Source organism: Kitasatospora sp. NPDC093550 (assembly GCF_044764985.1).
Taxonomy (GTDB): Bacteria; Actinomycetota; Actinomycetes; order Streptomycetales; family Streptomycetaceae; genus Kitasatospora.
Map to the genome: position 1 here is coordinate 703,862 of NZ_JBIWJF010000001.1, position 56,297 is coordinate 760,158.

At 72.5% G+C, this 56,297-nt stretch carries 48 protein-coding genes, 1 rRNA gene, 2 pseudogenes and 1 riboswitch; of the genes and pseudogenes, 29 read left to right on the plus strand and 22 right to left on the minus strand.

The window, feature by feature from the left end; all coding sequences use genetic code 11:
* Nucleotides 1-143: 143 nt before the first annotated feature.
* Nucleotides 144-416, minus strand: a complete 273-nt coding sequence (locus ACIRD3_RS02960; protein WP_402210586.1) for a DUF6343 family protein — start codon at nucleotides 414-416, stop codon at nucleotides 144-146.
* A gap of 75 nt (nucleotides 417-491) precedes the next feature.
* Here ACIRD3_RS02960 and ACIRD3_RS02965 point away from each other — a divergent pair, with 75 nt between their 5' ends.
* Nucleotides 492-710, plus strand: a complete 219-nt coding sequence (locus ACIRD3_RS02965; protein WP_402210588.1) for an I78 family peptidase inhibitor — start codon at nucleotides 492-494, stop codon at nucleotides 708-710.
* On the opposite strand, the gene ACIRD3_RS02970 is transcribed toward ACIRD3_RS02965, so the two are convergent.
* Together ACIRD3_RS02970 and fabG are read right to left on the minus strand one after the other, a co-directional pair.
* Nucleotides 661-1,443 (minus strand): phosphatase PAP2 family protein, encoded by a 783-nt coding sequence (locus tag ACIRD3_RS02970; protein ID WP_402210591.1) that lies wholly within the window; start codon nucleotides 1,441-1,443, stop codon nucleotides 661-663. The genes ACIRD3_RS02965 and ACIRD3_RS02970 overlap by 50 nt on opposite strands.
* A gap of 405 nt (nucleotides 1,444-1,848) precedes the next feature.
* On the minus strand, nucleotides 1,849-2,616 hold the full coding sequence (fabG, locus tag ACIRD3_RS02975) for a 3-oxoacyl-ACP reductase FabG (protein WP_402210594.1): 768 nt from the start codon (nucleotides 2,614-2,616) through the stop codon (nucleotides 1,849-1,851).
* A gap of 406 nt (nucleotides 2,617-3,022) precedes the next feature.
* On the opposite strand from fabG, the gene ACIRD3_RS02980 reads away from it, so the two are divergent.
* The gene (locus ACIRD3_RS02980; RefSeq protein ID WP_402210597.1) at nucleotides 3,023-3,889 is read left to right on the plus strand and encodes a MarR family winged helix-turn-helix transcriptional regulator; all 867 of its coding nucleotides are present in this window, start codon (nucleotides 3,023-3,025) and stop codon (nucleotides 3,887-3,889) included.
* Nucleotides 3,890-4,108: 219 nt separating this feature from the next.
* On the opposite strand, the gene ACIRD3_RS02985 is transcribed toward ACIRD3_RS02980, so the two are convergent.
* Nucleotides 4,109-4,972 carry an aldo/keto reductase gene (locus ACIRD3_RS02985; protein ID WP_402210600.1) on the minus strand — a complete coding sequence of 288 codons (864 nt, stop codon included), beginning with the start codon at nucleotides 4,970-4,972 and terminating at the stop codon, nucleotides 4,109-4,111.
* Between the two features lie 462 nt (nucleotides 4,973-5,434).
* Here ACIRD3_RS02985 and ACIRD3_RS02990 point away from each other — a divergent pair, with 462 nt between their 5' ends.
* From ACIRD3_RS02990 to ACIRD3_RS03045, 12 genes and pseudogenes are all read left to right on the plus strand, one after another.
* Nucleotides 5,435-7,210 carry an ABC transporter transmembrane domain-containing protein gene (locus ACIRD3_RS02990; RefSeq protein ID WP_402210603.1) on the plus strand — a complete coding sequence of 592 codons (1,776 nt, stop codon included), beginning with the start codon at nucleotides 5,435-5,437 and terminating at the stop codon, nucleotides 7,208-7,210.
* A 55-nt stretch (nucleotides 7,211-7,265) separates the two neighbouring features.
* Nucleotides 7,266-9,038, plus strand: coding sequence for an ABC transporter ATP-binding protein (locus ACIRD3_RS02995; protein ID WP_402210606.1), 1,773 nt, complete (start codon nucleotides 7,266-7,268; stop codon nucleotides 9,036-9,038).
* Between the two features lie 128 nt (nucleotides 9,039-9,166).
* A complete protein-coding gene (locus tag ACIRD3_RS03000; RefSeq protein ID WP_402210609.1) occupies nucleotides 9,167-9,412 on the plus strand; it encodes a lipopolysaccharide assembly protein LapA domain-containing protein in 246 nt (81 codons plus the stop codon).
* Between the two features lie 56 nt (nucleotides 9,413-9,468).
* Nucleotides 9,469-10,188 (plus strand): amino acid ABC transporter ATP-binding protein, encoded by a 720-nt coding sequence (locus ACIRD3_RS03005; RefSeq protein ID WP_402210805.1) that lies wholly within the window; start codon nucleotides 9,469-9,471, stop codon nucleotides 10,186-10,188.
* 84 nt (nucleotides 10,189-10,272) lie between these two features.
* Entirely contained in the window at nucleotides 10,273-11,154 is an 882-nt protein-coding gene (locus tag ACIRD3_RS03010) for a glutamate ABC transporter substrate-binding protein (RefSeq protein ID WP_402210807.1), read from the plus strand.
* Nucleotides 11,155-11,166: 12 nt separating this feature from the next.
* Nucleotides 11,167-11,811 carry an amino acid ABC transporter permease gene (locus ACIRD3_RS03015; protein WP_402210612.1) on the plus strand — a complete coding sequence of 215 codons (645 nt, stop codon included), beginning with the start codon at nucleotides 11,167-11,169 and terminating at the stop codon, nucleotides 11,809-11,811.
* A complete protein-coding gene (locus ACIRD3_RS03020; protein ID WP_402210615.1) occupies nucleotides 11,808-12,677 on the plus strand; it encodes an amino acid ABC transporter permease in 870 nt (289 codons plus the stop codon). The genes ACIRD3_RS03015 and ACIRD3_RS03020 overlap by 4 nt, the downstream gene beginning before the upstream one ends.
* A gap of 130 nt (nucleotides 12,678-12,807) precedes the next feature.
* Nucleotides 12,808-13,722 (plus strand): LysR family transcriptional regulator, encoded by a 915-nt coding sequence (locus tag ACIRD3_RS03025; RefSeq protein ID WP_402210618.1) that lies wholly within the window; start codon nucleotides 12,808-12,810, stop codon nucleotides 13,720-13,722.
* A 76-nt stretch (nucleotides 13,723-13,798) separates the two neighbouring features.
* Nucleotides 13,799-14,380: a cysteine dioxygenase gene (locus tag ACIRD3_RS03030; RefSeq protein ID WP_402210620.1), complete on the plus strand. Its 582-nt coding sequence runs from the start codon at nucleotides 13,799-13,801 to the stop codon at nucleotides 14,378-14,380.
* A gap of 8 nt (nucleotides 14,381-14,388) precedes the next feature.
* Complete coding sequence (locus ACIRD3_RS03035) at nucleotides 14,389-15,525, plus strand: YeiH family protein (protein ID WP_402210623.1); 1,137 nt, start codon at nucleotides 14,389-14,391, stop codon at nucleotides 15,523-15,525.
* A 216-nt stretch (nucleotides 15,526-15,741) separates the two neighbouring features.
* Nucleotides 15,742-16,452, plus strand: a complete 711-nt coding sequence (locus tag ACIRD3_RS03040; RefSeq protein WP_402210626.1) for a spermidine synthase — start codon at nucleotides 15,742-15,744, stop codon at nucleotides 16,450-16,452.
* Between the two features lie 107 nt (nucleotides 16,453-16,559).
* Nucleotides 16,560-16,980, plus strand: a pseudogene (locus tag ACIRD3_RS03045) (GntR family transcriptional regulator); the annotation flags it as partial.
* Between the two features lie 109 nt (nucleotides 16,981-17,089).
* On the opposite strand, the gene ACIRD3_RS03050 reads toward ACIRD3_RS03045, so the two are convergent.
* From ACIRD3_RS03050 to ACIRD3_RS03060, 3 genes and pseudogenes are all read right to left on the minus strand, one after another.
* A complete protein-coding gene (locus ACIRD3_RS03050; RefSeq protein WP_402210629.1) occupies nucleotides 17,090-18,931 on the minus strand; it encodes a hypothetical protein in 1,842 nt (613 codons plus the stop codon).
* Between the two features lie 358 nt (nucleotides 18,932-19,289).
* Nucleotides 19,290-19,946, minus strand: a pseudogene (locus ACIRD3_RS03055) (TetR/AcrR family transcriptional regulator); the annotation flags it as partial.
* A 229-nt stretch (nucleotides 19,947-20,175) separates the two neighbouring features.
* The gene (locus ACIRD3_RS03060; RefSeq protein ID WP_402210631.1) at nucleotides 20,176-20,694 is read right to left on the minus strand and encodes an NUDIX domain-containing protein; all 519 of its coding nucleotides are present in this window, start codon (nucleotides 20,692-20,694) and stop codon (nucleotides 20,176-20,178) included.
* Nucleotides 20,695-20,798: 104 nt separating this feature from the next.
* Here ACIRD3_RS03060 and ACIRD3_RS03065 point away from each other — a divergent pair, with 104 nt between their 5' ends.
* Nucleotides 20,799-22,019: a serine hydrolase gene (locus ACIRD3_RS03065; RefSeq protein WP_402210634.1), complete on the plus strand. Its 1,221-nt coding sequence runs from the start codon at nucleotides 20,799-20,801 to the stop codon at nucleotides 22,017-22,019.
* Between the two features lie 82 nt (nucleotides 22,020-22,101).
* Here ACIRD3_RS03065 and ACIRD3_RS03070 read toward each other — a convergent pair whose 3' ends face one another.
* The 3 genes from ACIRD3_RS03070 to ACIRD3_RS03080 form a co-directional block, all read right to left on the minus strand.
* The gene (locus ACIRD3_RS03070) at nucleotides 22,102-22,425 is read right to left on the minus strand and encodes a nuclear transport factor 2 family protein (protein WP_402210636.1); all 324 of its coding nucleotides are present in this window, start codon (nucleotides 22,423-22,425) and stop codon (nucleotides 22,102-22,104) included.
* A gap of 409 nt (nucleotides 22,426-22,834) precedes the next feature.
* Nucleotides 22,835-24,358, minus strand: coding sequence for an aldehyde dehydrogenase family protein (locus tag ACIRD3_RS03075; RefSeq protein ID WP_402210639.1), 1,524 nt, complete (start codon nucleotides 24,356-24,358; stop codon nucleotides 22,835-22,837).
* A gap of 390 nt (nucleotides 24,359-24,748) precedes the next feature.
* Complete coding sequence (locus ACIRD3_RS03080; RefSeq protein ID WP_402210642.1) at nucleotides 24,749-25,696, minus strand: terpene cyclase; 948 nt, start codon at nucleotides 25,694-25,696, stop codon at nucleotides 24,749-24,751.
* Nucleotides 25,697-26,005: 309 nt separating this feature from the next.
* Here ACIRD3_RS03080 and ACIRD3_RS03085 point away from each other — a divergent pair, with 309 nt between their 5' ends.
* Nucleotides 26,006-29,017, plus strand: coding sequence for an ATP-binding protein (locus ACIRD3_RS03085; RefSeq protein ID WP_402210645.1), 3,012 nt, complete (start codon nucleotides 26,006-26,008; stop codon nucleotides 29,015-29,017).
* A gap of 303 nt (nucleotides 29,018-29,320) precedes the next feature.
* On the plus strand, nucleotides 29,321-30,385 hold the full coding sequence (locus tag ACIRD3_RS03090; protein WP_402210648.1) for an aldose epimerase family protein: 1,065 nt from the start codon (nucleotides 29,321-29,323) through the stop codon (nucleotides 30,383-30,385).
* 109 nt (nucleotides 30,386-30,494) lie between these two features.
* Here the strand turns inward: ACIRD3_RS03090 and ACIRD3_RS03095 are convergent, their stop codons facing one another.
* On the minus strand, nucleotides 30,495-30,998 hold the full coding sequence (locus ACIRD3_RS03095) for a GNAT family N-acetyltransferase (protein WP_402210651.1): 504 nt from the start codon (nucleotides 30,996-30,998) through the stop codon (nucleotides 30,495-30,497).
* A gap of 310 nt (nucleotides 30,999-31,308) precedes the next feature.
* Here ACIRD3_RS03095 and ACIRD3_RS03100 point away from each other — a divergent pair, with 310 nt between their 5' ends.
* The 5 genes from ACIRD3_RS03100 to ACIRD3_RS03120 all read left to right on the plus strand — a co-directional run bounded on the left by ACIRD3_RS03100 (nucleotide 31,309) and on the right by ACIRD3_RS03120 (nucleotide 37,547).
* A complete protein-coding gene (locus tag ACIRD3_RS03100) occupies nucleotides 31,309-32,586 on the plus strand; it encodes an extracellular solute-binding protein (protein ID WP_402210654.1) in 1,278 nt (425 codons plus the stop codon).
* 205 nt (nucleotides 32,587-32,791) lie between these two features.
* Nucleotides 32,792-33,793, plus strand: a complete 1,002-nt coding sequence (locus ACIRD3_RS03105; RefSeq protein ID WP_402210657.1) for a carbohydrate ABC transporter permease — start codon at nucleotides 32,792-32,794, stop codon at nucleotides 33,791-33,793.
* A 40-nt stretch (nucleotides 33,794-33,833) separates the two neighbouring features.
* Nucleotides 33,834-34,739, plus strand: coding sequence for a sugar ABC transporter permease (locus ACIRD3_RS03110; RefSeq protein WP_402210660.1), 906 nt, complete (start codon nucleotides 33,834-33,836; stop codon nucleotides 34,737-34,739).
* A gap of 65 nt (nucleotides 34,740-34,804) precedes the next feature.
* Nucleotides 34,805-36,502 carry a glycoside hydrolase family 13 protein gene (locus ACIRD3_RS03115; RefSeq protein ID WP_402210663.1) on the plus strand — a complete coding sequence of 566 codons (1,698 nt, stop codon included), beginning with the start codon at nucleotides 34,805-34,807 and terminating at the stop codon, nucleotides 36,500-36,502.
* Nucleotides 36,503-36,527: 25 nt separating this feature from the next.
* Nucleotides 36,528-37,547, plus strand: coding sequence for a LacI family DNA-binding transcriptional regulator (locus tag ACIRD3_RS03120; RefSeq protein WP_402210666.1), 1,020 nt, complete (start codon nucleotides 36,528-36,530; stop codon nucleotides 37,545-37,547).
* A 132-nt stretch (nucleotides 37,548-37,679) separates the two neighbouring features.
* Here ACIRD3_RS03120 and ACIRD3_RS03125 read toward each other — a convergent pair whose 3' ends face one another.
* The 3 genes from ACIRD3_RS03125 to ACIRD3_RS03135 form a co-directional block, all read right to left on the minus strand.
* Complete coding sequence (locus tag ACIRD3_RS03125) at nucleotides 37,680-37,880, minus strand: hypothetical protein (RefSeq protein ID WP_402210669.1); 201 nt, start codon at nucleotides 37,878-37,880, stop codon at nucleotides 37,680-37,682.
* Nucleotides 37,881-38,115: 235 nt separating this feature from the next.
* The gene (locus tag ACIRD3_RS03130) at nucleotides 38,116-39,405 is read right to left on the minus strand and encodes a transglycosylase family protein (RefSeq protein WP_402210671.1); all 1,290 of its coding nucleotides are present in this window, start codon (nucleotides 39,403-39,405) and stop codon (nucleotides 38,116-38,118) included.
* Nucleotides 39,392-39,592: riboswitch (cyclic di-AMP (ydaO/yuaA leader) on the minus strand. It overlaps the preceding gene by 14 nt.
* A gap of 512 nt (nucleotides 39,593-40,104) precedes the next feature.
* Complete coding sequence (locus ACIRD3_RS03135) at nucleotides 40,105-41,064, minus strand: hypothetical protein (RefSeq protein WP_402210674.1); 960 nt, start codon at nucleotides 41,062-41,064, stop codon at nucleotides 40,105-40,107.
* A gap of 558 nt (nucleotides 41,065-41,622) precedes the next feature.
* Here ACIRD3_RS03135 and ACIRD3_RS03140 point away from each other — a divergent pair.
* The gene (locus ACIRD3_RS03140) at nucleotides 41,623-41,886 is read left to right on the plus strand and encodes a DUF397 domain-containing protein (protein ID WP_402210677.1); all 264 of its coding nucleotides are present in this window, start codon (nucleotides 41,623-41,625) and stop codon (nucleotides 41,884-41,886) included.
* A 382-nt stretch (nucleotides 41,887-42,268) separates the two neighbouring features.
* Here the strand turns inward: ACIRD3_RS03140 and ACIRD3_RS03145 are convergent, their stop codons facing one another.
* The gene (locus ACIRD3_RS03145) at nucleotides 42,269-42,850 is read right to left on the minus strand and encodes an ATP-binding protein (RefSeq protein WP_402210680.1); all 582 of its coding nucleotides are present in this window, start codon (nucleotides 42,848-42,850) and stop codon (nucleotides 42,269-42,271) included.
* Between the two features lie 417 nt (nucleotides 42,851-43,267).
* Between ACIRD3_RS03145 and ACIRD3_RS03150 the strand changes: the two genes are divergently transcribed.
* Complete coding sequence (locus ACIRD3_RS03150) at nucleotides 43,268-44,134, plus strand: helix-turn-helix domain-containing protein (RefSeq protein ID WP_402210682.1); 867 nt, start codon at nucleotides 43,268-43,270, stop codon at nucleotides 44,132-44,134.
* 169 nt (nucleotides 44,135-44,303) lie between these two features.
* Here ACIRD3_RS03150 and ACIRD3_RS03155 read toward each other — a convergent pair whose 3' ends face one another.
* A complete protein-coding gene (locus ACIRD3_RS03155; RefSeq protein WP_402210685.1) occupies nucleotides 44,304-44,909 on the minus strand; it encodes a TetR/AcrR family transcriptional regulator in 606 nt (201 codons plus the stop codon).
* A 228-nt stretch (nucleotides 44,910-45,137) separates the two neighbouring features.
* Nucleotides 45,138-46,706, minus strand: coding sequence for an MFS transporter (locus tag ACIRD3_RS03160; RefSeq protein WP_402210688.1), 1,569 nt, complete (start codon nucleotides 46,704-46,706; stop codon nucleotides 45,138-45,140).
* Between the two features lie 87 nt (nucleotides 46,707-46,793).
* On the opposite strand from ACIRD3_RS03160, the gene ACIRD3_RS03165 reads away from it, so the two are divergent.
* Entirely contained in the window at nucleotides 46,794-47,225 is a 432-nt protein-coding gene (locus ACIRD3_RS03165) for a MarR family winged helix-turn-helix transcriptional regulator (protein ID WP_402210691.1), read from the plus strand.
* A 184-nt stretch (nucleotides 47,226-47,409) separates the two neighbouring features.
* On the opposite strand, the gene ACIRD3_RS03170 is transcribed toward ACIRD3_RS03165, so the two are convergent.
* The 5 genes from ACIRD3_RS03170 to ACIRD3_RS03190 all read right to left on the minus strand — a co-directional run bounded on the left by ACIRD3_RS03170 (nucleotide 47,410) and on the right by ACIRD3_RS03190 (nucleotide 51,956).
* Nucleotides 47,410-48,357: a M56 family metallopeptidase gene (locus ACIRD3_RS03170; protein ID WP_402210693.1), complete on the minus strand. Its 948-nt coding sequence runs from the start codon at nucleotides 48,355-48,357 to the stop codon at nucleotides 47,410-47,412.
* 147 nt (nucleotides 48,358-48,504) lie between these two features.
* Nucleotides 48,505-49,059 (minus strand): DUF5134 domain-containing protein, encoded by a 555-nt coding sequence (locus tag ACIRD3_RS03175; RefSeq protein ID WP_402210695.1) that lies wholly within the window; start codon nucleotides 49,057-49,059, stop codon nucleotides 48,505-48,507.
* A gap of 229 nt (nucleotides 49,060-49,288) precedes the next feature.
* On the minus strand, nucleotides 49,289-50,044 hold the full coding sequence (locus tag ACIRD3_RS03180) for an amino acid ABC transporter ATP-binding protein (protein ID WP_402210698.1): 756 nt from the start codon (nucleotides 50,042-50,044) through the stop codon (nucleotides 49,289-49,291).
* Nucleotides 50,041-50,862, minus strand: coding sequence for an amino acid ABC transporter permease (locus tag ACIRD3_RS03185; protein WP_402210810.1), 822 nt, complete (start codon nucleotides 50,860-50,862; stop codon nucleotides 50,041-50,043). The genes ACIRD3_RS03180 and ACIRD3_RS03185 overlap by 4 nt, the downstream gene beginning before the upstream one ends.
* 206 nt (nucleotides 50,863-51,068) lie before the next feature.
* Nucleotides 51,069-51,956 carry an ABC transporter substrate-binding protein gene (locus ACIRD3_RS03190; protein ID WP_402210701.1) on the minus strand — a complete coding sequence of 296 codons (888 nt, stop codon included), beginning with the start codon at nucleotides 51,954-51,956 and terminating at the stop codon, nucleotides 51,069-51,071.
* 593 nt (nucleotides 51,957-52,549) lie between these two features.
* Here ACIRD3_RS03190 and ACIRD3_RS03195 point away from each other — a divergent pair.
* From ACIRD3_RS03195 to ACIRD3_RS03210, 4 genes are all read left to right on the plus strand, one after another.
* On the plus strand, nucleotides 52,550-53,950 hold the full coding sequence (locus ACIRD3_RS03195) for a DUF6421 family protein (protein WP_402210704.1): 1,401 nt from the start codon (nucleotides 52,550-52,552) through the stop codon (nucleotides 53,948-53,950).
* Complete coding sequence (locus tag ACIRD3_RS03200; protein ID WP_402210707.1) at nucleotides 53,947-54,705, plus strand: SDR family NAD(P)-dependent oxidoreductase; 759 nt, start codon at nucleotides 53,947-53,949, stop codon at nucleotides 54,703-54,705. Before ACIRD3_RS03195 ends, ACIRD3_RS03200 begins: the two co-directional genes overlap by 4 nt.
* Nucleotides 54,702-55,778: a threonine aldolase family protein gene (locus ACIRD3_RS03205; RefSeq protein ID WP_402210813.1), complete on the plus strand. Its 1,077-nt coding sequence runs from the start codon at nucleotides 54,702-54,704 to the stop codon at nucleotides 55,776-55,778. The genes ACIRD3_RS03200 and ACIRD3_RS03205 overlap by 4 nt, the downstream gene beginning before the upstream one ends.
* Before the next feature lie 426 nt (nucleotides 55,779-56,204).
* Nucleotides 56,205-56,297: ribosomal RNA gene (locus tag ACIRD3_RS03210) — 16S ribosomal RNA — on the plus strand; the annotation flags it as partial.

The window sequence follows — 56,297 nt, forward strand, 5'->3', positions numbered from 1 at the left end:
GCCGGGGGGGGGGCGGGGCGGGCCCTCTAACCCCGGGCCCTGAAACCCCGGGGCGGGGGGGGGGCGGGGGGCGCCCCGGGGGGCGGGCGCGGGGGGGGGGGGGGGGGGCGGGCCCCCCCCCCCACTCCCCGGGAGACACCGCGTCAGAGCTCGGTCCGGCGGCGCCGGACGACCACCACGAGATCGACGACGGCGAACAGGGAGAGCAGACCGCAGGCGACGGCGAAGCCGATGAGCGTGCCCCGGCTGGGTGCGCCGTCGACGGGGGAGGCGGCCGCCCAGGCGGCGAAGCCCGCCGTGGCAAGCACGAACAGCGGCGTGAAGGTGAGCGAGAGCAGGTAGCGGAGCTTGAGGTCGCTGCGGGCGGTGGTCGGCTCGGTACCGCTACGCCACCGCCGCGGCGTGGTGGTGCGCATCGTCGTTCACCTCCGGACCGCGTGGGTCGGGCTACGATTCCAGCGTACGTCCGAGGGCTGACCGGGGGAGGCGCGATGTCGGGATCGGACGCGGTGGGGGCGGGTGCGGCGGGGCCGGACGCCGAGGGGTACGCGGGACTGCGGATCGAGCGGGCCCGGGAGCTGGCCCGGCGGCACGGCTGGGCCTCGGTCCGGGTGCTGGAGCCGGGGGAGCTGATGACCATGGAGTACCGGCAGGGGCGGCTCAACCTCGCGGTGCGGGACGGCGTGGTGGAGCGGAGCTGGGAGGGGTAGCGGCCGTCGCCGCCGCCCCGGTGGCCCGGTGTTCGGTGCTGCGGTACCCGGTGGCCCCGCCGGGGAGGGGTCGGTCGCCGAAGCGGCGGTGGAGCCGTTGCTCGGCGGCGGTGACCAGGGGTTCCAGCAGGGGCAGCGAGAGCAGGACGAGCAGTCCGGCGGCCCAGCCGGCCAGCACGTCGGTGACCCAGTGGGTGCCCAGGTAGACGGTGGTCAGGCCGATCGAGCAGGCGGTGGCGGCGGCGATCACCGCGCCGGTGCGGCGCCAGCGGACGGCGAGGTAGGCGAGCACGCCCCAGGTGACGACCGCGTTGGCGGTGTGGCCGGACGGGAAGATGGTGCCGCCGGAGAAGAGCTCGGGTGAGCCGACGTACTGGGCGTAGTGCGGGCCGAGCCGACCGGTGACGATCTTGACCGCGCCGACCGTGACATTGAGCAGCAGCAGCGCGACGCCCATGACCAGCAGGGGGCGCAGCCGGCCGAGGCGGCGGGCGCGCCAGGCGAGCCAGGCGAAGGCGGCGATCGCCGAGGGGCCGCGCTGCCCGGCGACCACCCAGGTGTCGAGCAGCGGCTCCAGCCGCGGCCAGCGTTCGTAGGGGCGCAGCAGGCGGACCGACCAGTCGAGGTCGACCAGGGCGGTGTTGAGCAGGACGCCGGCCAGCACCAGGAGATAGAGGACGAGGGTGGCGGCGAGCAGGGCGGCCTGTCGTCGGCTCATCGGCGGCCAGCTCATGGGAGCCAGGCTCATGGGAGCCGGGTGCACGGGAGCCGGAGTCATGGGAGGAGGGCTCATCGACGGCGGGTTCCCATGAGGTGCACTCATCGGGGGCCGGTCCCGGCCGGTGGTGGCGGTGCTGTGTCCGGGCCGCTGCCGTGGAATGGGAGCGCGGGTACTTCTGGATTGCACGGGGTGACCTTACCCACCCGGACAGGGCCATTCCGGGGGTAATTGTCATTTTCCCGGGAAATCGACAATTGGGGCCCCCGGGGGCGTCTCGGTGGGTGATTTCCACTATTCCGGGATCGAATGCCCGTGTGGTCTTCGAATGATTCTGCAAAAGTCCCGGTAAAGGGAACGGAGTGGGAGGCCGGCTCGCCCGGCCTCCCACTCCGTGGTCACCCTGTGTAGGTTCGGTGCTCAGTCGAGGGGGCCTCCCGCGACGTAGATCACCTGGCCGGAGACGAAGCCGGCGCCCTCGCTCGCCAGGAAGGAGATGGTGTGGGCGACGTCCTCAGGCTGACCGACCCGCTGGACCGGGATCTGAGAGGCCGCAGCCCGCTTGAAGTCTTCGAAGTCCATGCCGACCCGGGCGGCGGTGGCCGCGGTCATGTCCGTGGCGATGAAGCCGGGGGCCACCGCGTTGGCCGTGATGCCGAACTTGCCGAGCTCGATGGCCAAAGTCTTGGTGAAACCTTGCAGGCCCGCCTTGGCGGCCGAGTAGTTGGCCTGACCGCGGTTCCCCTGGGCGGAGGAGGAGGACAGGTTGACGATGCGGCCGTATCCGGCGTCGACCATGTGCTTCTGCACCGCCCGGGTCATCAGGAAGGCGCCGCGGAGGTGAACGTTCATGACCGTGTCCCAGTCGGACTCGGACATCTTGAAGAGCAGGTTGTCACGCAGCACACCCGCGTTGTTGACCAGCACGACCGGGGTGCCGAGCTCGGCGACCACGCGGTCGACGGCGGCCTGGACCTGCTCGGCGTCCGAGACGTCGGCGCCGACGGCCAGGGCCTTGCCCCCGGCGGCGGTGATCCGGTCGACGGTGTCCTTGCCGGCCGCCTCGTCCAGGTCCAGGACGGCGACCGCGTAGCCGTCGGCGGCCAGTCGGACGGCGGTGGCGGCACCCAGGCCGCGGGCGGCACCGGTGACGACGGCGACCCGGGGGGCGGTGCTCTGCTCGGTCATGCTCGCTCTCGTCTCTCTCGGGGGTTGCCTCCTCCGGGGAGAGCCCCCGGAGAGGGTGGCCATACCCTACCGGCGAGTAGGGGAGGCGGCCAGGGTGGAGAGGCGCAGGTGACGGTGGGTAAGGACCGACCGGTCGGCTTTCTGCTGAGAACGGGTTACTGCAAGGGTGTCGCAGCGCGTAAATATGCCAATGTTGCCGAACCTGCGTCTACTATCCGCCCCTGCCTGCCAGCAAGGGCCCGCCGTTTGTATAGTGTCCGCCAGCAGCCACCGGCTGCACGGCTGGAGCGCCCTCCCTCATAGCTGGACGCCCACTCGCCGTTACTGCCCCACCCGGGTGTCCCACACACACCGGGTGTGACATCGGGACGGATACATGGTGCTGGGGGAGATCCCGACAACCCGCGTGTCCGCGCGACTGCAGCAGTCGCCCGGTCACCTGATTCGTGTTGCACAGCAGGTCCACACCCGTCTGTGGTCCGAGCACGTCGGAGCCGATCTCACGGCTCCGCAGTTCGCCGTGCTGCTGGTCCTGGCCCTCGAACCGGGCGCGGACCAGCGGACGGTCGGCGAGCGGGCCTCGCTGGACAAGGCCACGATGGCGGAGATGGTCGCGCGGCTGGTCCGCCGCGGCCTGGTGCTGCGCAGGCGTGACCCGGCCGACGGCCGGCGCAAGCTGCTCGCGCTCTCGCAGAGCGGCGCCCAGGCGGTCCGTGAGGCCACCGGCGGTGTCGTCCGCGTGCAGCGCGTCCTGTTCGAGCCGCTCACGGCGGACGAGCAGGTCGAGATCGTCCGGGTGATGGCCAAGATAGCCAGGCTGGAGCCCGCGGCGGTCGCCGTCTTCACGGACGCGCGGCCGATACTGGACGCCCAGCGGGCGATCGGCTACCTGATCAGGGTGAGCCAGCAGGTGCACACCAAGCTCTGGTCGGAGCACGTCGGCGCGGACCTGACGGCCCCGCAGTACGCGGTGCTGGACGCGCTGGAGCTGGAGCCGGGCGCCGACCAGCGCACGGTCGGCGAGCTGGCCTCGCTGGACAAGGCCACCATGGCCGAGATGGTGAGCCGGCTGGTGCGCCGCGGTCTGGTGCAGCGCCGGCGCGACCCCTCGGACGGGCGGCGCAACCTGCTCTCGCTCTCACCGGCGGGACAGGACCTGCTGCACCGCTCGGCCGCCGGGGTGGCCGAGGTCCAGCGGCTGCTGCTGGCTCCGCTGGAGGAGAGCGAGCACGAGGCCGCGCTCGCGCTCATCGGCAAGGCGGCCAGGCTTTGACCAAGGCTTGGTAACAATAGCCAAAACGATTCGCCAACGTACCGAGGGTTCGTGCCCGATGGTGTGGTGAATCGCGCACACCGAGGACCGCCCGCCCCTGACCGGGGTGGGCGGTCCTCGGTGTTCGGTCGTGCCGGCCCGCGGGCCGACCGGGACCCGTCGGGCCTGGTCGGGGCCCTACCGGGTGGCCGGGGCCCGGAACCGGGCCCCGGGCCGGGGTCAGTTCCAGTCGAAGCCCTGCGGGTCCGGGCCGATGCGCTTGCCGGTGGCGACGGCGGCGATGGCCGTGAGGTCATCGGCGTCCAGCTCGAAGCCGGTGACGTCCAGGTTCTCCCGGATGCGCGACGGGGTGACCGACTTCGGGATGGCGATCACGCCGCTCTGCAGGTGCCAGCGGAGCACCACCTGGGCGACCGTGCGGCCGTGCTTCTCGGCGATCTTCACCAGGGCCGGCTCGGCGAGCAGCTCCCCGCCCTGGCCCAGCGGGCTCCACGCCTCGGTGGCGATGCCGTGCTCGGCGTGGAAGGCGCGCAGCTCCTCCTGCGGGAAGTACGGGTGCAGCTCGACCTGGTTCAGCACCGGGGCGACGGAGGACTCGTCCAGCAGGCGGGTCAGCTGCTCGGTGCCGAAGTTGGAGACGCCGATCGACTTGACCCGGCCGTCCGCCTTCAGCTGCTCGAAGGCCTTCCAGACGTTGAGGTAGCTGCCGTGCATCGGGCGCGGCCAGTGGATCAGGTACAGGTCGATGTAGTCGAGGCCCAGCTTGGCCAGCGAGGCGTCGAACTCGCGCAGCACCGCGTCGCGGCCCTGCTCGCCGGACCAGTCGCGGGTGCCGGAGTTCCACAGCTTGGTGGTGATGTAGAGGTCCTCGCGGGCGATGCCGCCGGCCAGCGCCTCGGCGATCGCCGCGCCGGTGCCGGCCTCGTTCTCGTAGATCGCCGCGGTGTCGATCGAGCGGTAGCCCGCCTCGATCGCGGAGCGGACGGCGGCCGTGGCCTCGCCGTCCGGGACCTGCCACACGCCGAAGCCGAGCTGCGGGATCTGGGCGCCGTCGTTGAGGGTGACGGTGGGGATGGTGCTCACGGGACGGGGTGCCCTCCTGGTCGTTGGTCTTTCCAACGAAGGCCAACTGGTGCCGGAAGGTGATTGTTCCCACCGAACGGGTGAATCTTGGGAGACGTTTTGCAGGGCTCCGGACCCGGGCGGAGCGGCCCCGGGGGAGCTGCGGAGGCCCACCGGGGAAGCTGCCGAGGCCGTCCCGGCGCGGATGGGCGCGGGATCCCGGGGCGAGTGGGCGCGGGATCGCGGCGCGGCCGGTGGCCGACCGGTGAGGAGGCCGGGAGAAAACCTGTTGCGGGCGTCACACCGGGGTTGGCAGGCTCGCGGACATGGCCTCCTGAGATCCGGGCCCTTCGTGCCCCTCCCGATGTTCCGTCCGGCGCTCCCTCCGGATGTGTCGACGGCCCGCGCCCGTTCGCGCCCCGTTCCCGCGCACGCTCGTTCCCGCGCTCCCCCGTACCTCCGCACCGTTCGCATCGGAGTGTCATGCCGCTCACCCCCCTGCCGCTGGCCGATCCCGGCAGTCCCGACCTCTCCTCGCCCCTGGCCCTCCTGCGCTGGCTGCAGCGCAGTCAGCGGCGCGGGCAAGTGCTCGCCACCTGCTGGAACCTGCTGGAGATGGGGTGCCAAGCCGCCCTGCCGGTACCGCTCGGGCTGGGTGTGCAGGCCGCCGTCGACGGTGATGCCGGCGGGATCTGGCGGGCCGGCGCCCTTGCCCTGCTGCTCGCCGTGGGCGCCTCGCTGGGCACCGTCCTGACGCATCGTCAGGCAGTCTGGAACTGGATCCACGCCGCCTGCCAGGTAAGGCAGTTGGTGGCTAGCCAGGCCTCGGACCTGGGGGCCGGTCTGTCCCGGCGGATCGCCACCGGCGAGGTCGTGGCGGTCGGCAGCGGGGACGTCGAGCGGATCGGCTGGTACGTCGAGCTGGTCGCCCGGGTCCGGTCCGCGGTGCTCGTCTGGCTGGCCGTCAGTTCGGTGGTGCTGGTGGTCGAGCCGGTGCTGGGCGTCGGTGTGCTGCTCGGCGTCCCGGTGCTGGCGGCCTCGGTCTGGCCGCTGATCGGGCCGTTCGAGCGGCGCTACGAGCAGCAGCGCGCACTCGGCGGCAAGGCCACCGAACTGGCCGCCGACACGGTGGCGGGGCTGCGGGTGCTGCGCGGCATCGGCGGTGAGGAGCTCTTCCTGGAGCGGTACCGGGCGGCCTCCCAGAAGGTCCGGGCGGCCGCCGTCCGCTCGGCCCGGATCTGGTCGCTGATGCAGGCCCAACAGGTTTTGCTGCCGGGCCTGTTCGTGGTCGGCGTCACCTGGTACGGCGCCCGGCTGGCGGCCTCCGGCGAGCTCGCCGTCGGCACCCTGATCGCGGTGTACGGCGCGACGGCCTTCCTGGCCGCGCCGCTGCGGATCCTGGGCGAGGCGGCGCACGCCTGGAGCGTCGCGCGGGTCTCCGCCGGGCGGGCGGTCCGGGTGCTCTCGCTCAGCCGGACCGACGGCGCCGCCGAGGCCTCGCTGACCGGGCCGGCCAAGGCCGACCTGTACGACCCGGCCAGCGGGCTGACCGCGCGGGCCGGCGAACTGACCGCGGTGGTCTGCGGGGACCCGGACTTCGCCGGGGCGCTCGCCGAGCGGCTCGGCGGTCACGTCCCGCTGGCCGAGGGCGAGCCGGAGCAGCCCTCGGCGCGGCTCGGCGGCACGGAGCTGGACGCCGTGCCGCTGGCCGAGGCCAGGGCGGCGGTGCTGGTCCACGACAAGGAGCCGGTGCTGCTCTCCGGGACGCTGGCCGAACTGTTCGACATCCCGTCCTCGGGCCGGGTCTCGGCCGCCGAGGCGCTGGCGGCCGCCCGGTCGGAGGACGTGCTGGAGGCGCTGGTGGACGGCTCGCCGGAGTGCGCGGGCGATCCGATGCGCGCCCGGATCACCGAGCGCGGCCGCTCGCTGTCCGGCGGGCAGCGCCAGCGGCTCGCCCTGGCCCGGGCGCTGCTGGCGGACCCGCCGGTCCTGGTGCTGGACGAGCCGACCAGCGCGGTGGACGCCCACACCGAGTCCAGGATCGCCGCCGGGCTGCGGGAGACCAGGGCCGGCCGCACCACCGTGGTGTTCGCGACCAGCCCGCTGCTGCTCGACCGGGCGGACCGGGTGGTGCTGCTGCGCGACGGCCGGGTGGTCGCGTCGGGGCGGCACCGCGAGCTGATGCGGACCGAGCCGGCCTACCGGGCCGTGGTCACCCGCGACGAGGAGGCCGCCCAGCCGGTGGGTGAGGCCGTGTGAACGGCTGCCCGGACCGTTTCGTCAACTGCCGTGCCACACAACCGAGGAGTGCGTCATGAAGCCCCCCGTCCACGAGGAACAGGGGCCGGCCGCGACCCTGCCGGTCGGTTCGCCGGCCGCCGTGCGCGGCTACCTGCTGCTGCTCGCCCGGCGGCACCGCGGCGGGTTCTCCGCGGTGGTGGCGCTGCACTCGGTGGCCACCCTGGCCGGGCTGGTCGGGCCCTGGGTGCTCGGCAGCCTGGTCGAGTCGCTGGCCACCGGCACCGCCGGGTCCACCATCGCCGTGGCGGTCGCCTGGTACCTGCTGGCGCTCGTGGCGCAGGCCGCGTTCACCGGCTGGTCGCGGATGCGGGGCGCGGTGCTCGGCGAGCGGGTGCTGGCCGACCTCCGCGAGGACTTCCTGGTCCGTTCGGTCGCGCTGCCCACCGGCGTGCTGGAGCGGGCCGGCACCGGGGACCTGGTCTCCCGGGGCACCACCGACGTCGACCGGCTGGACAAGTCCGTGCGCGAGGCCGTGCCCGAACTCGCCGTCGCCGTGGTGTCGTTGCTGCTGGTGCTCGGTGCCCTGCTGCTCACCTCGCCGCTGCTCGCGCTGACCTCGCTGATCGGGCTGCCGCTGCTGCTGGCCACCTCCCGCTGGTACTTCCGGCGGGCACCGCAGTCCTACCGCAACGAGTCGGCCGGGTACGCGGCGGTGAACACCGTGCTGGCCGAGACGGTGGACGCCGGGCGGACGGTAGAGGCGCTGCGCCTGGGCGACCGGCGGATCGGGCTGACCGACCGCAAGCTGCGCGAGTGGCTGGCCTGGGAGCGGTACACCCTGTGGCTGCGCTCGGTCTGGTTCCCGACCATCGACGCCGTCTACACCGCGGCGGTGCTCGCGACCCTGGTGTTCGGCGGGCTGTTCACGCTCAAGGGGTGGATCGGCGTCGGGCAGTTGACCACCGGTGTGCTGTACGCGCAGATGCTGACCGGTCCGGTGGACCTGATCCTGCGTTGGTACGACGAACTGCAGATCGGACAGGCCTCCTTGGCCCGGCTGGTCGGCGTGCGCGAGGTGCCGGAGCACGAGGGGGACGAGTCCGCCAGCCCGGACGGCCGCCGGGTGGAGGCCCGGGACGTCCGGTTCGGCTACCGCGAGGGCGCGGACGTCCTGCACGGCATCAGCCTGGACGTCGCTCCGGGCAGCCGGGTCGCCCTGGTCGGGCCCTCCGGGGCGGGCAAGTCCACGCTCGGGCGGCTGCTGGCCGGGATCTACGCCCCCGGTCGCGGCAGCGTGACCCTCGGCGGCGCGGCGCTGTCCCGGATGCCGGCCGAGCGGGTGCGCGCGGAGGTGGCCCTGGTGAACCAGGAGCACCACGTCTTCGTCGGCACCCTGCGGGACAACCTCCGGCTGGCGGCGCCCCACGCGGACGACACCGAGCTGCGGGCCGCACTGGACGCGGTGGACGCCGGCGCCTGGGTGGACGCCCTCCCGGAGGGGCTGGACACCGAGGTCGGATCCGGCGGCACCGCGCTGACCCCGCCGCAGGCCCAGCAACTGGCCCTGGCCCGGCTGGTGCTGGCCGATCCGCACACCCTGGTGCTCGACGAGGCCACCTCCCTGCTGGACCCGCGGGCCGCCCGGCACCTGGAGCGCTCGCTCTCCCGGGTGCTGGAGGGGCGGACGGTCATCGCCATCGCGCACCGGCTGCACACCGCGCACGACGCGGACGTGATCGCGGTGGTCGAGGGCGGGCGGATCAGCGAGTACGGCAGCCACCCGGAGCTGGTCGCGGCCGGCGGCCCGTACGCGGCGCTCTGGCGTTCGTGGCGGGACGAGGGGTAGCCGCAGGGCGCGGCGGGCCGGGAGATCGGTAAACCCGTGCGGGGTCGGATTGCCCCGTGCGGGTTACTCCCTGGCCCGGAAGGGCGCGTAACCGGGCAAATCGGCCGCCCGGCCCGCAGACTGCTCCGGTGACCAAGATTTCGGACGGCTCGTCCCGCTCCCCGCGCGGTGAGATCGGCGGCATCCCCACGCGGTACATCGGGATCGGCGTCATCGTCATCCTCGCCGTGTGGTTCCTGTTCGCCAACCTCGACAAGGTGCAGATCCAGTTCTGGGTGTTCACCGTCACCGCGCCGCTCTGGATCGCGCTGCTGGCCACGCTGATCGCGGGCGGCGTGCTCGGCTGGCTCCTGAAGGGGCGGCGCAGCGGGTGACCACCTCTCCCGATCCGGCCCCGGGCGGCACCTCGGCCTTCACCCCGCTGATCGAGATGCGCGCGGTCAACAAGCACTTCGGCGAGCTGCACGTGCTGCAGGACATCGAGCTGACGGTGGGCCGCGGCGAGGTCGTCGTGGTCATCGGACCGTCCGGCTCCGGCAAGTCCACGCTGTGCCGGGCGATCAACCGACTGGAACCGATCGAGAACGGCACCATCCTGATCGACGGCGAGCCGCTGCCCGAGGAGGGCAAGGGGCTCGCCCGGCTGCGCGCCGAGGTCGGCATGGTGTTCCAGTCCTTCAACCTGTTCGCGCACAAGACCGTGCTGCAGAACATCTCGCTCGCCCAGATCAAGGTCCGCGGCCGGCCCAAGGAGGAGGCCGACGCCAAGTCCCGTGCGCTGCTGGAGCGGGTGGGCCTCGCGGCCCAGGCCGACAAGTACCCGGCCCAGCTGTCCGGCGGGCAGCAGCAGCGGGTCGCGATCGCCCGCGCGCTGGCGATGGACCCCAAGGCACTGCTCTTCGACGAGCCGACCTCGGCGCTCGACCCCGAGATGATCAACGAGGTGCTGGACGTCATGCGCCAGCTCGCGCACGAGGGCATGACGATGATCGTCGTCACCCACGAGATGGGCTTCGCCCGGGCCTCCGCGAACCGGGTGGTGTTCATGGCGGACGGCCGGATCGTCGAGGACCGCGCCCCGGAGGACTTCTTCAGCGCCCCCGAGAGCGAGCGCGCCCGGGACTTCCTGTCCAAGATCCTGAAGCACTGAGGCGGCGCCGTGAACCGTGAGACGACGCCCGGTGCGCGGGCGGAGGAGCCCGCTGCGGGGAGGCGGAAGCCCGGCGGGCGGCGGCTGCTCGCCGCCGTCGTGCTCCTCACCGCGCTCGCGACCGGCTGCGGCAAGCCCGGCACCCCGCCGCCCAAGGGCCCGCAGCCCAGCGCACTGCCCAGCTACCAGGTGCAGGAGGCCTCCTCGATCACCGGCTCGCCGACCCTGGACGCCGCCCGCGGCCGGGGCCACCTGGTGGTCGGCGCCAAGGAGGACCAGCCGTACCTGGGCCAGAAGAACCCGGCCACCGGCGTGTACTCCGGCTTCGACATCGAGATCGCCAAGATGGTCGGCGCCTCGCTGGGGTTCCCGCCGGACAAGATCCAGTTCAAGACCATCGCCTCGGCCAACCGTGAGACCGCGCTGCAGAACGGCCAGGTGGACTACTACGTCGGCACGTACACCATCAACGACAACCGGAAGAAGCTGGTCGGCTTCGCCGGGCCGTACTTCGTCGCCGGGCAGTCGCTGCTGGTGCAGAAGAACGAGACCGGCATCCACGGCCCGCAGGACCTGAACGGCAAGAAGGTCTGCTCGGCGGCCGGCTCGACGCCGTACCAGCGGATCAAGTCGCAGTACCCGCAGGCGAAGCTGATCGGCTACGACACCTACTCGGCCTGCGTGGACAACCTGATCACCGGCCAGGTCGACACCGTGACCACCGACAACGCGATCCTGCTCGGCTACGCGGCCAAGGCGCCGGACGAGCTCAAAGTGGTCGGCCCGCTCTTCTCGACCGAGCCGTACGGGATCGGCGTGCCGAAGAACGACACCGTGCTGCGCATGGCGCTGAACGACGCCCTGCAGCAGCACGAGCAGAACGGCGACTGGAAGAAGGCCTTCGAGGCGACCCTCGGCCTCTCCGGCGAAGCCGCGCCGACCCCGCCGCAGATCAACCGGTACTGAGAGGGCCGCGCCGTGAAAACGCTGACCGACAACTGGTCGACCTACTGGGACGGGTTCCTCGGCACGCTCTCGCTCTTCGCGGTGAGCGCCGTGCTGTCGCTGGTGCTGGGGGTGCTGATCGCGAGCTTCCGGGTCTCGCCGGTCAGACCGCTGCGGGTGTTCGGGACGGTGTGGGTGACGGTGCTGCGCAACACGCCGCTGACCCTGCTGTTCTTCATCGTCGTGCTGGGCCTGCCCCGGTTCGACATCACCCTGCCCTTCTACACCTTCGCGGTGCTCGCCCTCGGCTGCTACACCTCGGCCTTCGTCTGCGAGGCGATGCGCTCGGGCGTCAACACCGTGCCGACCGGGCAGGGCGAGGCTGCCCGGAGCCTGGGCATGAGTTTCGGGCAGACGATGGGCCTGGTGGTGCTGCCGCAGGCGTACCGCTCGGTGGTCGCGCCGATCGGCAGTGTGATGATCGCGCTGGCGAAGAACACGGCGATCGCCGGGTCCTTCAGCGTCACCGAACTGCTGGGCACCTACCGGACCATCAACGAGCTGGGCTACAGCATCGTCTGGACCTTCGTCTGGATCGCCGTGGGCTACCTGATCATCACCCTGGCCATCAGCGCCGTCTTCAACCTGCTGGAACGACGAGTGGCGGTGTCCCGATGACGGTCGAATCCTCGGCGCTGTACGACGTCCCCGGTCCGAAGGCGCTCGCCCGGCACCGGCTGTACGGCGGGATCGCGCTGCTGCTGATCGCGGCGGCGATCGGCTGGGTCGTCTACATGCTGTTCCACACCGACCAGTTCACGTACGAGAAATGGATGGCCTTCGAGTACCGGGGCGTGCAGGACCTGCTGCTGCGCGGGCTCGGCAACACCCTCAAGGCCTTCGGCTGGACGGTGCTGTTCGCCCTGCCCTTCGGTGCGCTGTTCGCGGCCGGGCGGCTGTCCGACCACCGGGTGGTGCGCTGGTTCTCCACGCTGGTGGTGGAGTTCTTCCGGGCCATGCCGCTGCTGGTGATGATCTTCTTCGTCTTCGTCGCCCTCAAGGTGCAGCCGCTCTGGGCGCTGGTCGCCGGGCTGGTGCTCTACAACGGCTCGGTGCTGGCCGAGGTCTTCCGGGCCGGCGTGCTCGCCGTGCCCAAGGGGCAGAAGGAGGCCGCGTACGCGCTGGGCATGCGCAAGACCCAGGTGATGACGTACGTGCTGGTGCCCCAGGCCAACCGGGCGATGCTGCCGGCCATCATCAGCCAGCTGGTGGTCGCGCTCAAGGACACCTCGCTGGGCTTCCTGATCACGTACGAGGAGTTCCTGCACGCGGGGAAGCTGATCGCCACCAACCTGGACTACGGCTTGCCGTTCATTCCCGTGGTGATCGTGATCGCGCCGATCTACATCGGCATGTGTCTGCTGCTCTCCTGGCTGGCCCGCTTCGTCGAGCAGCGCAGCCGGCGCAGCCCGAGCGCGCGGGGCGGGGCGCCGGTGGTGGAGGCCGGGGTGTCGATGGGGCTGCCGCCGTCGGCGCAGCAGTGAGAGGCTTGGTTCGGTACTGAACCATAGGTACGGATGGGGTCGGGGTCGGAACCTCCAAATTCCTCTTATGATTGCGGGGCTGGACGGGACCGCCGGGGCGGTCCGGACGACGACCCTGGCGGGAGGGGCCATGGAGCCGGTCTTCGACTCGCGGCACATCAGGACGTTCCACGAGGTCGTCCGGGCGGGCTCCTACTCGGCCGCCGCCCGCGAGCTCGGCTACACCCAGCCCGCCATCACCCAGCAGATGAAGGCGCTCGAACGCACCGTCGGCGTCCCGCTGTTCACCCGCGCCGGGCGCGGACTGCGGCTCACCGAGGCGGGCGAGGCGCTCGCCCGGCACGCCGAACTGATCCTGGACAGCATGTCCGCCGCCCAGCAGCAGCTCGCCGCGCTCGCCCGGCTGCGCGCCGGGCGGGTCCGGGTCTGCGCCTTCCCCAGCGCCAACGCCACGCTGATACCCGAGGCCATGGCCCGCCTCCTGGCCGAGCACCCCGGCGTGCGGGTCGAACTGCTGGAGGCCGAGCCGCCGGACTCCGTCCAGCGGCTGCTGCGCGGGGAGTGCGACATCGCGCTCGCGTTCCGCTACCCGGGCGCGGCCACCGAGGTGCCGGACGGGGTGGACGAGATCCCGCTGATGGAGGACCTGCTCACGGTGCTGCTGCCGGTCGGGCACCCGCTCGGCCGACGGCACGCCGTACGGCTCTCGGACCTCGACGGCGAGCGGTGGATCGCCGGCTGTCCGCGATGTCGGGCCAACCTGCTGCACGTGTGCGCGGAGGAGGGGTTCGCGCCGGACATCGTCTTCTCCACCGACGACAACCTCGCGGTGCAGTCGCTCGTCGCCGCCGGGGTCGGGATCGCGCTGATGCCCGCGCTGGTGCTCTCCTTCATGTGCCACCGCAAGGTCACCGGGCGGGCCGTCGAACCGCACCTGCGCCGACAGGTGAGCGCGTACGTCCTGCGCGAGCACCGGCGGATACCGGCCACCGGGCTGGTGCTGGACCAGTTGCGGCTGGCGGCGGCGAGCCGGGTCGGGTGCTGACCCATAAGCAGGGGTGGGGGTATTGCTTAAAAACCCTCCTTGGACGTGATAGGTCGGTAGGCCCGAACCTGCTGGCATGACGCCCCCAGCCACGGTCGGCAGTGACCGACTCACCGAGCGGATGACCGCGCTGATCAGTGAGATCCGCGCCGTCGTGGACCGCGGACTGCCTCCGGAGCTCACCGCCTACCTGGTCGGCGAGCGCCTCGCCCCCCACCTGCTCGCCGACGCCGACGGGCCGGACGCGCTGCTCACCCCCGCCCAGTGCGAGGGCGACCCGCAGCGCTACCGCCAGCACGTCCTGCACGCCGAGGAGGACGGCAGCTTCTCCGTCGTCGCCCTGGTCTGGCTGCCCGGACAGCGCACCCCGATCCACGACCACGTCTCCTGGTGCGTGGCCGGCGTCCACCAGGGCCAGGAGAGCGAGACCCGCTACCGGCTGGTCTCCGACGGCCGCACCGCCCGGCTGGTCGAGACCGAGCACGTGGCCGGCCCGGCCGGCACCGTCGCCGCCTTCGCCCCGCCCGGCGACATCCACCTGGTGCGCAACTCCTGTAGCACCACGGCCATCTCCATCCACGTGTACGGCGCCGACGTCTCGCGGCTCGGCACCAGCATCCGCCGGGTCTACCGGCTGCCCGCCGACCAGGAGCGGTGAGCGGCGGCATGGCACTGACCCTCCGGCAGCGCGCCGCCCGTACCCGCTCGCTGCCCCCGATGCGCGGGGACGCCCCCGGACTGCTGCTCGCGGCGCTCGGGGTGGCCGCCGCCCTCGGCGTCCACGCCGTGGTGCCGGCCGTGCCCAAGCTCACCGCCGCCGTCGTGCTCGGCATGGCGGCGGCCCACCTGCCCGGGCTGCGCCCGGTGGTCCGCGGGGTCGCCCGGCCCGGGCTGTCCACGGCCGGCAAGCGGCTGATGCGGATCGGGATCGTGCTGCTCGGGCTCAAGCTCAGCCTGGACGACGTGCTCGGCCTCGGCTGGGCCACCGTCGCCATGGTCCTCACGGTGGTCGCCGCCACCTTCGCGGGCACGCTCTGGCTGGGCCGACGGCTCGGCCTGCCCGGGGACCAGCCGCTGCTGGTCGCCACCGGGTACTCGATCTGCGGAGCCTCGGCCATCGGCGCGGTCAGCCAGGCTGCGGGCAGCGAGGAGGAGGACGTCGCGGCCTCGGTCGCGCTGGTCACCCTGTGCGGGACGCTGGCGATCGCCGTCCTGCCGCTGCTCCAGCACCCGCTCGGGCTCGGCGAGGTGGAGTTCGGGCGCTGGGTCGGGGCGAGCGTGCACGACGTCGGGCAGGTGGTCGCCACGGCGCAGACCGGCGGGCCGGGGGCGCTGCGCGAAGCCGTCCTGGTCAAGCTGATGCGGGTGGTGCTGCTGGCGCCGCTGGTCGCGGGGGTGGCCGTCGTGGTGCGGCGGAACCTGCGGGCGGCGCGGGCGGCGGCCGCGGTGGGTGCCGGGGGTGCTCCGGTGGGTCCCTCGGCGGGCGCTCCGGGGGGTTCCGGCGGGGATACGGCGGCTGAAGAGTCGGTGAAGACCGGGAGTCGGCCGCCGATCGTGCCGCTGTTCGTGGCCGGGTTCCTGGCGATGATCGTCCTGCGGACCACCGGGGTGCTGCCCGAGCGGACGCTCGGCCTGGCCGGGGACGCCCAGGAGCTGCTGCTGGCCGCCGCGTTGTTCGGCCTCGGCAGCGCCGTCCACCTGCCGACCATGGCCCGTACCGGCGGGCGGATCGCCCTGCTCGGGCTCGGCTCCTGGGTGGTCGTGGCCGGTGTCTCCTACGCGGGGGTACTGATCACGACCTGACGGGAGCGGGTGCGGACTCGGCTATTGTCGGGCGGGTACTCGTCCGCACCGGGACGGTCTCGCGATCGCACCGGGACGGTCCTGCGCTCGCGCCGCCGCGATCCCGTGATCGCACCGGTCCCGCGCTCCCGCGGGCGAGTTCGCCCGGGTGCGTGCGAGTCCGCTCGGGCGTGCCCGGTACTGCCCGAGTTTGCCCGTGTCCGCTGAGGAGGACGGATGACCACCGCACTGCCCGAACGGGGCGGCCCCGAGGCCGTCGTCACGCTCGACCGACGGGAGGGCCCGTACGGTGAGGTGGTGTTGCGGCAACACGGTGCGCACTTCGAGATCATCGCCAACGGCTGCTTCCTGATGGACACCGCCGACGGGCGCTCGGAGCGGCTGCTGATCCAGGCGGCGCTGGACGAACTGGACCGTACGGGCAGCCGGACCGAGCGGCCGACGGTGCTGATCGGCGGGCTCGGGGTCGGCTTCTCGCTCGCGTACGCGGCGGCCGAGCCGCGCTGGGGGCGGATCGCCATCGTCGAGCGGGAGACCGCGATCATCGAGTGGCACCGGAGCGGACCGCTCGGCGCCTTCTCGGACGGTGCGCTCGACGACGAGCGGGTCGAGGTGCTCCACGCCGACCTGCTGGAGTACCTCGCGGCGGCGGACGGCGAGCGCTACGACGCGCTGTGCCTGGACATCGACAACGGGCCGGACTGGACCGTCACCGACTCCAACAACGGGCTGTACGGCGCGGACGGGCTCGCGGTGCTGTGGCACCGGCTGCAGCCGGGGGGCGTGCTGGCGGTGTGGAGCGCGCAGCCGTCGTCGGCCTTCGAGGAGGCGCTGCGGGCGGCCGGCTTCTCGGACGTGCGGACGCACGAAGTTCCGGTGGCCCGAGGGGTGCCGGACGTGGTGCACCTGGCCCGGCGCGCGGACTGAGGGCGAACTCGGCCTTCCGGTCGGGTCGTTGGCGGCGATCGTCCGGTCGGTCGCTCCGATCGGGCTTTCCCCGTGGGTAGTTGAGGGGTCGGCGCGGACGGTGGTGGGTGGCGGCTGAGAGCGGGACTCTCTCGGAGCGGATCGCGGCCGAGCTTCGACGGCGCATCGTGGCCGGGGAGTTGGCGCCCGGTTCGCGGGTGCCGTCGACGCGGCGGATCACCCAGGAGTGGGGCGTGGCGATGGCCGCGGCGACCAAGGTGCTGAACCGGCTGCGGGAGGAAGGGCTGGTCCGGGCCGTCCCGGGGGTGGGGACCGTGGTGGTCGGGGCGAAGGCGGCCGGGCTGCGGTGGCCGGGGTGAAGGCTCCCGGGAACGGATCGCGGCGGCAGCCGCGCGGGTGGCGGACGCGGAGGGGCTCGCCGTGCTGTTGATGCGCCGGGTCGCGACCGAGCTCGGGGTCGCGACGATGTCGCTCTACCGTCATGTGCCCGGCAAGGGCGAACTGTTGCGGCTGATGATGGGCGTGGCCCTCGGCGGACAGCGACGGATTTCAGCGGACGGATGACAGCTGACAGATTTCAGATTTCAGCGAACGAAATCTGAAATCTGTCAGCTGTTACCTGTTCACTGTCGTCGGCTCAGCCGAACGGACGGTGCTCCGGGGCCGCCTCCGCCTCCGCCTCCGCCGCCGTCAGCTCCTCCGCCACCGGGGTGGACGGGAAGTCCGGCATGGCGAAGGGGTCGAAGTCCGGGGGCGGAATCATGACCGGCGTGCCCTTCGGCCGGTCCTCGGCAGTCGCCTCGGCACCGGCGTCGGCGGTGGGGGCAGCCGCGGGCGGCGGCACGATCGGCGGGGCCGCGGGCGGCGGCGGGACGGCCGGGCCCTGCGGGGCGAGAGTGGTGCCGAACGGGTCGCTCTTCTGCTCGGCCGCGACCGTCGTGCCGAACGGGTCGGTGGCCGCGGGCGCTCCGGTGGGCTGTGCGGTGGGCGCGGCGGCCGGGGTGGACGGGTAATCCGGCATGGCGAAGGGGTCGAAGTCCGGGGGCGGAATCATGACCGGCGTGCCCTTCGGCCGGTCCTCGTCGGTCGGCTCGGCTTCGGCAGGCGACTCGGCGGGTGACTCGGCGATCAGCGCGAAGGGGTTGAAGTCGGCGGGTGGCACCCGGACCGGGGTGCCGCGCAGGTGGACGGGCACCTCGTTCGGGTCCTCCGGCCGCGGTTCCTCCGTCCGCGTCTCCTGGACCGGAGCCGGAGCCGGAGCCGGGACAGGCGCAGGCGCCTGCGGGGGAGCAGGTACGGCGGCGGGCACGGCAGTCGAGGCCGGCTCGCCGTCCCAGCCGAACTGGATGCTCTTCAGCAGCTCCGCGAAGGCCTCCGTGTACAGCTCCCAGTCCTCCGGCCGGGCCGTGGAGAGCTGGACGCAGAGCACCGTCCCGCCGTCCGGCAGCGGTACGAAGGCCTGGACGGCGGAGGTGACCACCCAGCGGCGCTGACCGTCGGCGGCCAGCGGTCCGGGTACCGGGACGGTCCGTCCCTCGACCAGGACGGCGGCCGGCCCGGCCGGCAGCAGGACGGTCCACACCTCGGCGTGCCGTCGGACGGTGGCCAGCTCGGTGGCGAGCGCGGTGATCGGCAGCGGGTGCCGGGCGAGCGAGATGACGAGGGCGGCGTCCGAGGTGCGGTCGTCGAGCTCCAGCGCGCAGACGCCCGCGTAGGCGACGCCCGCGTCCTGGTTCAGGTCGGCCAGGGTGGCGGAGACCACCGCGAAGTCGCGGCGCGGCTCGACGCCGGTGGCGCTGAACAGCTCCTCGGCGACCTCGGCCAGGTGCTCGGTCAGCTCCGCGGCGGCCGCGACGGTGGCCGGGGCGGCCGCGTCGGCGTCGGCGGGCAGCGCGGGAACCGTACGGGCGGAGACCCCGGGGGGACCGCCGGGGGAGGTCAGCGGGTGGAAGCCGGGCGGGACGACCAGGCGGACCTCGGCGCCCGCGCCGGTGGGCAGTTCCACCGGCTGCCTGGTCTGCTGCCCGGCCGCCAGCGCGGCCAGCGCGGGGGCGAACGGCGGGCGCAGCTTGGCGTCGGCGAACTCGCCGGTGACCGGCAGTTGGAACAGCGCGGCCGAGGTGGTGCCCCGGTCGGCGACGGCGCCGCGCACCGCCCCGCCGCCGTAGCGGGACTGCAGCGCGTCGATCACCCGGTCGGCGATCCGCGCGCCGGTGCCGGGACGGGCGGAGCCGGCCGTGATCACCGTGCCGAGCCGGTCGACGGCGGCGTGCACCGGGCCGTTGGGGGCCAGCGGCAGGCCGAACAGGGCCTCGGCGGAGGGGTGTCCGACGGATCGCAGGGCGCCCAGCGAAGCCGCCGGGTGGCGCGAGGTGTGCTCGTCGAAGAGGGCGTCGGTGAGCGTGCCGAGGGTCGCGCAGACCTGCTCGGCTGCCGCGAAGGGGTTGGCCTCCGCACTGAACTGGACGTCCTGGGTCAACTGGTGAGCCCCCCGCTCTGCTCCGTCTGCCGTCGGTGGTTCGGGTGGGACCGGGCGCGCCGCGGCGGCGGGCCGTCAGATCCCTGCCCATTCCTATCAGAGCCCACCGTCGGGACCGAACCGCAGGATGACCCGATGATCACTCGGGCGAGCTCGCGGCCTCGGAATCCCGGGTGGCCCGCGGGGACGGTTCGTCGGCGGCCGGGTCGGCCCCAGGAGTACCGGCGGGTCCACCGGGCGCAGCGGCCCCGCCGGGCCCGGGAGCGTCCGGGGCATCAGGGGCATCAGGGGCATCAGGGGCGTCCGGGGCTTCGGTCGCGAGCGCGGTGATCGCGTCGAGGATCCCCGGGACGGCGAGCAGGCCGGCGAGGTCCCGCACCAGGCGCCCGGTCGGCCCCTCCGGGCGCTCGCCGGCGAAGAAGCCCGCGAGCTCGGCGGCGAGCGCCGGCTCCCGGGCCGCGGTGAGGGTGAGCGCCGCGACGAACTCCTGCACCAGGTGCAGCTGCAGCTCCTCCAGCGGCACCGAGCGCTCGCCCAGCCACTCCAGCGAGGTGATCTCGGCGTTGGCGATCCAGGCGCGGACGGTCAGCCGCAGCGCCGGGCTGGGCGAGGGGATCGCCAGGTGGGACAGGATCTGCTCCTGCGCGGACCGGCGCACTTCGTCGATCACCGCCGACGTGCCCGCGCTGGCGGCCACCGAGCCACCCCGCAGCAGGGCCGCGAAGCCCGGCCCGTGGCTCTGCACGAAGTCCAGGTAGCGGCCCATCACCCGGTGGAGCCGCTCGGACAGCGGCCCCTCCATGGGTTCCTCGAAGCGTGCCGACAGCTCCTGGCCGGCCCGCCGCAGGGACTCCTCGTACAGTGCCTGCTTGCCCGGGAAGTAGTGGTACACCAGCGGCCGGGACGCGCCCGCGGCGGCGGCGATGTCGTCGATCGACACTTCCTCCGGCGGCCGCCGGCTGAACAGCTCCAGCGCCACGGCGATCAGCTGCTCCCGCCGCTCGTCCACGCTCAGCCGCCGACGGGGCCGCTCACCCGCCGCCGCCCGGTCGGGTGCGGAGGTCCGTGCTGCGCGGTCGGCCGTCGGGGACGGCGTACGGGAGGCCATGCGCGTCAGCCTATCCGGCGGTCGTCCGCGGGCCCATGCGGCCTGTGCGGCCTGTGCGGCCCACCCCGGCCCGTTCCCCACCCCGGCACTGTCCAGCACCACCCGGCCGTCCCGGCGGCCGGCGGCCCGACCGCCGCTACGCGGCCCGGAAGGCCAGGTACCGGCGGTAGGCCTCCAGACCGTCGGCGACGAAGGTGTCGCGGGTGAGGCGTTCGGCGAGCTCCTCGGGGGTGAGCCAGGCGTGCCAGGCGACCTCGGACTCCTGCGGGCTGACCGGGCCGTCCCACTCGGCCTCGTACATGTCGCACCACCAGCTGAGCTTGCCGCCGTCGGGCTCCCGGAACAGGAACTTGAACAGCGGGCGCGGGGCGATCCCGTGGACGCCGAGCTCCTCCTCGGCCTCGCGGACGGCGGCCTCGGCGTAGCCCTCGCCCGAGCCGACGACGCCGCCGACGAACATGTCGTACGCGCCGGGGGCGAACAACTTGGTGTCGGTGCGGCGGTGGACGAAGATCCGTCCGGCCGGGTCGCGGACCAGGACGAAGACGCAGCGGTGGGTCAGGCCGCGTCGGTAGACCTCGCCGCGCAGGGCGGTTCCGATCACCCGGTCCTGCTCGTCGACGACGTCCAGCAGCTCTTCGGCGGGGTTGGTCATGAACGACAGGTTAGGGTTTCGGGGCTCGGCTCGAACGGATTTCCCACGAACCTTCGAACGCGGGTGGACGGCGAGGACTCGGAACGGGCTGAAGGCGGCGCGCGGTGGTGGAGATCTGGGGCGGGACGGCCGAGGGGTTCGAGCCCGTGCGGGCGGCGTTCGCCCGGAACTTCGCCGAGTTCGGCGAGCTCGGTGCCGCCTTCGCGCTGTACGTGCGCGGCCGCAAGGTGGTCGACCTGTGGGGCGGTGACGCCCGGCCCGAGGTCGGCGGGCGGCCCGCGCCGGCGGTGCCGTGGACGGCGGACACCGCCCAGGTGCTCCGCTCGGTCACCAAGGGCCTGACCGCGACCACCGCCCTGCTGGCCGTCGAGCGCGGCCTGCTGGACCTGGACGCGCCGGTGGCCTCGTACTGGCCGGAGTTCGCGGCGGCGGGCAAGGGCGGGGTGCCGGTGCGCTGGCTGCTCTCGCACCAGGCCGGGGTGCCCGCGCTGGACGTGCCGCTGCGGCTGGAGGACGTGCTCACCTGGGAGCGCGCGGCCGCCGCCGTCGCCGCCCAGTCGCCCGCCTGGGAGCCCGGTACGGCGCACGGCTACCACCCGTACACCTTCGGCTGGCTGGTCGGCGAGGTGGTGCGGCGGGTGAGCGGCCGGACGGTCGGACAGTACTTCGCCGAGGAGATCGCCCGGCCGCTCGGGCTGGACCTGTGGATCGGGCTGCCGGCCGGGGCCGCGCCGCGGGTCGGCAGGCTGGTCGACCTGCCCGCCCCGGAGGCGGCCCGGACCGGGCCGAGCGGGCTGCGGCTGCGGCCCAAGCAGTCCGTCCGGGACGCCTACCAGGACCCGGCCTCGCTGACCGCGCGGTCCTTCGCCTCGGTGCTCCCCGGGGTGGACCTCAACGACCCGGCGGTCCAGGCCGCCGAGATCCCCGGCGCGGGCGGCATCGGCACCGCCCGTTCGCTGGCCCGGTTCTACGCGGCGCTGATCGGTGCGGCCGACCGTCCGGACGGCACCGGTGCGCTGCTTCCACCGCTGCTCGGGCCCGAGGTGCTGGGCCGCGCGGTCGGCCCGGTGGTGAGCGGGCCGGACCGGGTGCTGATCGTCAACTCCACCTTCGGCCTGGGCTTCTGGCGGCACGGCCCGACCGCGCCGATGGCCTCCCCGGCGAGCTTCGGGCACCCGGGGCGGGGCGGCTCGCTGGGCTTCGCCGACCCCGAGCTCGGGCTGGGATTCGGGTACGTCACCAACGGCATGCAGCCCGGTGTCACCGGTGACGCCCGCTCGCGGAACCTGATCCGCGCGGTGCGGGGGTGCCTGGGGCTGTCCTGAGCCTCCTGGGGGCGGGGGCTCAGGCTGCGCGGCGGTCAAGGCCGGGCGGGGCCGGACCGGGCGGGGCCGGGCTGAGCGGGGTTCAGGCCTGACCGGTGTCGAAGCGGTGGATCTTGCCGCCCTCGACGGTGAAGCGCCAGGCGGTGCGCATCATGCCCCAGGTGTCGTTGGTGAACTCGGCGACCAGCGCGTGGCCGCCGTCCGACTCGGTCTGGACGGCCATCCGGCCGTTGGGGCCGAAGATCTCCCGGTCGACCCAGTCCGTCAGGTCGCGGTCGGAACCGTCGTCGGACATGGTCGCGTCCGGGGCGAGCAGGGCGAAGAAGGACTCCCGGTCGCCCGCGTTGATCGCGGTGACGAAGGCGCGGACGGCGGGGTCGGTGAGCTTGGCGGGGGCGATGGTCATCGGCCGGGACTCCCAACGGGGACGAGCGGACTGGGGAGTCCTGTCTACGGCGTTCGCGCGGGAGGCGCGGGCATGTCGGCGGCGCGTCGGCAAAATCAGGTGATTCATGTGCTTAGATCCCGAACCAGGCGATTTGCCTGGTGTGCCCGCCGCGGGGAGTGGCGGTGGGGGGGGGGGGCCCGGGCGGGGGGCCCCCCCCCCCCAGGCCGCGGGGCCCCCCGGCCCCGGGGGGGGGGGGGGGGGGGGGGGGGGGGGGGGGGGGGGGGGGGGGGGGGGGCGGGGGCCCCCGGGGCGGGCCCCCCGCCCCACGACTTCCGGGGCCCCGAACGGCCCGGGCGGCGGCCTCGGTGGCGTCGGTCTCGGGGGCGCGGCTCATGGGCGCCGGCCTCGGGGCGGCGCCCGGAGCGGCCTAGAAGAAGCCGACCGCGTCGGGGGAGTAGCTGACCAGCAGGTTCTTGGTCTGCTGGTAGTGCTCCAGCAGCGCCTTGTGGTTCTCCCGCCCGATGCCGGAGTTCTTGTAGCCGCCGAAGGCCGCGTGGGCCGGGTAGGCGTGGTAGCAGTTCGTCCAGACCCGGCCCGCCTGGATGGCGCGTCCGGCGCGGTGGGCGGTGTTGAGGCTGCGGGTCCACACGCCCGCGCCGAGCCCGTACTGGGTGTCGTTGGCGAGGGCGACGGCCTGGTCGAAGCCGTCGAAGCGGGTCACCGAGACGACGGGGCCGAAGATCTCCTCCTGGAAGACCCGCATCGCGTTGTCGCCCTCGAAGACCGTCGGCGTCACGTAGTACCCGCCGGACAGCGCTCCGCCGAGGTCGGCGCGCTCGCCGCCGGTCAGGATCTTGGCGCCCTCGGCCTGGCCGATCTCGAAGTAGGAGAGGATCTTCTTCAGCTGCTCGGCGCTGGCCTGGGCGCCGACCTGGGTCTCGGTGTCCAGCGGGTCGCCCTGGCGCATCGCCCGCACCCGCTGCAGGCCGTCGGCGAGCAGCCGTTCGTAGATCGCGGAGTCGATCAGCGCGCGGCTGGGGCAGGTGCAGACCTCGCCCTGGTTGAGGGCGAACATCGCGAAGCCCTCGACGGCCTTGTCGTAGAAGGCGTCGGAGGCGTCGGCGACGTCCGCGAAGAAGACGTTGGGGCTCTTGCCGCCGAGCTCCAGGCTGACCGGGATCAGGTTGTCCGCCGCCGCCCGGGATATCAGCCGGCCGGTGGAGGTCTCGCCGGTGAAGGCGAGCTTGCGGATCCGCGGGCTGGCGGAGAGCGGGGCGCCGGCCTCCTCGCCGAAGCCGGTGACGATGTTGAGCACGCCGGGCGGCAGCAGGTCGGCGGTCAGCTCGGCGAGCAGCAGGACCGAGGCCGGGGTCTGCTCGGCGGGCTTGAGCACCACCGCGTTGCCGGCCGCGAGCGCCGGGGCGAGCTTCCAGATCGCCATCAGGATCGGGAAGTTCCACGGGATGATCTGGCCGACCACGCCCAGCGGCTCGTGGAAGTGGTACGCCACGGTGTCCTCGTCCAGCTGGGAGAGGCTGCCCTCCTGGGCGCGCAGCGCGCCGGCGAAGTAGCGCAGGTGGTCGACGGCGAGCGGGAGGTCGGCGGCCAGCGTCTCGCGCACCGGCTTGCCGTTCTCCCAGCTCTCCGCGACGGCCAGCTGCTCCAGGTTGGCTTCCATCCGGTCGGCGATCCGCAGCAGCACGTGCGCCCGCTCGGCGGCCGGGGTGCGGCCCCAGGCGGGGGCGGCGGCGTGGGCCGCGTCCAGGGCGGCCTCGATGTCCTCGGCGGTGCCCCGGGCGACCTCGGTGAACACCTCGCCGGTGACCGGGGTCGGGTCGCCGAAGTACTCGCCGCGCACCGGGGGCGTCCAACCGCCGCCGATCCAGTGCTCGTACCGGGAGCGGTAGGCGACGATGCTGCCGGGTGCGCCGGGGGGCTGGTAGACCGTCATGCTCTGGTGTCTCCTCGCGAGGTCGGGCACCGCCCGGACCGTACGGCCGCGGGCGGCGCGCCGGGCCGCCCGGTCGGGGGCGGCCCGGCGGGAGGGTGGGGCACGCGCACGGGCCGGACACCCGCTCGGGGCGCCCGCCGCCGAGCACGATAACCGTCGGGCGCGCGCCGCGGCTACGGTCCGTACGCCGAGCCCGTACGGAGGGTGTGCGTTCCGGCCGTTCTCCCGGGTGCGGGCGGGCCGGTGCGTCGGCCCGGCGTCGGCCCGGCGCCGGCCGGTGCGGCGGCCCGTGCGACGGCCGGTGCGACGGGCGGTGCCGACCGTCGGGCGGGACGTTCGTGGGGGCGGCCGGTCGAGGAGGTCCGACCGCCCCGGCGGTCCGACCGGGTGTCAGACCGTGTGGTACCGGCCGGTGCGGGCCTCCCAGCTGAGGTAGCCGGCCAGCCAGGTGAGCAGCCCGTCCGCGTACCGCTGGGCGATCGCGCTCTCGATCCGGGACAGGCCCAACTCGCGGTAGACGTCCGGGAGTCGCTCGTGCAGTTCGGCGCAGCGCTCGACCATCAGCTGGGCCTCCGCGATGACCGCCGAGCAGGCCTCCTCGGCCGAGCAGCGGCGCTCGCGCTGGACGATCATGACCAGGTTGTTCACGTCCCCGCGCGGCGCCTCCAGCGGGTAGGAGCGCACGTCGTTGCTGAGCGACGGTATGTCGGCTGCCAGTTGGCGGATCTGACGCAGCACCGGGTGGTGCAGGACGGCGGCCGGGACCTCGAACTGGCCGATCCGCTCGACCATGTCGAAGATCGTCTCCATGGCCGCGGTGCCCCGTCTGAGCTCCAGGTAGCCGTCCCGGTCCGGGGGCCGGGTGGAGATCCGGCCGGCCGCCTCGGCCGGGTGACTGGCCAGGTAGTACTCCCAGTTGTACGCGGCGCGCGCCTGCCAGCGCGCGGGCATGCCGCGCACGCTCCGGTTCCAGAGGTCGGAGAAGGCGGTCTCGACGGCGGAGTCCTGGTCGGGGCGGGCGCCGTGCAGGACGGCGATCAGCCGCTCGCAGATCGGGGCGACTTCCGAGGGGCGGCGGCCGAGCGGGCCGTCGAACTGGTCGTCGAAGAGGAAGTAGAAGCCCATCAGGTCGGCGGCCAGGGCGAGTTCGTCCGGTCCGGCGTCCGGGTAACCGAGCGCGGCGAGGTCCACCACCTCCCAGTGCGCGTAGCCCGGGTGGTCGGCGTCGGGGAGCAGCGGGTGGCGGATCAGCCAGTCGCGGTGCAGCGCGGTGGCGTACGGGCCGTGCGGACTGCGGCGGTGCGGGAACGGGATCTGAAGTGAGCTGTCGTCAGACATCGGACTCCCGGTGCAGCGGAGGGTGGGGGCGCTTGTGGTTCGAACACTGATCGTGGGGGAGTTGACACGTCGAGGCCGAGATGGTGAGGGTGGGATTCGCAAGATCATCTGAGCTTCGAGGGCCGTAGGGTATCTGATGTAATGATCGGACGTTAGGGATATAGGGCAATTGCCCTTGGCAAGCCGTCCGAACCCTCACCGTCCGCCCCAGCCTGCACGAATGCCGCACGGTGCGGCCCACGCAGCGCTACCCTCGGCTCCACGCAGTGATGGCGCTGTGACGGGATCGGGCGAGGCGGAGGCGCGACGGTGACCGAGCAGGGGAACGAACGTCGGACGGGAACCGGTTCCGGCCGGGAGGGCGACGGCGCCGCGCCGCGGGTCCGACTGCGCGACCGCGACGCCGAACTGCGTTCGGTGGAAGCCGCCGTCGACCGCCTCTGCCGCGAATTCGCCGCCGGCGGCACCGAGATCGGCGGTCTGCTCGCCTTCTCCGGCCGCCCCGGCATCGGCAAGACCAGCCTGCTGCACGAGGTCCGACGGATCGCCAAGCTGCGCGAGGGTGCCACCGTGCTGTTCGCCCGAGGCGGTGAACGGCAGTTCAAGGAGCCCTACCACGTCCTGCGCCAGCTGCTCCAGCCGGTCCTCAGCGACCTGCGGCCGGACGAGTTCCGCCAGGTCATGGGTACCTGGGAGGAGGTCGTCGGACCGGCCATGGGCCTCAAGCAGCCCAAGGCCGGCGCCCGCCGACTCGACCCGCAGGGCGTGCGCGACGGCCTCGACTACGTCCTCACCCAGCTCGCACCGCGCCGCGCGCCGATGGTGATGATCGTCGACGACCTGCACTGGGCCGACGCCGAATCCCTCTCCTGGCTCGCCAAGTTCGCCGTCCGCTCCGGCGAACTGCCCGTCCTGCTCGTCTTCGCCTTCCGCGAGGACGAGAACGACTGGCCGGCCGAGACCCAGGACTTCCGCCGGGACGTCGTCGGCCTCAAGGGCCGCAAGCACGAGCTCAACCGGCTCAACCTCAGCTCCGTCACCGACATGATCCGCGCCGAACTCGGCGACAAGGCCGAGGACGCCTTCTGCTACGAGTTCTGGAACGTCGTCAACGGCAACCCCTTCGAGGTCGTCGCCCTGCTCGACCAGGTCCGCGACCAGGAGCTCGAACCGGTCGAGGAGAACTCCCGCCAGCTGCGCGAACTCGCCGTCGACGCCACCGGGATGACCCTCAAGAGCTGGCTGGACCGGCTCGGCGCCAGCACCCTGCGCTTCGCCTGGGCCTGCGCCATGCTGGGCACCGACATCCGGGTCGACCTCGCCACCCGGATCTCCACCCAGAGCACCGAGGGCGCCCGGGACTCCATCAAGCAGCTGCGCAAGCAGCGCGTGCTCACCCAAGCCCCCAACGGGAACCTGGAGTTCGTCCACCCGCTGATCGCCAGCTCGATCTACAACACCATGCCGGACGCCACCCGCCTCGGCATGCACGGCATCGCCGCCGTCGAGATCGAGAACGCCGGGCTCGGCCTGCTCGCCGCCTCCCGCCACCTGGTCGAGACCCACTCCGGCGAGGGCGACGACCGGATCGTCAAGAAGCTGCGCCGCGCCGCCGTCGAACACCAGCTCATCGGCGCCCCCGAGGCCGCCCAGCGCTGCCTGCACCGCGCGCTCAACGAGCCGCCCGCCGACGAGATCAAGGCCGAGGTGCTGTACGAACTCGGCTGCTCCGCCCTGCTCACCGACCCCGTCGCCACCGTCAACCAGCTCAAGCTCGCCCTCCACCCGGACGAGGTGCCGCTGCGCCCCGAACTGCGGGTGGACGCCACCTTCCGGCTCTCCGAGGTGCTCGCGCACAGCGGCGAGCTGCGCGAGGCCGCGCTGGTCTGCCAGGACGAGGCGGAGAAGACCGACGACCCGGCCAGGCGGCAGCGGCTCCAGGCCGCCTCGTTCATGTGGCACGCCTTCCGCAAGTCCGAGGAGGACGGCCCCGGCCGCTCCGCCCGGCTCGGCGAGATGTGCCGCGGCCTGACCGGCCGGGAGGCGGCCGACCGGGCCGTGCTCGCGATGCGGGCCTGGGACCTCACCCTGCGGGGCCGCTCCTCCGCCGAGGCGCTCGCGCTCGCCGACGAGGTCCTCGACGGCGGCCGGCTGCCCAAGGGCCTCGGCTGGACCGACACCACCTGGGGCTTCGAACTGCCCTCGATGCTCGGTCTCACGTACATCTACAACGACCGGGTCGCCCAGGCCGAGCGGCTGGCCGCCGACGCCATCATCCAGTTCGAGGTCGCCGGGTGGAGCGGCGCCCACCGGGGCTTCGCGTACTTCCTGATGGGACTGGCCCGGTTCCGCCGCGGCCTGCTCGCCGAGGCCGAGGACTTCCTGCGCCGGGCGTACCGCATCTCCGAGCGGATCGGGCAGAAGCTGCCGCTGGCCTGGGACGCGGTGGGCGTGCTGGTGGACACCCTGATCGCCCGCGGCCGGGTCGACGAGGCCTGGGAGCTGGCCAACGACTTCGGGTTCCACCCGCCGTACCACGCGACCGCCATGGTGCTGCCGGACGCGGCCTCGCTGTACGGCAAGCTGCTGATCGCCAAGAACCGGCACGCGGGCGCCGCCGCCGCGCTCACCGAAGCCGGCGCCCAGCTGGAGGTCCGGGGCTGGCGCAACACGGTCTGGGCGCCCTGGGCCGGCCACCTCGCCATCGCTATCGCGAGCGACGAGCCCGAGCGCGCCCGCGACTACGCCCAGAAGGCCGTCCACGACGCCCGCGCCTTCGGCACCGCCTCGGCGATCGGCACCGCGCTGCGGCTGCAGGCACAGGTCGAGGACGGGCAGCAGGCGGTCGAGCTGCTGGAACAGGCCGTGATGCACCTGGGGCAGTCCCCGGCCGGCTACGAGCACGCCGTGGCGCTGGTCGACCTCGGCGCCGCGCTGCGCCGGGTGGGGCGGCTGGAGGACGCCCAGGAGTACCTGTACCAGGGCATCGAGCTGGCCCAGCACTGCTCGGCCGAGGGACTGGTCGACCAGGCGCGGCGGGAGCTGGCCAACTACGGCCTGCGGCCCAACCGACTGGGACTGCGCGACTTCCGGGACACCCTGGACGCGCTCAGCGGCCCGGAGCTGGAGGTCGCCCGGCGGGCGGTGCAGGGCCTGCCGCCGCAGCGGATCGCGGAGGAGCTCGGTCTGAACATCGGCCTGGTCAACCGGCGACTGGCGGCGGTCTACCGCAAGGCGGGCAGCGGGCCGGACGGGCTGGCTTCCGCGCTCGGGCTGCCGCCGCAGCAGCGGGAGGCGACCCGGCCGGACGCGGAGGAGTAGGAGCCCGGCGTGGCGCACGGGGTCCGGTCTCGTTCCGTACGGGCTTCTCGTGTGTGTGAGTGGGCGGGTGCGGGGCCGCGGGAGGTGCGGAGGCTCCCGTACGGTGGCCCGGTGCACGGAGAGTGGTGGCGGCCGGTCAGGGCGGTTGTCGCGCAAGGGCGGCGCGCGCTGGCGCGGGTGCGCCCCCGCCGTGGCCGCCGTCGCTAGGCTGACGGACACGGGGGCTGCCGTGGCGCCTCCTCGGCGGACCAGGAAGAAGCGGGCGGTCGCGGTGCGCTGCGGCCGACAGTGAAGGAGCAGGCCATGGCGAGCGAGGCCACCAGCGTTCGGCACCAACCCCTCGACCCCTCGGGCGCGGGTGCCGCGATCGGGCGCTGGACGCTCACGGCCGGCCCGTACGAGGCGAGCGTGCTCACCCTCGGTGCCACCCTGCACACCCTGAGCGCGCCGGACCGCTCCGGCCGTTCCGCCCAACTGCTGCTCTCGACCGACGAGTTGGCCCAGATCCTCGGTCCGGCCCGGCACTACGGCACGGTGGTCGGCCGGTACGCCAACCGGATCGACCACTCCTCCGTCACCATCGACGGCGAGGAGCACCCGCTCGCGCCGACCGGCGGCGGCATGACCATCCACGGCGGGCCGGACGGCTTCGCGAACCGGATGTGGGCGGCCGAGCCGGTCGAGGGCGGGGTGCGGCTGCGGCTGCACAGCCCGGACGGCGACCAGGGCTTCCCCGGGGCGCTCGACCTGACCGTCGACTACACGCTGGACGCCTCCGGTGAGCTGGTGATCGCCTACCGCGCGGTCACCAACAAGCCGACCGTCGTCAACCTGACCAACCACGCGTACATCAACCTCGCGGGTGAAGGCAGCGGGGACGTCCTCGGGCACCTGCTCACCCTGGACGCCGACGAGTACACCCCGGCCGACGAGCGGCAGATCCCGTACGGGCACACCGAGCCGGTGGCCGGCACGCCCTTCGACTTCACGGTGGCCACGCCGGTCGGCAAGTCGGTGCACGACCGGCACCCGCAGCTGGTCGGGCCGGGCGGCTACGACCACAACTGGGTGCTGCGCGCCCGTCCGGCGGACGGCCGCCCGGCGCGGGCGGCGCTGCTGGAGGACCCGGTCAGCGGCCGCACCCTGGAGGTGCTGACCACCGAGCCGGGCATCCAGGTCTACACGGCGAACAAGTTCCAGGGCGCGGTCACCGGCGCGAGCGGCGTCCCGTACGGGCCGTTCGCCGGGATCGCGCTGGAGACCCAGCACTTCCCGGACTCCCCGCACCACCCGGCGTTCCCGAGCACCGTGCTGCGGCCGGGGGAGGAGTTCCGCTCGACGACCGTGCTGCGGCTGGGGACCGCCTAGGCGGGGGCGTGCCGGGCCCGGTAGGCCCCGGGGCTGGGCGGCTCACCTGCCCGGGCGGCTCACGACACCAGTGGCTCACGGGCCCGGGCGGCTCACGAAAGCAGGAGGCTCACGGGCGCAGGTCCCGGCGCATGCAGAGCCGGGGCCAGCGGTCCAGGCCGTGCTCGGCCTCCCTGTGGCGGATCTCGCGCAGGCCGGGGGTGAGCTCGGCGGTGGTGAGCGGGCGGAAGCCGCAGCGCGCGTAGTAGGGGGCGTTCCAGGGCACCTCGGCGAAGGTGGTGAGGGTGAGGGCCGGGGCCTCGGTGGTGCGCGCCAGGTGGTCGATCAGGGCCCGGCCGATGCCGCGGCGGGCGTGGTCGGGGTGGACCGAGACCTGCTCGATGTGCAGCGCGCCGTCCACCGGCTCGGCCAGCAGGTAGGCGGCGATCGCGCCGTCGGGGGCCTCGGCGGCCAGGGCGACGCCGTGCTCCAGGAAGTGCGCCAGCTCCTCCGGGGCCGGGGGCTCGTCCTCGGCGATCTCCGGCATGCCGATGGCGGCGAAGGGGGCGCCGGCGGCTCGTTCCAGCTCGGTCAGCAGCGGTAGTTCGTCCCTGGTGACGGCTCTGATGCGCATGCGTCCAGTCTGCTGGAGGCGGCTTTCCGCCACGCACGGTGGTTCCGTCGGCCACCCGGGGGAGGGGTGAATCGGGCGAACCGGGACGATCGGGTCGTACGTCAACTACCGTGTGGCAACGTCCAGGACACGTGGATGTAACGATCCCCGTTTCTTGCAGAAACTTGCTGCAAGGACTTTCCGTCGATCTTTCACCGCTGTTAACTTCCTTCCCGAGCCCGACGGCAGCAACGATGCGGTCGGCACGAGGCAGCCATTATGCGCCTGTCTCCGAACATCTCGGGCACCCCCACCCTCCCAAGGAGTTCTCATGCGGCGTGGCATCGCGGCCTCTGCCCTCGTTGTGGCCCTCGCGGTCTCGATGGCTGCCTGTGGCAGCAGCGGCTCCAGCTCGGACGGCAAGGCCGACGGGCCGGTCACCCTCACGTACTGGGACACTTCGAACGCCACCAACGAGGCGCCGAACTACCAGGAGCTCGTCAAGAAGTTCCAGGCCGCCAACCCGAACATCAAGGTCGACTTCGTCAACGTCCCGTTCGACCAGGCGCAGAACAAGCTCCAGACCGCCATGGGGGCCAAGGGCGCTCCGGACGTGTTCCGCTCCGAGGTCGGCTGGACCGCGGCCTTCGCCAAGGCCGGCTACCTGGAGCCGCTGGACGGCACCCCGGCCGCCGCCGACACCTCCGCCTTCCAGCCCAGCCTGATCCAGCAGGCCAAGTACGAGGGCAAGCTGTACGGCGTCCCGCTGGTGACCGACACCCTCGGCCTGCTCTACAACAAGGAGCTGTTCGCCAAGGCCGGCATCACCGCGGCGCCGAAGACCTGGGACGAGCTGAAGGCCGACGCCGCCGCCGTCAAGGAGAAGGCGGGCGTGGACGGCTTCTGGCTGAAGGCCGCCGACGGCTACTACGCGATGCCGTTCCTGTTCGGCGAGGGCACCGACACCGTCGACGCCGCCGGCAAGAAGATCACCGTCACCTCGCCGGAGGCCGTCAAGGCCGTCGAGACCTACAAGACGATGTTCACCGCGCCCGGTACCGCCAAGGCCGACGTCACCACCGACGCCTACGCCCACATGATGGACGCCTTCAACAGCGGCAAGGTCGCGGCGATCATCCAGGGCCCGTGGGAGATCACCAACATCTACAAGGGCTCGGCCTTCGCCGACAAGAACAACCTCGGCATCGCCGCCGTCCCCGGCGCCTCGGCCGACAAGGCCGGCGCCCCCACCGGTGGCCACAACATCGCGGTCTACGCCGGCGCCGACAAGGCCCACAAGGCCGCCGCCGAGAAGTTCGCCGCCTTCATGACCTCGGCCGAGAGCCAGGCGTTCATCGCGCAGAAGAACTCCACGCTGCCCACCCGCTCCGACGCCTTCACCGCGGACGTCAAGGCCGACCCGGGTATCGCCGGCTTCCAGGGCATCCTGAGCAGCGCCAAGCCGCGCCCCGAACTGCCCGAGTACAGCTCGCTGTTCGCCTCGCTCGGCACCAACCTGGGCAAGGCCCTCCAGGGCACCGGCACCCAGGACGCGCTGAACACCGTCGCCACTGACTACGCCAAGCTCCTGCCGGGCTTCGCCAAGTAGTCCCTGAGCCCGGTCTGCCGGACTGCGGATGGCGGGGGACGGACGACGGGCGACGGGTGACGGCGAACGAATAACAGACGACAGATTTCATCATCTGTCAGTTGTTCGCCGTCACTCGTCACCGGTCACCCGTCACACGCCCCCGCCGCCCCCGGCAGGCCGGGCCGTCGGCTCCCCCGAGAATCCCCCCGAGAAGGTGCAAACGATGTCAGTCGCCGTGCAGGGCGCCACCGGCAAGGGCAGCCGGGAGCGCGAGCAGCGTCCGGGCCTGCTGGAACGCGTCAAGCGCTCCTACGCCAAGCACTGGTACGCCTACGCGATGATCGCCCCGGTCGTGCTGGTGCTCGGCGTGCTGGTGCTCTACCCGCTCGGCGAGGGCATCTGGCTCACCCTCACCGACGCCAACAGCCTCAACGTCGCCCGCAAGATCGGCGTCAACGAGATCCCGGCCAGCTACCACTTCATCGGTTTCCACAACTACGCCGACATCCTGTGGGGCCCGGGCTCGTACGACCGCTTCTGGTCGCACTTCGTCTGGACCATCGCCTGGACGGCCGTCTGTGTCTTCCTGCACTACACCCTCGGCCTCGGCCTCGCCCTGCTGCTCAACAAGAAGCTGCGCGGGCGCGCCGCCTACCGGATGCTGCTCATCCTGCCCTGGGCCGTGCCGACCTTCGTCACCGTCTTCTCCTGGCGCCTGATGCTCGCCGACGGCGGTGTCGTCAACGGCATCCTGTCCACCCTGCACCTGCCCGAGCCCGGCTGGCTCACCGACCCGTGGGCGCAGAAGGTCGCCGCGATCCTGGTGAACACCTGGGCCGGCGTGCCGTTCATGATGATCTCGCTGCTCGGCGGCCTGCAGTCGATCCCGGCCGAGCTGTACGAGGCCGCCGAGATGGACGGCGCCACCCCCTGGCAGCGCTTCCGGCACGTCACCATGCCCGGGCTGCGCAGCGTCTCCTCCACCGTCGTGCTGCTCGGCGTGATCTGGACCTTCAACCAGTTCAACGTCATCTTCCTGCTGTTCGGCACCGGCGCTCCCGACGCCCAGCTGCTGGTCACCTGGGCCTACCGCCTCGGTTTCGGCCAGATCCCCCGGGACTACGCGCAGTCCGCCGCGTACGGCGTGATCCTGCTGTCCATCCTGATCGTCTTCACCGCCTTCTACCGGCGTTGGCTCGCCCGCAACGAGCAGGCCAACGGCTGAGGCCCCGGACCCAGTTGACCCACGAAGGCAGGTACCCCCGATGAGCACCACCACCGAACGCCCGGCCCCCGCGGCGACCGCGGCCCCGACCGCCCGACCGGCCAAGGTCCGCCGGCGCGGCGAGAGCAGCCCGCTGGCCCGTGCGCTGTCCCACGGCATCCTGATCGTGGCCAGCCTGCTCGCGCTGTTCCCGGTCGCGTGGATCCTCTTCGTCTCGCTCGGCCCGGACAAGACCGACTACCTCCACCCCGGCCAGATCCTCGACAAGCTCACGCTGGCGAACTACCAGCACGTGCTGTCCGACACCGACTTCTTCACCTGGTTCGGCAACGCCCTGCTGGTCTCCGGCATCACCACCGTCTTCGGCGTCCTGCTCGCCGCCACCACCGGCTACGCCGTCTCCCGGATGAAGTTCCCCGGGCACAAGCCGCTGATGTGGTCGCTGCTGGTCACCCAGATGTTCCCGATCGCGGTGCTGATCGTGCCGATGTACACGATGCTCTCCGAACTCGGCCTGCTGGACAGCTACACCGGTCTGATCCTGGTCTACTCGACCACCACGGTGCCGTACTGCGCCTGGCTGCTGAAGGGCTACTTCGACACCATCCCGGTGGAGATCGACGAGGCCGGCCGGGTCGACGGGCTCACCCCGTTCGGCACCTTCTGGCGGCTGGTGCTGCCGCTCGCCCGTCCGGGCCTGGCGGTCGCCGCCTTCTACTCCTTCCTCACCTACTGGGCCGAGGTCCCGTTCGCCTCGACCTTCATGCTCAGCTCCGACAAGTACACGCTGGCCGTCGGCCTGCAGACCTTCGTCAGCGAGCACGACGCCCAGTGGAACCTGATGGCCGCGACCGCCGTGCTGATCGCGATCCCCTCCGCGGCCTTCTTCTACCTGGTGCAGCGCCACCTGGTCACCGGCCTGACCGCCGGTGCCTCCAAGTCGTGACGCCTGCCGCGGAACACCACGCGCGCATGGCCCCCCGCTCCTCCGATCCCCGAGGGATACCGTCCATGACCCAGAACCTGGCCGACACCTCCCGGCCTGCCGCCGACACCGCTCACGAGGCGAACGTCAGCGCGTCCAGAGGCTGGTGGCGGGACGCGGTCATCTACCAGGTGTACCCGCGCAGTTTCGCCGACTCCAACGGCGACGGCATGGGCGACCTGCCCGGCATCCGCAGCCGCCTGCCGTACCTGCGCGACCTCGGCGTGGACGCGGTCTGGCTCTCGCCGTTCTACGCCTCGCCGCAGGCGGACGCCGGCTACGACGTCGCCGACTACCGCGCGGTGGACCCGATGTTCGGCACCCTGCTGGACGCCGACGCCCTCATCCGGGACGCCCACGGCCTGGGCCTGCGGATCATCGTCGACCTGGTCCCCAACCACTCCTCGGACCAGCACGAGTGGTTCCAGCGCGCCCTGCGCGAGGGTCCCGGCTCCCCGCTGCGCGACCGCTACCACTTCCTCCCCGGCAAGGGCGAGAACGGCGAACTGCCGCCCAACGACTGGGAGTCCATCTTCGGCGGCCCGGCCTGGACCCGCACCGAGAACCCGGACGGCACCCCCGGCGACTGGTACCTGCACCTGTTCGCCCCCGAGCAGCCCGACTTCAACTGGGAGAACCGGGCCGTCGCCGACGAGTTCCGCTCGATCCTGCGGTTCTGGCTCGACATGGGCGTGGACGGCTTCCGCATCGACGTCGCCCACGGCCTGGTCAAGGCCCCCGGCCTGCCCGACCTCGGCGGCTCCGACCAGCTGAAGCTGCTCGGCAACGACGTCATGCCGTTCTTCGACCAGGACGGCGTGCACGAGATCTACCGCAGCTGGCGCAAGATCCTCGACGAGTACCCGGGCCAGCGGATCGGTGTCGCCGAGGCCTGGACCCCGACCGTCCAGCGCACCGCGAACTACGTCCGTCCCGACGAGCTGCACCAGGCGTTCAACTTCCAGTACCTGGGCACCGATTGGGACGCCACGGCGCTGCGCGAGGTGATCGACCTCTCGCTCGACTCGATGCGCCCGGTCGACGCCCCCACCACCTGGGTGCTGTCCAACCACGACGTCACCCGGCACGCCACCCGCTTCGCCAACGAGCCGGGCCTCGGCACCCAGATCCGCACCCCCGGCGACCGCGAACTCGGCCTGCGCCGCGCCCGCGCCGCCACCCTGCTGATGCTCGCGCTGCCCGGCTCCGCGTACATCTACCAGGGCGAGGAACTCGGCCTGCCCGACGTCACCGACCTGCCCGACGAGGTCCGCCAGGACCCGTCCTTCTTCCGCCAGGCCGGACAGGACGGCTACCGCGACGGCTGCCGCGTCCCGATCCCGTGGTCCGGCACCGAGGCCCCGTACGGCTTCGGGCCGGCGGCCGGCGGCCCGTCCTGGCTGCCGCAGCCCGCCACCTGGGCCGAACTGAGCGTCGAGGCGCAGACCGGCGACCCGTCCTCCACCCTGGAGCTCTACCGCAGCGCGCTGGCCGTCCGGCGGGCGCAGGCCGACCTCGGCGCCGGCACCGGGGTCGAGTGGCTGGACGGCCCCGAGGGCACCCTGTCGTTCCGCCGCGGGTCCTTCGTGTGCACCGTGAACACCACCGGCGAGCCGGTGCGGATAGCGGCCCCGGGCAGGCTGCTGCTCGCCTCGGCCGACCTCGTGGTGGACGGCGGCGAGACGGTGCTCGCTCCGGACAGCACCGGCTGGTGGGCGGTCTGACGTGGTTGCAATAGGCTCTGGGACCGTGACTACGGCGCGACTCTCAGACATCGCGGCACAGGCGGGGGTCAGCGAAGCCACCGTCTCCCGCGTGCTCAACGGCAAGGCGAACGTCTCCGCCGCCACCCGGCAGACGGTGCTGGCCGCACTCGACGTGCTCGGGTACGAGCGGCCGACCCGGCTGCGCCAGCGCAGTGCCGGGCTGATCGGGCTGATCACACCGGAGTTGAGCAACCCGATCTTCCCCGCGCTGGCGCAGGTGATCGAGCAGGTGCTCAGCCGGCACGGCTTCACGCCGGTGCTGTGCACCCAGACCCCTGGCGGCTCCACCGAGGACGAACTGGTGGAGATGCTGGTGGACCGGGGCGTGGCGGGCATCGTCTTCGTCTCCGGGCTGCACGCCGACAGCACCGCCGACCACGACCGCTACGCGCGGCTGGCCGGGCGCGGGGTGCCGTTCGTGCTGATCAACGGCTTCAGCGAGAAGATCGACGCGCCGTTCATCTCGCCGGACGACCGGGCCGCGATGTGGATGGCGGTCCAGCACCTGGCCGAACTCGGGCACGAGCGGATCGGGCTGGCCGTCGGGCAGCGCCGGTACGTCCCGGTGCTGCGCAAGATAGAAGGCTTCACGGCGGCGATGCGGGAGGTGCTCGGGCGCACTCGGGAGGAGGCCGAGAACCTCGTCCACCACACGCTGTTCAGCGTGGAGGGCGGGCACGCGGCGGCCGGCGCGCTGCTCGACAAGGGCTGCACGGCGATCGTCTGCGGGAGCGACATGATGGCGCTCGGGGCGATCCGGGCGGTGCGGCAGCGCGGGCTGTCGGTGCCGCAGGACGTGTCGGTGGTCGGCTTCGACGACTCGCCGCTGATCGCCTTCACCGAGCCGCCGTTGACCACGATCCGCCAGCCGGTCGAGGCGATGGCCACGGCGGCGGTGGACGCGCTGCTGGAGGAGGTCGGCGGGAACGCCGCCCAGCGGGGCGAGTTCATGTTCCAGCCGGAGCTGGTGATGCGCGGGTCCACCGGGGCCTGCGCGCGCTGAGCGGCGGGCCCGGGTCCTGAGCTGCGGGCTCGTGGGCGTGCGTGCGGCGCGCCCCGGGCTGCGGTCGGCCGTACGGCCAACGGAAGGGCCCCGGAGGGCAGTTGCTCTCCGGGGCCCTTCGCGTACGCCGGCTCAGCCCTCCTGGGCGCTCGGGCGGTCGACGGTGAGGCGGTGGCCGTCGGCCGCTTCGCCGGTACGGGTCTCGGTGCGGCGGCCGCGGGCCAGGTAGTCGCGCAGGACCAGTTCGACGGCGTCCTGCGGGTTCTTGGTACCGGAGAGCATCATCGCGTCGATCGCGAGGTTCGCGTCGAGCGTGACGGTGACCTGGGCCATGTGACTCCTCCTCGGGTGCAGAGCAGCAGCATGCCCGTTGGGACCGGGTTTCACCACGGGGATACGCCGAAGCCCCGGGAGGAGCGACCAGACTCCTCCCGGGGCGGTGGGCTGCCGGCTTTCGGATGACGGCTGACAGCTGACAGATGTTGAAATCTGTTATCTGTTATCTGTTATCTGTCAGCTGTTACCTGTCAGCTGTCATCCGTCAGTCGTCAGCTGTGACGCCGTGTCCTCAGACCCGGCCGGCGAAGTCCGGGGCCCAGTTGGCGATGGTCTGCTCGCGCACGCCCGCACTCGGGTTGGCGGCCTCGACGTACTTGCCGCCGCCGACGTAGATCGCGACGTGGTAGACGCCCGAGTCCTTGCCGTTGTTGGACCAGAACAGCAGGTCGCCCGGCTGCAGGCTGTCCAGCGAGACGTGGGTGCTGGCGGCGGCCTGGTCGGCGGCGACGCGCGGGACGGAGATGCCCGCGGCGCGCAGCGCGGCCTGGGTCAGGCCGGAGCAGTCCCAGCCACCGTTGCCGGTGCCGCCGTAGACGTAGGCCTGGCCGACCTTGGACTCGGCGAAGGACACCGCGGCGGCCATGCTGCCGGTGGCGGCCTGGGCCGGGGCGGCCGGCTTGGCGGCCTGGGTCTGGGTCTGAGCGGCCGGCTTGGCGTTCACGGAACCGCCGTTCGCGGACTGACCGGACTTCTGCGGGCGGTTGAACCAGGTGAAGTCGGAGCCGGACTTGTCCGAGGAGGCGGACTGCTGGGCCTGGTCGCCGTCACCGAAGGTCAGGTGCTGGCCCGGGTAGATGGTGTCCGGGCCCTCGGTCAGGGTGCTGCGGTTGAGCTCGTACAGCCGCTGCCAGCCGCCCTGGACGTTGTGCTTGTCGGCGATCGAGGACAGCCAGTCGCCGGCGACCACGGTGTAGTCGTGGTCCTGGGCCCACTGCTGGTGCTTCTGGGCCCAGTTGGTGGCGGCGGAGTCGCTGGAGGCCTGGGCGTCGGCCTGGGCCGGCGCGGCGGGCTTGGCGGGCTTGGCGGGCTTCGCGGCCGGGGCGGGGGTCTGCGCCGGCTTGGCGGCCGGGGCGGCGGGCGCGGCCGGCTTGGCGGCGGCCGAGGTGTCGACGGCCGCCGGGGTGCCGCCCTTGGTCAGGCCGGCCTGGATCGAGCACACCGGCCAGGCGCCGGGGCCCTGCGAGGCGAGCACCTTCTCGGCGACGGCGATCTGCTGGTCCTTGGTGGCCAGGTCGGCGCGCGAGGCGTAGGCGGTGCCGCCGAAGGCGGACCAGGTGCTCTGGGTGAACTGGAGGCCGCCGTAGAAGCCGTTGCCGGTGTTGATGCTCCAGTTGCCGCTGCTCTCGCACTGGGCGACCTTGTCCCAGGTGGCGACGGAGGCGGCGGAGGCGGTGCCGGAGACGAGGCAGGGGACGGTGAGGCCGACGCCCGCGACGCCGATGGCGGCGATCACGCGGCGGGTGCGGCTGGACAGGCGAGTGCCGTTGGTGGGCAGCATGAAGACGCGGTCCTCTCCCACGCCTGCGAGGTGAGCTGTCGGATTCGGGCTGGAGTTGCCCGGCCGCGCGTGGCGCGGCTTCACCCCTAGCCCTGAACCGTTCCGAGGACCGGTCCGGGGCGACTTACCTGTGGGTCCCCCGCTCCTGCCGTGGTGCGTTATTCGCGCTGCCAGGACATCCGACGGCAGGACTCGGCGTTGCGGATGAACTGGGTCCGTGTGGTCACGAACGGGGAGCACGTTAAGCAGACTTAAGTTAAAACTGCAAATAGCTGTGATGCGCATCACGGTTTAGCGGGAACTGCCCAATGGGTCGGAATTCATGATCGAGAATGGTCTCTCAGTGATCATTTTCCGGCAATTCCCCGGCGGATATCCAAAACTGTCCCTGCCTCAGGAAATACGTGACGGTGCGTCGAAGCGCGAGGGGGCGCGCTCGTCGATCCGGGGGAGTCGCCGCGATTCGAGCGCCGGAGGGTGCGCCGGGGGGCGCCGGGGAAGTGTCCGCCATTTCCCGATGAATAGAACAGAACGGACATTCCTCTTCATTGTCCGCTTAACTCCCGTACTGTTCCGGTACGGCACGGAGCGGGCAAGCCGGGCCGGCGGTCCGGCGGGCGGGCAGGTCGTCGGGCAAACGGAGAGCGGGCACGGCGAAGGGCCCGGAACGCGAACCGCGTTCCGGGCCCTCTGTGCGCGCGGACGGCCGCGCGGTGTCCGTTACTGGCCGACGGGCCCCTCGGCGGCCGCGTGGGCGCCACGGGTGCCCTCCACGGCCCCCTCGGCCTCGGCGGCGGCCGCCGCCTCCGCCTCGGCGCGCGCCAGGTCCTCGGCGGACGGCGCGGGCAGCGCGGCCAGGTAGGTGGAGGCGATCAGCTGGCCGACAGTCGGGTAAGCGCCCAGCGGCGCGGCCGACGGGCAGCCGGTCTCCTCGGCGGCCGCGGCGAGCAGCTCGGAGTCGGCCTCCGGTCCGATCACCAGCGGGGCCAGCGCGGGGCGCTGCGAGCCGGTCTCCTTGAGGTGGTCGACGGCCGCGGCCACCGAGCCGGGCACGTCGAGGGCGGCGGCCACGACCGGGACGGCCAGGCGGGCGGCCAGCAGCACACCGGTGATGCCGGCCGCGGCGGCCGCGTCCTCGCCGCCGACGGTGGTCAGGACCACACCGTCCGCGGCGGTCGCGATGGCGAACAGCCGGGCCCGGTCGGCGCGGGCCAGCCCGGCCTCGGACAGCCGGACGTGCACGGCCTCGGCGAGCAGCGGGTGCGGACCCAGCGCGTCGGTCACCGGCGCGCCGTACTCGGCGGCGAGCGCGTGGAGTTCGGGCAGGAAGCCGTGCGGGCCCGGCACCAGCGGCACCAGGACGGGCATCGGCAGCCCGGCCTCGGCGGCCAGCGCCAGGAGCTCGGCGACGGTGCGGTCCTCGCCGCCCTCGCCCTCGGCGGAGTCGCCGGGGAGGTATCCGACCGTGGCCTGGACGCCGTGGTGCTCGCTGCGGACGATCGAGAGCAGTTCCTCGACGACCGAACGGGACTCGGGCCCGGCGGTCGCGGGCACGGCGAGCACCAGGGCCGGGGAACCGGTGGGGATTTCGGGGCGCTCGGGACGACGGTGGCGCCCCCGCGCACGGGAGCCTGGAGTGCGGACGGGCAGTGGCGCGCCCGGGATGGCTGCGGTGCTCATGCCGGAGATCGTAGGACATCTGCCCGTCCGGCCTGCAGTCGGCTGCCGTACGGGTTTCGCGGGGTCGGGGTGCGGAGTCGGTGCATCCCCCGCGCCGGTCCGGGCGATTTGCCTACAATACGGACATTCTTCGCCCAACCCCCGTACGGGTGCGGACCCTTGCCTTGACGCGCCCCGCGGGGTAGGGCGTTGCAGGCGCGGCGCGTGAGATGTCTCACAGCCCGGAGGTCGCCTGACGGAGCGTCACGGCGGCGCGACTCCCGGCGCTCGAAGATCAACATTCAGCGGGTAGCCGCTCACGGCCGGTTATCGGGATCCCGGCGATTCAGTCGGCTATGTCCGTTTACGTACCGTCAGGAGAAGGCCCCGTGAAGAGTTCGGGGCAGTGGGTGAAAAGCCTCGTGCACCTGCAATGTCCCGTGCTGATGCACGTGCACTGCAGCTATCATCGCGTCAAGTGAGGCGTTGTGCCGGGCCGGTACGGGGCCGGTCCGTTCGTTCGGCGGTGCCGGGGGCGCCGCGCTGGACGACAACTCCGGAGCTCTTCGGGAGATTTCTATGCACGACTCGCAGAACACGCACGGCTCGTACGACGCCTACAACGGGATGGCGGCCGCCGATCTCAAGGGGGTGGTCTGGCAGAAGAGCCGGCACAGCAACTCCCAGGGCAACTGCGTCGAGTTCGCGGCCCTGCCGGGCGGGGACGTGGCGATGCGCAACTCGCGCTTCCCGGACGGTCCGGCCCTCATCTACACCCGGGCCGAGATCGCCGCCCTGCTGCTGGGGGCCAAGGACGGGGAGTTCGACCACCTGGCGGTCTGACCGGCTGCCGTGCTTCACCATCGGGGGGCCGTCGTGGGTGCCGACACCGCGACGGCCTTTGTCTTTTCCGCTGCCGCCCACGACGCTACCGGCTTCGGGCACACGGGCCCGTGGCGCTTCGAGCATCCTCCGGCGCCGACGGGGTGATCGGGGGTCCGACCGTCGTCGGGGCCCGGCAGAACGGCCCGGGGCCTGCTCCACCCGGGGTTTCCTCCGGTCGACCGCATGACCGACCAGGTCGCTGACCGCATGACCGACGGTGCGACCGACTGTCCCGCCGAAGGTGCGACCGGGTGCCTCACCGAAGGCGCGATCGACTTCATGACCGGCGGTGCGACCGTCCGCACGAGCGGCCGCGCGACGCCGCGCGCACCGGCGGGCGCTAGGCCGAGCGCCGATGCCGTCCGCCCAGGTCGACCGGCCCGCCGAGCGCGTCGAGCGCCGAACGTCCGCCGATCTCCGGGGGTCCGTCGAGCGGGCCGTCGGCCGGCTCCGCCGCGAACATGGCCCAGACCACCTTGCCGCTGCCGAGCGGGTGCCAGCCCCAGGAGCGACTGAAGGACTCCACCAGGTGCAGCCCGCGACCGGATTCGGCGACGAAGTCCGCCTCCCGCGCCACCGGGCCGATGCTGCTCGGGTCGCTCACCGCGCAGACCACCTGGGGCGCGCGGTGCACGAGGCTTATTCGGATCGGCAGCCGCCCGTCCGGGGTCGCCTGTGTGGGAAAGTCGTACCCGCCCGGGGCGCCGCCCGACGGGTCGGGCCGTGCGCCGATCGCATGCCGGAGCGCGTTGGTCACGAGCTCCGACGCCACCAGCGCGACGTCGTCGAACAGCTCCGTCAGCCCCCAGCGCTGGAGCGTGGTGCGGGCGAACTCGCGCGCGGTTCTGACGGCTTCGAAGCGAGGAGCGAGCGTACAGGTGACCACATGGGGGTCAACCGCCAAAGCCGTACCGGTGCTCATGAAGAGCTCCTCCCATAAGGGGGCGGACACGGCTGGACCCGCCGGGGTCATGCCGGTCACCTCCGACTCGCTCGGCCGCTCGGCCGCCCCTCGACCACACGCGCGCGCACTCGAACGCCCGATGGCGCGGGGGACGCCGTCGGGCCGGTGCACGGAGTCGCGCGTGGGGTCGACGCGGAGCCCGCGGGATTGCCAGGGATGTGCAGGTGCACGTGCACCATGGTGGTGTGCGCTCACTGCAGATGCAAGAGTCGATTCACGTGCAGTCGCACTATTGGCATATGCAAGCGCCGGATGCACGTGCATCCTGGTGCGCGGAGTGCAGAACTGATAGGAACATCCGTCAGTATCGGCACCGTGAGCGCTCAACTGATGGCAGACTGTGCGCTGTTTGCCCTAGGTGGAGGTTTCGACCGCATGACCACAGTTCAGCCGGGCGGCGGCTCGATGGTCCGCCGGATCCTCCTCGGCTCGCAGCTGCGTCGCCTGCGTGAGGCGCGCGGCATCACCCGCGAGGACGCGGGCTACGCGATCCGGGCCTCCGAGTCCAAGATCAGCCGGATGGAACTCGGCCGCGTCAGCTTCAAGGAGCGCGACGTCGCCGATCTGCTCAGCCTGTACGGCGTCGACGACGGCATCGAGCGGGAGGCCCTGCTCGGCCTGGTCCGCGAGGCCAACAAGTCCGGCTGGTGGCACAGCTTCAACGACGTGCTGCCGGGCTGGTTCCAGACCTACGTCGGTCTCGAGGAGGCCGCTCAGCTGATCCGCACCTACGAGGTGCAGTTCATCCCCGGTCTGCTGCAGTCCGAGGAGTACGCGCGGGCGGTTTTCGGCCAGAGTCGGCCGGTCATCAGCGAGGAGGAGGTCGAGCGGCGGGTCAGCCTCCGGCTGCGCCGCCAGAAGCTGCTGACCGAGGGCACTAGCCCGCGCCTGTGGGCGGTCATCGACGAAGCCGCGCTGCGCCGGCCGGTCGGCGGGCCCAAGGTGATGCGCGGTCAGGTGCAGTACCTGATCGACGTCGCGGAGCAGGCCAACGTGGTGATCCAGGTGATGCCGTTCCGCTTCGGCGCGCACGCGGGCGAGTCCGGTGCGTTCACGATCCTGCGCTTCCCGGAGCAGGACCTCGCGGACGTGGTCTACCTGGAGCAGCTCACCAGCGCGCTCTACCTGGACAAGCGGGACGACGTCGACGCCTACATCCAGGTGATGGAGCGGCTCTGCGTGGACAGCCTCACGCCGGAGCGCACCATAGACCTGCTCGCCTCGATCCTGAAGGAACGCTGACCCACGGCCGAAGGGCACCGGTGAGTCCCCTCGCCGGACCCTCCCGTACCGGAGTCACCTGCACCGGGCCCTCCCGTACCGGACCCTCCCGCACCGGGTCTTCCGCCGCGCGGCCTCCTGCCGCCGGCCGCCCGGCAGCAGGCTGCCCCTGGCAGGCCGCCACCCGCCGTCAACCGCGGGCCGGCGGCCTTTCGCGTTCCGGCGGCTCGGGCTGCGGCGGGCTGCCGAGGTGCCAGGCGAGGTCGTAGCGGCGGAAGAGGTCGGCCCGGATCGGGGCCAGCGGGAGTTCGGCACCGGGCAGCAGCACCCCGATGCAGCCGCCCATCAGCGCGCTGCGCAGCACCGCGTGCTCGGCGACCGGGTCCGGCGCGCCCCAGTCGCGCAGCAGGCCCTGCAGGACGGCGCCGAGTTGCTGCTGCTCCGGGTCCTGGACGAAGGCGCCGGTGTCCGGGTCCAGGATCAGTGCCAGGTGCGAGCGCATCACCCGGGGGTGGTCCATCGCCAGCGCGAGGACGGCGTCGATGGCGCGGGCCAGCCGGGCCTCGGGGGTGGCGTCGGGTGCCAGTTCGGCCAGGGCGCCGGACAGCGACTGGTGCATCATCCGGTGCGTCGCGGACTGCATCAGCAGCCGTTTGCCGTCGAAGTAGTAGGAGAGCAGCCCGCGGGCCAGGCCGGCCCGCTCGGCGATGTCGGTCAGTGTGGTGCCCGCGTAACCGCGCTGGTCAACCAGCTCGACGGTGGCGCGCATGATGCGGCGGCGGGAGCGCTGCCGCATCTCCTCATTGACCGAATCCCCGCGAGGTGCCATCGTGACTGCTCCGAACGTTCGTTGGCTCCGAGCCAATATACTTGCGAGGCCGGCAGCCGCCCCGCGGAACCGCGCCCGAAGGGCGCCCCCGGGTGGTCGGCACGAAGACGGCCGGCTCCACCAACACGGGGGTTTGGTGGAGCCGGCGCCACTGTTGGACGGTCCGGGAGACGGCTGCGGGCACTGCCCGCGCGGTCAGTGCTCGGCCAGGACTCCGGTCCGGGCCGTCGTCGACCCGAATGACGGGTCATCATAGTCAGCCACCGGCAGGGCGGCTGAACCCGCGGAAGCGCCGGAGTCCCGGGCGGGGACCGAACCCCGGACAGTGGCCGGAGTCCGCTGCCGGTCCACCAGCGCGCCGATCGTCGCCACCACCAGGCCGAGCAGTGCGACCGCGGTGACGAACACCAGCGCCGGCCGGTAGCCGTCCAGTTGGGCCTGCGGACTGTCGCCGCCCGCACTTCCCGCCGTGATCATCGCGGTCGCCCCGGCCAGTACCACCGCGGTGCCGACCTGGATCGCCGTGTTCACCAGGCCCGAGGCCAGGCCCTGCTCCTCGTCGGCCACGCCGTCGGTGGCGGCGATGTTCACCGACGGGAAGGCCAGCGCGAAGCCGACGCCGAGCAGCAGCATCGAGGGCAGCACGAGGGCGAGGTAGGAGCTGTGCTCGTCCAGCCGCAGGAAGAGGGCGAAGGCACCGACCAGGGCCAGCAGGCCGATCGGCAGCAGCCGCCCGGTGCCGAAGCGGTCCACGATCGGGCCCATGAAGGGCGCGGAGAGGGCGATGAACGCACCGGCCGGCAGCAGCCCGAGGGCCATCTGCAGGGCCGACCAGCCGAGCAGGTGCTGAAGGTAGAGGGTGACCACGAACTGGAAGCCGCCGTACGCGCCGGTCATCGCGAAGGCGACCAGGTTGGCCCGGGCGACCGAGCCGTTGCGGAAGATGCCCAGCCGGACCAGCGGGTGCGCGGTGCGGCTCTCGACCAGCAGGAAGGCGGCGGCCAGGGCGGCGACCACGACCAGCGAACCGAGCGTGCGCAGGCTCAGCCAGCCCGCGCCCTGCGCCTCGGTGACGGTGAAGACCAGCAACAGTACGGTCGCTGTGCCGGTGATCGCGCCCAGTACGTCGTAGCCGCCCTTGGCCGGCTCCTCGACGGGGCGGGGGAGCAGGCGCACCGCGAAGACCAGGGCGAGCAGCGCGACGGGGACGGGCATCAGGAAGGTCCAGCGCCAGCCGACCGAGGTGAGCAGGCCGCTCAGGACCAGTCCGAGCGAGAAGCCGCTGGCGCCGCAGGTGGTGTAGATCGACAGCGCCCGGTTGCGGGCCGGGCCCTCGGCGAAGGTCGTGGTGATGATCGACAGGCCGGCCGGGGCGGTGAAGGCGGCGCTGACGCCCTTGAGGAAGCGGGCCGCGATCAGCAGTCCGCCGTCGTCGACCAGGCCGCCGATCAGTGAGGCGGCGGCGAAGGCGGCCAGGGCGACCAGGAACACCCGGCGGCGCCCGAGCAGGTCGGCGGCTCGGCCACCGAGCAGCAGCAGACCGCCGTAGCCGAGCACGTAGCCGGAGACGACCCACTGCAGGGTGGAGGTGGAGAGCTTGAGTTCGGCGCCGATGGACGGGAGGGCGACGCCCACCATCGAGACGTCCAGGGCGTCCAGGAACATGGCGGCGCAGAGCACGATCAGGGTGCCCCAGAGGCGGGGTGTCCAGTGCGGTTCGCTGGTTGACGGGGCGTCAGGTGGCGTGACGGTCGCGGTGGTCATGAGAAGGACAGTACATGCGCATGCATTCAATGCAAATGAATTAGATGTGAACGCAATAATTTACGGTGCATGTGCTAGGGTGGCGCCGTGGCTGAACTCGACTCCCCGGCGGAGGCCGGTCTCGTCGCCGAGTGGCGCGAGCTGCTGGCCCGGCACGCTACGGCCGCCTGCGCGCTCGACCGCGAGCTGGGCGAGCGGTTCGGGCTGGGCATGAGCGAGTTCGAGGTGCTGGAACGCCTCGTCGAGGGGTGCGGCGCCGGCGGCGGCCACGCGATGCGGGTGAGCGAGCTGGCCCCCACCGTCCATCTGAGCCAGAGCGCGCTGTCCCGGCTGATCGCCCGCCTGGAGAAGGCCGGACTGGTCACCCGGGCGATGTGCGAGAGCGACCGGCGGGGCATCATGCTCACCCTCACCGAGGCGGGGCGGGAGCGCTACGAGCAGGCCAGGCCGCTCCACCGCGAGGTACTGGGGCAGACCCTCGGCGGCCCCGGTGCGGCCTGCCCGGCCCCGTCGGACTGACCGGAGCCGCTGGACTGATCGGGGCGGGGGTTCCGGCCGCCGGGGCCGCTGGGCTCGTCCTGCCGTTGTCTCATTGTGCCGTTCCGCCGTTCCGCCGTTCCGCCGTTCCGCCGTTCCGCCGTTCCGCCGTTCCGCCGTTCCGCCGTTCCGCCGTTCCGCCGTCCGTCTGTCCGGCCGAGCGGGCTCAGAACAACGAGCGCAGCCCCGGGGCGACGGCCAGCAGCACGGCGGCGGCGGGCGCGGCGAGGGCCGCGACGGTCAGCTGAAGCCGGTGCGACACGGAGAGCCGGGGGCGGCCCGCGAGCAGCCGGTCCACCCGCTTCGGGGACTGGGCCAGGCCGGGCGGGCAGGAGCCGAACACCCCACGGTCCAGGTTGAGTTCGGCCAGGGCGAGCGCGGTGGTGTGCCGGCCGTGGCGGCGGGCGGCCCGGTCGTCGGCCGCCAGCTCGACCAGCTCCGCCACCTGGTCCCGGAAGGCGCTGAACACCCGCACCCCGGGGAATCCGCTGGCGAGCGCCTGGGAGAACTGCTGCAGCCAGTGGTGCCGGGCCCGGACGTGGCCGCGCTCATGGCTCAGCACCGCCGCCAACTCCCGGTCGGTCAGCTGCTGGAGGGCGCCGGTGGTGACCACCAGCCGGGAGTTCGGCCCGGGCAGCGACCACGCCTCCGGGCGGACGTTCTCCAGCACCACCAGCCGTTCGCGCCGGCTCCGGGAGACTTCGATCGACTCGGGCAACTCCGGGGCCCGGGTGGCGAGTTGGGCGTGGCGACGGTCGCGCAGGGCCTTGGCCGTACGGACCTCGCGGGTGAGCGCCAGCACGGTCTGCACCCCGCCGGCCGCCAGCACCGCGGCGCACAGCCGGCCCCAGCCCTCGGCGTCCTGCAAGCCGTACGCGGCCTCGACGCCGTACGGGGCACCCGAGAACACCAGGGCGCGCAGCTCGGGCAGGGCGGCGGAGGCGGCCAGCACCAGCCCCAGCGCGCAGCACAGCAGTACGGCCACCACCAGGCACTGCCACACCAGCAGCGCCAGCACCGGTTCGCGCTCCACCCAGCGGGCCCGGGCCAGCAGGCGGGGCGCGGTGGTCGAGAGCAGCAGTCCGAGCAGCAGCAGGCCGATCAGGGCAGGCATCGCATGGGCTCCCCGAGTACGCACGGAACGCGACAACGCGCTCCCCGCCAACCTATGCGTCGGCGACGTCCGGTGGAACGGCTTTCGACCGGCCAGTGACCAACGCCACGCACTCGGGGCGCTCTCGGCGCGCTGCGGGCGGGGCCGTCACATGGTCAGCAGCATGGCGAACATGCCGATGCCCATGGTCAGTCGACAGGCGTGCGGGAGACCGGCGGTGCCGATCGCGACGGTGCCGGCCGGGGTGCGCAGCAGTCGGCTGCCGGCCCAGAGGGTGTACCCGCCGAAGTAGAGGAGAAGGACGCCGGTCAGCAGCGGGACGCCCAGACCGGCCGGGTGGTGGTGTGGGGGGCCGCCGGGGGGCGCCGCCATCGCGAGGGCCATGTACGTCATGGCGAGCGCGCCGACCGCGTGGTGCAGCCGGTGGGCCCGGCCGGCCGGGGCGTGGGCGGCGGCCAGCAGGAAGGCGGCGGCGGGGAGGCCGAACAGCGCGGCCCAGACCGCGGCCGGGACGGTGGCGCCGGTGACGGCCATCGCCGCCATGCCGAGCCCCATCAGCGCCTCGGCGGCGTCGGACTCCCGGGTGCGCGGGCGGTGCGCGCCCGCCGGGCAGGGGGAGTGCCGCAGCCGGACCAGGCAGGTGGCGCCCGCCGCGGCGGTGAGGAGGGCGAGCAGCCAGGTGACGAGGATGGGTCCGTGCAACGGCGGCCTCCCGGGGTGGCGGGCGACGGCGACGGTCGTCGACAGTCGTCCCGCCCACGATCACCGCTGCCGCCGCGGTGCGGCCAGGGCGCGCACGGGGGCGCACGGTTGTGGCCGTCGTTGCGAAGCTCCTGGCCGCACACCTCCGCCAGCGCGGCCGCACACCCCCTCCCGCCCGGCCGCACACCTCCTCCCGCCCGGCCGCACACCCCCGTGGGGCCGCCGGGCCTCAGCCGTGGAGCCGGCCCGAGGCCATCACCCGGCTGAGGAACCGCTGGGTCCGCTCCTCCTGCGGATCCCCGAACACCCGCTCCGGCGGGCCCTGTTCGAGCACCACACCGCCGTCCAGGAAGCAGACCTGGTCGGCGACCTCGCGCGCGAAGCCCATCTCGTGGGTGGAGATGACCATCGTCATCCCCTGCTCCTTGAGGTCCCGCACCACCGCGAGCACCTCCCCGACCAGCACCGGGTCGAGCGCCGCGGTGATCTCGTCCAGGAGCAGCAGCCGCGGGCCGGTGGCCAGCGCCCGCACGATGGCGACGCGCTGCTGCTGCCCGCCGGAGAGGCGGTCCGGGTACTCCCCGGCCTTGGCCGCCAGCCCGAGCCGCTCGAGCAGCTCCAGCGCCCGGGCCTCCGCCTCGGCCCGCGCCACCCCGTGCACCCGGCGCGGCGCGAGCGTGACGTTCTGCAGCACCGTCATGTGCGGGAACAGGTTGTACGCCTGGAACACCACCCCGATCCGGCGCCGTACGGCGTCCTCGTCCGCCCGTGGATCGGTGATCTCCTCGCCGTCCAGGAAGATCGCGCCGTCGTCGATGCCCTCCAGGAGGTTGACGCACCGCATCAGGGTGGACTTCCCGGAGCCGGAGGCCCCGATCAGCGCCGTCACCGAGTGCTCGGGCACGGTGAGGTCCACGTCGCGGAGCACCACCTGGGCGCCGAAGGTCTTGCGCACCGACTCCAGCCGGAGCACCGCCGCGGTCACACCGCACCTCCCTGGAACTGCCGACGGTTCATCCGCGAGGTCAGCCAGTCGGCGAACCGGGTCAGCGGAACGGTCAGCACGATGAACACCAGACCCGCCAGCAGGTACGGCGTGAAGTTGAAGGAGCGGGACGCGATGATCTTCGCCGCGTACACCGCGTCGATCGCACCGCCGATCGAGACCAGCCCGGTGTCCTTCTGCAGGCTCACCAGGTTGTTGAGCAGCGGCGGCACCACCCGCCGGACGGCCTGCGGAAGCACCACGTACCGCATCGCCTGGGCGTTGGTCAGCCCCAGCGACCGCGCGGCGGCCCGCTGGCTCGGGTGCACCGACTCGATGCCGGAGCGGAACACCTCCGACACGTACGCCGAGTACGTGAGCACCAGTGCGGCCCCGCCCAGCAGCAGCGGGTCGGTGGTCACCCCGGTCAGCCGCAGCGCCGGCACCCCGGTGATCATCACCAGCAAGCAGATGATCATCGGCAGCCCGAGGAAGAAGTCCACGTACGCGGTGGCCAGCAGCCGCACCGGCAGGAACACCGGCCCACGCAGCGTGCGCAGCACCGCGAGCAGCAGGCCGAACACCAGGATCAGCACCCCGCAGCCCAGCATCAGCTCCAGGTTGAGCCGCAGTCCCTTCAGCACCTCGGGCAGCGCCCGGCGGGCGTAGTCCGGGTTGAAGAAGGTCCGCCGAGTGACCTCCCAGCCGGGGGAGTTGACGATCAGCAGGTAGAGCGCGACCGCCGTCACCAGGGTGGACGCGGCGGCGATCAGCGCCGAACGGCGGGCCCGGGCGCGCCGGTACGCCTCGTGCGCCAGCCGCCGCTCCGACGGGCGGTACCCGTCGTCCCCGTCGGCCCCGCCCGCCCCGCCGGTGCCGCGGGCGCCCTTCCTCGGCTCGTCGGCCTCCGCCGCCGCCTCCGTCAGCGCCCCGGCCACCGCCCCGGCCGTCGTCGCGTCGCCGGCCGTCGTCGCGTCCCCGTCCGTCCTCGCGTCCCCGTCCGTGCCGGAGCCCGTGTCAGCCCTCACTTCAGCACCGGGGCCGAGACGGCGTCGGAGAGCCACTGCTTCTCCAGCTTCGCCAGCGTGCCGTCCGAGCGCAGCGCGTCCACCGCCTGAGACACGCAGCCGGTCAGCTTGGAGCCCTTGTCCAGCACCAGGCCGAACTGCTCGCCCCGCGAGGCCGCCTCGAACTGGCCCACCACCTGGGCCTCCGGCACTTCGGCGCCGGTGATGTAGAAGGCGGTCGGCAGGTCCACGACCAAGGCCTCGACCTGGCCGTTCTTCAGCGCGGCCTTGGCCAGGTCGTTGGAGTCGAAGACGGCCGGCTGACCGCTCGGCTTGATGGTGTTGGTGATGGTGTCCAGGCTGGTGGTGCCGACCTGGGCGCCGAGCTTGGCGCCCTTGAGGTCGGCGATGCTCTTGGCGCCCGCCGCCTTGGAGTTCTTCAGCGCGATGACGGCCTGGCGCACGTCGTAGTAGCCGGAGGAGAAGTCCACGGCCTGCTTGCGCTCGTCGCTGATGGACACCTGGTTGACGTCGAAGTCGAAGTCCTTGGCGCCGGGCGCGGTCGCCTTGCCGAACGGCGCGACCACCCAGCTCACCTTGGACTTCGGGTAGCCCAGCTTGTCCGCCACCGCGTACGCCACGGCGGACTCGAAGCCCTTGCCGTTCTCCGGCTTGTCCTCGGAGAACCAGGGGTCGTACGCGGGCTTGTCGGTGCCGATGGTCAGCGTCCCGGCCGTGCGGGTCGCCAGCGCCCCCGGCGCGCAGCCCGCCGCCGTGCCGGCCGCGCCCGGGGCGCCGGAGGCGGCGTCGGACTTCGGGTCCTGCGGCGCGCACGCGCTCAGCACGGCCGCCGCGGTGACCAGCGCGGCGAGGGACAGTACGGCGGACGGCTTGCGGAGGGTCATGGCGGAGCTCCAGAGGAAGGGCCGGGCGGGACGGAGGGGAGGAACGTGGGACGGGGGGTGCCTCGGGGCGGCCTGGCCCCGGCGGGTCACTTCCCCCCGGTGGCGGCGCCGGAACACACACGGCATGGTCGGCGTACGGGCCCGTGTCCGCGGCGCCCCCCGAGCCGGACCGGCGGCAGCCGGGGCGACGGCGGCCGGACCGCGACCGGCGGCCGCAGCGACATCGACGACAGCCGGATCAAGAACAGCGGCAACAGCGGCGACGGAAGCAACAGCGGCAGCGGAGGCCGCACGTGCGACAGCGACAGCAGGAGCGGACGCGTCGACGGGAGGGCGCCCGGAACGGGCTGTCGTGGCGCTCGGCCACCGTGATCACCGCCGGGAGCATGCGGGGAGGTTCGCATCACAGCGGCGCATCTGTCCAGAACATCCAGACAACCGTCCACATGCCGGACAAGGGGCCTCCCGGCGCAGGTTTTCGGGCCGGAGCGGCGTCTCGCCGCAGCTTTGCCCGTCCAGACCCCCTTGAACGGGAGAACCTTTCGTACTTATGGTGTCCCCGTTGAAATAACTCCTGTCGAAGTGAGTCCACGATGCAGAATCTTTCGCCAAGGCTCGCTGCGGCGGCCGACGCCCCGGTCTCGACCCTCGCCGGCCACCCGGCGTGGCTGCGCCTGAAGGAGGCCGTCGAGTCGCTGCGCCCGCTGCAGTCCAAGGACGGCTCGATCGACCTGGCCGCCGTCCAGCGGCACACCGTCGACCCGCTGGTCGCCACCGTGCGCGCCGCCGTCAAGGAGCTCGCTCCGAACTTCCCGCACGACGCCGCCTACCTGACCGCCGTCGACGCCGACCTCGCCAAGTGGGCCGACACCGGCTACCGGGAGCCCGACTTCCTGGACTCGCTGCTCGCCTTCCAGCCCGCCGACCAGCGCGAGGACGGCCTGGAGCACCTCGTCGTCTTCCCGATGTACACCCAGAACGGCAACCCCGACCGCAACCTGGAAGCCGTCCTGCTGCGCGTCGTGTGGCCCGACTGGCTGGCCGAGCTGGAGCGGACCCGCTTCGACAACCCGATGTTCGTGCCGATCACCTTCACGGACTTCACGGCCGGCTACGACACCAACTCCGCCGTCCTCTTCCCCGAGACGGTCGCCGTGCGCAAGGCGCCGGAACGTTTCACCTGGGGCGGCATCTTCTGCGACCGCGAGGCCGCCCGCTTCCGCGCGGTGACCACCAGCGCCGTCCAGCAGCTCGGCCTGGAGATCCCCGCCGACGCCGAGGGCCTGCTCAAGGACCAGCAGCGCGCGCAGGAGACCTTCGTCCTGTGGGACCTCGTCCACGACCGCACCCACAGCCACGGGGACCTGCCGTTCGACCCCTTCATGATCAAGCAGCGCAGCCCGTTCTGGATGTACGGCCTGGAGGAGCTCCGCTGCGACCTCACCACCTTCAAGGAGGCGGTGCAGCTGGAGTCCGAGGGCAACCCGCACGCCCGCGACGTCCAGTACGCGATCCTCTTCGACCGGATGTTCCGCTTCCCGGTCAGCGGTGACCGCGTGCGCAACTACGACGGTCTCGGCGGCCAGCTGCTCTTCGCCTACCTGCACAAGCACGACGCGCTGCGCTGGCGCGACAACCGCCTCAGCATTGACTGGGAGCGCGCCCCGCAGGTCACCAACGGCCTCTGCGCCGAGATCGAGAAGCTGTACCGCGACGGCATCGACCGGCCCAAGCCGGCCCACTGGATCGCCGCCTACCAGCTGGTCTCGCAATACCTCACCCCGCACCCGGCCTCGACCTGGGCCAAGGGCCCCGAGGCGCTGCCGCTCGACATCACCGACGGCAAGGCCCTCAACAAGGCCCTGTGCGACGCCGTGCTCGCGGACGAGTTCCCGCTGAGCATGTTCTACGAAGCCCTCAACAAGAAGCTGAGCGGCGTCATCGCCTCCACCACCGGCATCACCGGTAACGGCATCCAGGGAGTCGCCGCGTGACCACCTCCACCAACGCCCCGCTGGCCGGCAAGGTCATCGCCGTCGCCGGAGCCAGCGGCCCGGCCGGCCGCGCGGTGCTGCGCCGCCTCGCCGCCGACGGCGCGACCGTGATCGGCGCCGACATCGACGCCCAGCGCCTGGAGTCCGCCCTGGACGCCACCCGCGTGGCCGTCCGCGGAGCGAAGATCAGCGGCCAGGTCATCGACCTGCTCGACCCGCAGGAGGTCCACGACTGGGCCGACCACCTGGAGTCCGAGCACGGGCACGTCGACGGCCTCATCCACCTGGTCGGCGGCTGGCGCGGCAGCAAGACCTTCTTCGACAGCCGCCTGGACGACTGGGACTTCCTGCACGACACCGTCGTGCGCACCCTGCAGCACACCTCGCTCGCCTTCCAGCCCGCGCTGGTCCGCAGCGAGTCCGGCCGCTACGCGATGATCTCGGCCGCGGCCGCCCACAAGCCCACCGCGGGCGGCGCCGCCTACGCGGCCGCCAAGGCCGCCACCGAGGCCTGGACCCTCGCCATGGCCGACTCCTTCAAGAAGGAGACCACCGCCCCGGACGGCGAGCCCACCGCGGCGGCTGCGATCCTGGTGATCAAGGCGCTGGTCAGTCCCGAGATGCGGGCCGAGAAGCCGGAGGCGAAGTTCGCCGGCTTCACCGACACCGCCGACCTCGCCGACCACCTCGCGGGCCTCTGGGACCGCCCCGCAGCAGAACTGAACGGACAGCACCTGTGGCTGACAGCCCGATGACCGACCTCACCCGTACGGACGCGGTACGGCGGCACGACCCCGCCGTCCGCGGCTTCGCCAGCGACAACTACGCCGGCGTGCACCCGGAGGTCCTCGCCGCGATCGCCCTCGCCAACGGCGGCCACCAGGTCGCCTACGGCGAGGACGACTACACGGCCCACCTCCAGGACGTCTTCCGCCGCCACTTCGGCGAGAAGGCGGAGGCGTACCCCGTCTTCAACGGCACCGGCGCCAACGTGGTCGCCCTCCAGTCGCTGCTCCCGCGGTGGGGCGCCGTGGTCTGCGCCGAGACCGCCCACATCCACGTGGACGAGGGCGGCGCGCCGGAGAAGATGGGCGGCATCAAGCTGCTCACCGTCCCCACCCCGGACGGCAAGCTCACCCCCGAACTGCTCGACCAGCAGGCCTGGGGCTACGGCGACGAGCACCGCGCGCAGCCGCTCGCGGTCTCCATCACCCAGAGCACCGAGCTCGGCACCCTCTACACCGCCGACGAGATCCGCGCGATCACCGAGCACGCCCACCAGCTGGGCATGCTCGTCCACGTCGACGGCTCGCGCCTGGCCAACGCCGCCGCCTCGCTCGGCCAGCCGCTGCGCGCCTTCACGACCGACGTGGGCGTGGACGTGCTCTCCTTCGGCGGGACGAAGAACGGCCTGCTGTTCGGCGAGGTCGTGGTGGTGCTCAACCCGGAGCGGGTGCGCAACATCAAGTACCTGCGCAAGACCTCGATGCAGCTGGCCTCGAAGATGCGCTTCGTGTCGGTCCAGTTCGAGGCCCTGCTCTCGGGCGACCTCTACCTGCGCAACGCCGGCCACGCCAACGCGATGGCCAGCCGCCTGGAGGCCGCGGTCCGGAGCATCGACGGCGTCGAGGTGGTCCGCCCGGTCCAGGCGAACGCGGTGTTCGCGATCCTCCCGCGCGAGGTGAGCGAGCGACTGCAGAAGCGCTACCGCTTCTACTTCTGGAACGAGCACACCGGCGAGGTGCGCTGGATGTGTTCCTTCGACACCACGGAGGCCGACATCGACGCCTTCGCGGAGGCCATCGCCGAGGAGATGGGCCGCGCCTGACGGCGCTCGACCAGCGAATCGCCCCTGTCCGGGAGTCCGGGCGGGGGCGATTTGCATGTGATGGGTAGGTCCCCGTACAGTTCCGGAGTCGCCGCGGGAGACCGGGGTGACAAAGCGGAAAGCGAATCCGATGAAAGAAACTCCGGGAAACGGAGCGGAAAACATCTGATAAGCTGGAAACACGAAAGAACGAAGCCCGGAGGGCCCGCTGGAAGGCGGTCCGAAGGAAGCGTCCGTTCCTTGAGAACTCAACAGCGTGCCAAAAGTCAACGCCAGATATGTTGACATCCCCGGCCTCGGTCTTCTGATCGGGGTTGGAGATTCCTTTTGAAATAAACACTAGCGAGGACGCAGTGCGCGGGGCCGCCTTATTCCGGGGGTTGCCGTGCCGCTCAACGCGGGTGTCGACCCGATTACGGGTAAACATTCACGGAGAGTTTGATCCTGGCTCAGGACGAACGCTGGCGGCGTGCTTAACACATGCAAGTCGAACGGTGAAGCCCTTCGGGGTGGATCAGT

Coding starts and splice junctions, on each gene's coding strand:
- ACIRD3_RS03125 (WP_402210669.1), bottom strand. CDS start 37,880: ATGGCCCAGGTCACCGTCACGCTCGACGCGAACCTCGCGATCGACGCG.
- ACIRD3_RS02965 (WP_402210588.1), top strand. CDS start 492: ATGTCGGGATCGGACGCGGTGGGGGCGGGTGCGGCGGGGCCGGACGCC.
- ACIRD3_RS02995 (WP_402210606.1), top strand. CDS start 7,266: ATGAAGCCCCCCGTCCACGAGGAACAGGGGCCGGCCGCGACCCTGCCG.
- ACIRD3_RS03060 (WP_402210631.1), bottom strand. CDS start 20,694: ATGACCAACCCCGCCGAAGAGCTGCTGGACGTCGTCGACGAGCAGGAC.
- ACIRD3_RS03100 (WP_402210654.1), top strand. CDS start 31,309: ATGCGGCGTGGCATCGCGGCCTCTGCCCTCGTTGTGGCCCTCGCGGTC.
- fabG (WP_402210594.1), bottom strand. CDS start 2,616: ATGACCGAGCAGAGCACCGCCCCCCGGGTCGCCGTCGTCACCGGTGCC.
- ACIRD3_RS03095 (WP_402210651.1), bottom strand. CDS start 30,998: ATGCGCATCAGAGCCGTCACCAGGGACGAACTACCGCTGCTGACCGAG.
- ACIRD3_RS02970 (WP_402210591.1), bottom strand. CDS start 1,443: ATGAGCTGGCCGCCGATGAGCCGACGACAGGCCGCCCTGCTCGCCGCC.
- ACIRD3_RS03025 (WP_402210618.1), top strand. CDS start 12,808: ATGGAGCCGGTCTTCGACTCGCGGCACATCAGGACGTTCCACGAGGTC.
- ACIRD3_RS03075 (WP_402210639.1), bottom strand. CDS start 24,358: ATGACGGTCTACCAGCCCCCCGGCGCACCCGGCAGCATCGTCGCCTAC.
- ACIRD3_RS03170 (WP_402210693.1), bottom strand. CDS start 48,357: ATGCCTGCCCTGATCGGCCTGCTGCTGCTCGGACTGCTGCTCTCGACC.
- ACIRD3_RS03150 (WP_402210682.1), top strand. CDS start 43,268: ATGACCACAGTTCAGCCGGGCGGCGGCTCGATGGTCCGCCGGATCCTC.
- ACIRD3_RS03040 (WP_402210626.1), top strand. CDS start 15,742: ATGACCACCGCACTGCCCGAACGGGGCGGCCCCGAGGCCGTCGTCACG.
- ACIRD3_RS03080 (WP_402210642.1), bottom strand. CDS start 25,696: ATGTCTGACGACAGCTCACTTCAGATCCCGTTCCCGCACCGCCGCAGT.
- ACIRD3_RS03145 (WP_402210680.1), bottom strand. CDS start 42,850: ATGAGCACCGGTACGGCTTTGGCGGTTGACCCCCATGTGGTCACCTGT.
- ACIRD3_RS02990 (WP_402210603.1), top strand. CDS start 5,435: ATGCCGCTCACCCCCCTGCCGCTGGCCGATCCCGGCAGTCCCGACCTC.
- ACIRD3_RS03205 (WP_402210813.1), top strand. CDS start 54,702: ATGACCGACCTCACCCGTACGGACGCGGTACGGCGGCACGACCCCGCC.
- ACIRD3_RS02960 (WP_402210586.1), bottom strand. CDS start 416: ATGCGCACCACCACGCCGCGGCGGTGGCGTAGCGGTACCGAGCCGACC.
- ACIRD3_RS03140 (WP_402210677.1), top strand. CDS start 41,623: ATGCACGACTCGCAGAACACGCACGGCTCGTACGACGCCTACAACGGG.
- ACIRD3_RS03005 (WP_402210805.1), top strand. CDS start 9,469: ATGCGCGCGGTCAACAAGCACTTCGGCGAGCTGCACGTGCTGCAGGAC.
- ACIRD3_RS03190 (WP_402210701.1), bottom strand. CDS start 51,956: ATGACCCTCCGCAAGCCGTCCGCCGTACTGTCCCTCGCCGCGCTGGTC.
- ACIRD3_RS03070 (WP_402210636.1), bottom strand. CDS start 22,425: ATGACCATCGCCCCCGCCAAGCTCACCGACCCCGCCGTCCGCGCCTTC.
- ACIRD3_RS03115 (WP_402210663.1), top strand. CDS start 34,805: ATGACCCAGAACCTGGCCGACACCTCCCGGCCTGCCGCCGACACCGCT.
- ACIRD3_RS03035 (WP_402210623.1), top strand. CDS start 14,389: ATGGCACTGACCCTCCGGCAGCGCGCCGCCCGTACCCGCTCGCTGCCC.
- ACIRD3_RS03135 (WP_402210674.1), bottom strand. CDS start 41,064: ATGAGCACCGCAGCCATCCCGGGCGCGCCACTGCCCGTCCGCACTCCA.
- ACIRD3_RS03160 (WP_402210688.1), bottom strand. CDS start 46,706: ATGACCACCGCGACCGTCACGCCACCTGACGCCCCGTCAACCAGCGAA.
- ACIRD3_RS03110 (WP_402210660.1), top strand. CDS start 33,834: ATGAGCACCACCACCGAACGCCCGGCCCCCGCGGCGACCGCGGCCCCG.
- ACIRD3_RS03105 (WP_402210657.1), top strand. CDS start 32,792: ATGTCAGTCGCCGTGCAGGGCGCCACCGGCAAGGGCAGCCGGGAGCGC.
- ACIRD3_RS03195 (WP_402210704.1), top strand. CDS start 52,550: ATGCAGAATCTTTCGCCAAGGCTCGCTGCGGCGGCCGACGCCCCGGTC.
- ACIRD3_RS03020 (WP_402210615.1), top strand. CDS start 11,808: ATGACGGTCGAATCCTCGGCGCTGTACGACGTCCCCGGTCCGAAGGCG.
- ACIRD3_RS03155 (WP_402210685.1), bottom strand. CDS start 44,909: ATGCGGCAGCGCTCCCGCCGCCGCATCATGCGCGCCACCGTCGAGCTG.
- ACIRD3_RS03090 (WP_402210648.1), top strand. CDS start 29,321: ATGGCGAGCGAGGCCACCAGCGTTCGGCACCAACCCCTCGACCCCTCG.
- ACIRD3_RS03030 (WP_402210620.1), top strand. CDS start 13,799: ATGACGCCCCCAGCCACGGTCGGCAGTGACCGACTCACCGAGCGGATG.